Raw genomic sequence first — 55,547 nt, 5'->3', positions numbered from 1 at the left:
CACCTACCTCATGGCATTGGGCGACTTCACCCACATCGTGGTGGGGTCGGTAGAGGTCTCGTATCTGGTCTGGGCTGGTGAAGAAACCTGGAGCAACTTCTTGCTGCACTTTGCCCTGCCTACGCTGGCCGGCAACATCATCGGCGGCAGTCTCATCTTTGGTCTGATCAGCCATGCACAGGTGCGCAGCGACAGCGGCAAATCGCCGTCCCAGTTACTCAAAGATGAACAGCCCTCGCGAAAGCACCAGGACGATCAGCAAAAGTGAAACGTTGCCTTTAAGGCGTGCGGGTAACATCCCCTCTTCTTCTATAAGGAAGCTGGGCCGAGGCGTTGCGACAACGCTGCCCAGCTTTGCCCTCTTCTTCCACAGCCCAGTCAGGCATACTCGCCCCACTGCTCGCATCACCCGTGATTTGGCTTGCAAGGCCATGTCTCGTGCGCCTGCCATGGCCCAGAATACTCGCGCACGTCAAGCGATAAGCGCCCTGATAGAGATCACACCCATGGACACACGCACCGGCAAAGGCCTTTCGTTTGCCAAACGGATTTATCTGCCTCGGGTACTGGGCAAGGGTGTGGGGCTTTTCGCGGTAATGGCTGCGGTGGAACCCCTGTCTCCCCCCACTTGGGTTTGGCCATTCATGCTTTTCAACGGCTTGCTGTGGCCACACTTGGCCTATCAATGGGCGGCCCGGTCCAAAGCGCCCTACCAGGCCGAGCAGCGCAACTTTTTCCTCGATTCGCTGATGGGTGGGTTCTGGGCCGGTGCCATGCAGTTCAACCCGCTGCCGACGGTTACCGTCCTGTCGATGGTCACCATGAACAACGTCGCAGCCGGCGGCAAGGGGTTGGCTATTCGCGCAGGGATGGCGCAATTGGCAGGCATGCTTGCGGCTTGCGCCCTGCTGGGGCCGGGATTTCAACCCAACGCTACCGCCTTCCAGGTCTACGCCTGCCTGCCGATGCTGACGCTGTATCCAGCGGCGCTTGGGTGGGTGTGCTATCGACTGGCAATCAAGCTGGCCGAGCACAAACGCCGGCTCAACACCCTCAGCCTCACCGACAGCCTCACCGGGCTACTCAACCACGGCGCCTGGAAAGACCTCTTGGCAAGGCGTTTTAGCGGGTGCAGGAAACAGCGCGGTGAGGCTGTAGTCGCTCTGATCGACATCGACCACTTCAAGACCATCAATGATACCTTCGGCCATGTAATCGGCGATCAGGTATTGCGCCAGGTCAGCATCGAGTTGCGCGGCGCCCTGCGCGAAGGCGACAAGGCCGGACGCTATGGGGGCGATGAATTTTGCGTGATACTGCCCAGCACCACCGAAGCCCAGGCCTGTCAGGCCATGGAACGCCTGCGTGAGCGTGTGGCGAGCTACCGCGACCCGCAGATGCCCCAACTGCGCATCAGCTTGAGCATTGGCCTCTGCCCGTTCGACCCCTCGCTGGAGACTCCGGACGGCTGGTTACGCCAGGCGGACACCGCCTTGTATGTCGCCAAGCGCAATGGCCGGGATCGGGTCATGGTCACTCATCGGGCCAATGCCAGCGTGACGCCTTCTGCCGAATCCTCTGCCTTCATATCGCTGGCGCGATGACACCTGCCGGGTGCAAGCGTCGCTCGGCCACAATCTCAGGCAGGTCATGCCGGCGAAGGTAAGCCTTCAACGGCTCACTCACATTCAGCCGCTCATCCATGTGTTGCTCTATCAGCAAGCCCAGTCGCTCGCGACACAAGGCCATGCGATGCCCCTGCTCAGGTCGCCATACGAACTCGTTGCACGGGGTGATGCTGTCGTCGGCGATATCCATACCGAAGGCATCCTCGGAGAAACGCACGATATAGATGCCACGTTTACCGTGAAAGCCCACGAAGCCCTTGAGCTGCTCGGCCGCCTTGCAGATATCCTGGGATGTAATGGTCATGCCCCACCTCATGGTCAATGGAACGCGCTGCGCAGCCGTCACACGGGAACGCTTGCCACTGCAGGCCACGCCCGTGCCCAACGGGCCACGTCGCCGGAACAGATGCCAGGCAAAAAAATGGGCGACCGAAGTCGCCCTAAATGCCTTGCGTGCTCATGAATCGGGAAGGTCAAGGGCGCTTGCGCTTGCTCGAGTCCTTCCAGATGAAAATGCCTAGACCGGCGAAGAAAGCCACCATCAACCCCACCGTTACCACCCCTGCGATAACCACGTTGTCGAAGAACATGCCGACCTCTCCATTTGTTCGCCGTTGTCCGATGGGGAAACAGTAACCAATGTCGGGCGGAAGAAAATTGACCAAGGTCAATGACGCCCGGGGACGGGCGCACGGGGCGGGCGCAGGGTTGACCTGCGTCAAGCGTCAGCGCTTCTTGGGCTTGCGCTTGGACTTCTTCTTGGCAGCGTTCAAGGGCAATGCCTGTTCGAACGCATCGCGCATCTCGTTCAGGCGCTTTTCCTTGATGTCATGCACGCGGCGGGCACGTTCGGCATCGAAATCAATGAGATTGTCTTGGCTCATACTGGGCTCTACACGCTACGGATGCTGCATGATGGGGCTAGAACCAGACACTTGCCAGCCCTGCTTCATACCTCGATGTCCACCAGCAGCCCCTGACGCACGGGCTCGCGCATCAGCGGCACCACTGGCACGGTATTGTCGGCGTTGACCTCATGGCCTGGCAACGCATCGAACCGTTCATCATTACCTTTGCCTTTACCCTGGCGTTGCTGCTGCCGGCGCTGCTCCTCGCGCAGCAGCAACTGCTGTTCCTGCGGGTCACGCTGGCGCTTGAGGTCGATCGCACTTTCACCGGACGCAGGCTGCGCCGGCACTACCGGCTTTATATCCGGGGTCGGTTTGACCGGGTCCTGCTGCGAGGTGACCGGGGCAGCGCTGAGCGGAATGATCGGTGGCAGCATGGCGTTCTCCTGTACCCCTGTATCGGCAACCACACAGCTGCCTTGAAGTCATGGACAACATTCAGCCCGGTTCGTCCTGCGCCTCGTCCTGGTCCTGCAAGGCAGTTTCGCTCCAGGGACGCTGGTAGACCTGCTGCCACACTGCATCCATATGGGCTCGAACCCAGGCCGGGGCAGCCTTGAGCGAGGCACTGTCCTGGCGCTCGCCGCCGATCGGGTCTTCGCCTGCCGGGGTGATCAGCGACTGACCCGTGATGCTGTAGACCGTTTGCCCGTCACGCATCTCGATGGCGATGTCATGGGGCTCGACACCTCCTCCGCAGAAGGCATGACTGGCCACCGTCACCTCGGCCTCACCGTTCTGATCGAGGTCGGCCACGCCGCTGACATCGGTGTAGAAATCCACGTCCAGATCCAGGCCCGGACACGTGGTTTGCTGATCGATCTGCCAGCGCGCCTGGAAAGCTTCTTGCGCTTTGCGGCGGCCGTACAAGGTTGCCTTGAGCACGACCTTGTCCACTTCCTGTTCACTTTCCGGGTCGCTGGCCTGGCCATCGACACGGCTCAAGACCAACAGGCCTTCGCCGTTCCTGTCACGGTAGTGCACGCTCTTGAGCGGTGCCTGCACACCCAGCACCTCCAACTGCTCCATGGGGATGGGCGGCAAGGTTTCGAAGGTCTTGGGCTCGCAGCCTGCCAGGAGCAGACCGCCGGCCGTAAGGCTCAAGACAACGCAAAGGGGCTTGGCAGGCATGGGATGCAGAACCCTCGTCGGCACGGCATGAAGCGACGAAACGGCTAGACTGATGCACCGGCCGATACCGTTCGGCACCCTCAGGTGCACTCGGCACTTTGGTCTGCCCGGCCGATCCGTTAACATAATCGGCTTTTTCATCGCGGGAGTGCAGGCAGTATGGCGCAGCAGTATCAACCGGGGCAACGCTGGATCAGCGACAGCGAGGCAGAGCTCGGCCTGGGTACCATCCTGGCGCAGGATGGCCGCCTCCTGACCGTCCTCTACCCGGCCACTGGCGATACCCGGCAATATTCCCTGCGCAATGCGCCGCTGACACGCGTGCGCTTCTCGCCAGGTGATCAGATCACTCACTTCGAAGGCTGGAAGCTGACCGTGCGCGAAGTCGAGGACATCGACGGCTTGATGGTCTATCACGGGCTCGACGGGCAGAATCAGCCCCGCACGATGCCGGAGACCCAGCTGTCGAACTTCATCCAGTTCCGCCTGGCCAGCGACCGCCTGTTCGCCGGCCAGATCGACCCGCTGTCGTGGTTCAGCCTGCGCTACAACACCCTTCAGCACACCAGCAAGCAGATGCAATCCACGCTGTGGGGCCTGGGCGGCTGCCGCGCCCAGCCCATCGCTCACCAGTTGCACATCGCCCGCGAAGTGGCCGACCGCAGCGCACCTCGCGTACTGCTCGCCGACGAAGTGGGCCTGGGCAAGACCATCGAGGCAGGCCTGGTGATTCATCGCCAGCTGCTGACCGGCCGCGCCAGCCGGGTGCTGATCCTGGTGCCTGAGAACCTCCAGCATCAATGGCTGGTAGAGATGCGCCGGCGCTTCAACCTGCAGGTCGCCCTGTTCGATGCCGAGCGGTTCATCGAAAGCGATGCCAGCAACCCCTTCGAGGATGCCCAGCTCGCGCTGGTCGCGCTGGAGTGGCTGGTCGACGACGAGAAGGCCCAGGATGCAATGTTCGCGGCAGGCTGGGACCTGATGGTGGTCGATGAAGCGCACCACCTGGTCTGGCACGAGGAACACGCCAGTGCCGAATATGCGCTGGTCGAACAGCTGGCCCAGGTCATTCCCGGCGTGTTGCTGCTCACCGCAACCCCTGAGCAACTGGGCCAGGACAGCCATTTCGCGCGGCTGCGCCTGCTCGATCCCAACCGTTTCCATGACCTGGCGGCCTTCCGCGCCGAAAGCGAGCACTACCGGCCGGTGGCCGAGGCGGTGCAGGAGCTGCTGGACGAGGGGCGCTTGTCGCCGAAGGCACACGCCACCATCCAGGGTTTCCTCGGGGCCGAGGGCGATGCACTGCTCGCTGCGGTCAACGACGGGGACAGCCAGGCCAGTGCCCGACTGATCCGCGAACTGCTCGATCGTCATGGCACCGGGCGAGTGCTGTTCCGCAACACCCGTGCCGCCATCCAGGGGTTCCCTGAGCGTCAGTTGCACCCTCACTCACTGCCCAATCCGGAGCAATACGCCAGCTTGCCCGAGGGTGAACACGCCGAGCTCTACCCTGAGGTGGCGTTCCAGTCCCAGGCGGACCAGGCGCAAGAAGAGCGTTGGTGGCGCTTCGACCCGCGGGTCGACTGGCTGATCGACACCTTGAAAATGCTCAAGCGCACCAAGGTGCTGGTCATTTGCGCCCATGCCGAGACCGCCATGGACCTGGAAGACGCCCTGCGCGTGCGTTCCGGTATTCCGGCTTCTGTCTTCCACGAAGGCATGAGCATCCTGGAGCGCGACCGCGCGGCGGCTTACTTCGCCGACGAAGAATTCGGCGCCCAGGTGCTGATCTGTTCGGAAATCGGCAGTGAGGGGCGCAACTTCCAGTTCGCCCATCACCTGGTGATGTTCGACTTGCCTGCTCACCCCGACCTGCTCGAACAACGTATCGGGCGTCTGGACCGTATCGGCCAGAAGCACACCATCGAGTTGCACGTACCGTACCTGCAAGGCACGCCGCAAGCGCACCTGTTCCAGTGGTACCACGAGGGGCTCAACGCGTTCCTGAACACCTGCCCCACCGGTAACGCCCTGCAGCACCAATTCGGCCCACGCCTGCTGGCACTGCTCGACAGCGATGACAGCAAGGCCTGGGATAGCCTGGTCAACGAAGCGAGAAGCGAACGTGAGCGCCTCGAAGCCGAACTGCATACCGGCCGTGACCGCTTGCTCGAACTCAATTCCGGCGGTGCTGGCGAAGGTGAAGCGCTGGTCGAGGCCATCCTCGAGCAGGACGATCAGTTCGCCCTGCCGATCTACATGGAAACCCTGTTCGATGCGTTCGGTATCGACAGTGAAGACCATTCGGAAAACGCACTGATCCTGAAGCCCAGCGAGAAGATGCTCGATGCCAGCTTCCCCCTGGGCGATGACGAAGGTGTGACCATCACCTACGACCGCGGCCAGGCGCTGTCGCGTGAAGACATGCAGTTCCTGACCTGGGAGCACCCGATGGTGCAAGGCGGCATGGACCTCGTGCTGTCCGGCTCGATGGGCAATACCGCCGTGGCACTGATCAAGAACAAGGCGCTCAAGCCTGGGACCGTGCTGCTGGAGCTGCTGTTCGTCAGCGAGGTGGTCGCGCCGCGCAGCTTGCAACTGGGCCGGTACCTGCCGCCCGCCGCCCTGCGCTGCCTGCTTGATGCCAACGGCAATGACCTGGCCTCGCGGGTCGCATTCGAGACCCTGAACGATCAGCTCGAGAGCGTGCCGCGTGCCAGTGCCAACAAGTTCGTCCAGGCCCAGCGTGACGTGCTTGCAAAGCGCATCGGCAGCGGCGAAGAAAAGATCGTCCCGCTCCACGAGCAACGGGTGGCCGACGCCCAACGTCGCCTGGCCGCCGAAGCCGACGAAGAGCTCGCACGCCTGGTGGCACTGCAAGCGGTCAACCCGAGCGTGAGGGACAGTGAAATCGACGCGTTGCGCAAGCAGCGCGAAGAGGGCCTGGCCATGTTGGCCAAAGCAGCACTGCGTCTTGAAGCGATACGGGTGCTGGTCGCAGGCTGACCCCGGCGAGCCCACCTGACCTGCAGCGGCCTCATCGTTTCTGGGATGAGGTCGCCCCTGGGCAGAACGTACCCACCACGCGCCGGGTCAGCACCTAGTCCTGGCGTTTGATTCGATACTGCTCGACCAACGTCGAAGGATCCTGGTCCAGGTAACCCTGACTGCCGTGCAACCGCATCAACTGGGCAGCCAGGCCCGTAAGCGGCGTCGCTGCGCCCTGTTCGCGTGAAAACTTCACCGCACCGTCCAGATCCTTGAGCAGGGTCCGCACGTGCCACTTGATGGGAGCGAAACGGCTCTCTGCCATCTGTGGGGCCAGTATCTGCAAAGGCTTGGAGTCGGCAAAGCCGCCTGCCAGGGCTTGGGCGATCAACCCGGCGTCTACCCCGGAACGCTCGGCCAGCGCGATGACCTCGGCGATGACCAGGGCGTTGCACGCCACGATCATCTGGTTGCAGGCCTTGGTCACCTGGCCTGCGCCAACGCCCCCCATGTGTGTCACTCGCTGGCCGAGCACCTCCAACACTGGGCGAGCACGCGCCAGGTCAGCCACCTCCCCGCCCACCATGATCGCCAGGGTACCTGCCTGCGCACCTGCCGTGCCGCCGGACACCGGGGCATCCAGCCACCCCATCCCACACAAGGCGCCCAGCTGGGCTGCCATTTCCCGGGTAGCGCCAGGCTCCAGGCTGGAAAAATCCACCAGCAGCTGACCCTGCCGCCCGCCTGTGGCAACGCCCTGATCGCCAAATACCACGTCGCGCACCACGGCGGTATCGGCCAGGCACAGCAATACCATGTCCACCTGCTGCGCAAGCTCGGCAGGGCTCGCGGCCAGTCGCGCGCCTGCGTCAACCAGCGCCTGGCATTTTTCCGGGCTGCGGTTCCACACCCACAGCCCATAGCCGGCCGCCAGCAGGCGCTGGCACATCGGCAGGCCCATCAGACCGACACCAGCGAAACCTAGGGAGGGTAATGCGTTGCTCATCAGGAACTCCTGGCTGAAAAAGGGTGGCCTGCGCTGCATGACTGCGGCGATGGCCACCTTTACGCATGCCGTAAACTGTTACCGCCACGCCGAATTGTTACTTACCTCTACCTCGATTGAGCAATCACAAGCACCCAAAAGAGGCGCCTGCGCGTTTTCGTGCACCAAAAAAGCACAAGGCTGTCATTCACCGCCTGACTTGAATGACGATGAACGGCGATACGACTACCGCCCATATCTCTGGATCGCGGGTTTGCAGGTCACTGGCCTGTTCTGCCGTAACCGGGCCGACAGTGCCATCAGAGCGCCACTTATCGAAGAGGTCACTGCGGTTTTCGGCCATTGCCGTGGCCACGGTGATTAAATCCAGGGCGGGATCGACCCAAATCAGGTCACCCTTTGCCCAGAACCTTTCCAAGGCTTTCCACTCGATGGTGGCGGTTTCTCCGAGCAGTTTGGCATAGAGGGTGCTTGTTCGATCAGTCATGGGAATATCCGCTGGAAATCTGGCTTTTGAAAAAGCCGGCATTTTTGCAGAAAAACCCGGTTTCAAATATGCATTTGGGTATCAGGCCCCGTATTTTCGGGGTACGACTGCCAGGATAAGCCATTTGATGGCGCCTTTCTGTACTTTTGTGTCAAGCAAGCGACAACCGTTAAGCCAGGCGCTTTTTGCCCGCTTTTCAAGCGCGCTGACAGCGCTCTACACTGTACCGGTACAGTTCCGGGACATGTTCCGGGGAAGGTGGGCTTGCGCGTTGGCATGGCCACGCCGCAACCCGCCTGGTCTGTAGCCCTGGCCGCCAGGACTATAAGAATTACAACAGAATGAGTGGAGCATTATGATCAAGATTTCCAAGCTGTTCGCCGCAATGGTTCTGGCCGGGGTAGCCAGCCATTCGTTTGCCGCCGATACCATCAAGATCGGGATCGCCGGGCCCAAGACTGGCCCCGTGACCCAATATGGCGACATGCAGTTCATCGGCGCCAAGCAAGCCATCAAGGACATCAACGCAGCAGGCGGTGTCGATGGCAAGATGCTAGAAGCCAAGGAATACGACGACGCCTGCGACCCTAAACAGGCCGTGGCCGTCGCCAACAAAGTGGTCAACGATGGCGTCAAGTTCGTCATCGGCCACTTGTGCTCCAGCTCCACCCAGCCAGCGTCCGACATCTACGAAGACGAAGGCGTGATCATGATCACCCCGGCGGCAACATCCCCGGAAATCACCTCCCGCGGCTACAAGCTGATCTTCCGCACCATCGGCCTGGACAGCGCCCAGGGCCCTGCCGCAGGCAACTACATCGCCGATCACGTCAAGCCCAAGGTGGTCGCAGTGCTGCACGACAAGCAGCAGTACGGTGAAGGCATCGCCACGGCCGTCAAACAGACTCTGGAGCAAAAAGGCACCAAGGTTGCCGTGTTTGAAGGCCTCAACGCCGGCGACAAGGACTTCTCGTCCATCATTCAGAAGCTCAAGCAGAACAACGTCGATTTCGTCTACTACGGCGGCTACCACCCAGAGCTGGGTCTGATCCTGCGTCAAGCACAGGAAAAAGGCCTCAAAGCCAAGTTCATGGGTCCGGAAGGTGTGGGTAACGACTCCATCTCGCAAATCGCCCAGAATGCCTCCGAAGGGCTGCTGGTCACCCTGCCGAAGTCGTTCGATGCCGACCCTGAGAACAAGAAGATCGTCGACGCGATCAAGGCTGACGGCAAGGACCCAAGCGGCCCGTTCGTCTTCCCTGCCTACTCGGCCGTCGAGCTGATCGCCCAGGGCATCAAGGCCGCAGGCTCCGAGGACACCGCCAAAGTGGCCGAGGCCATCCACCAAGGTTCGTTCAAGACCCCTACCGGCACCCTGACCTATGACGACAAGGGTGACCTCAAAGACTTCAAGTTCGTGGTCTACGAATGGCACTTCGGCAAGCCGAAGACCGAAGTCTCCCCTCAGTAACAAGCGTGACTAATAGCTGACCGAGAAGCCCACTGTGCGAGCAGTGGGCTTTGTTTTACGAGGTTCATGGGCACGCCCCCGCGATCCGGGGACGGGCTCACCTGAAAATCTTAAAACCGTCACCCGCGGTTTCCTGGCCGTACCCCGGCCAGCGAAATGCAAATCAGGTTTTTAGGAGCGCTGTAATGCCTGAGATCTACCATTTCTTCCAACAACTGGTTAATGGATTGACCATCGGCAGCACCTATGCCTTGATCGCCATCGGCTACACGATGGTGTACGGCATCATTGGCATGATCAACTTCGCCCATGGCGAGGTCTACATGATCGGCTCGTACGTGGCGTTCATCGCCTTGGCGGGTCTGGCCATGATGGGTATTCATTCGCTGCCGATCCTGATGACCGTTGCCTTCGTCGCGACCATTTTCGTGACCAGTGCCTATGGCTACAGCATCGAACGGGTTGCCTACCGACCACTGCGCAACAGTAACCGGCTGATTCCGCTGATTTCTGCCATCGGCATGTCGATTTTCCTGCAGAACACCGTGCTGTTGTCCCAAGACTCCAAGGACAAGTCCATTCCCAACCTGATTCCGGGCAGCTTCTCGTTCGGACCAGGCGGCGCAGAAGAAGTCCTGGTGTCCTACATGCAAGTGCTGGTGTTCGTGGTGACACTCGTGGCCATGACCCTGCTGACCCTGTTCATCTCCCGTTCGCGACTGGGCCGCGCGTGTCGCGCCTGCGCCGAGGACATCAAGATGGCCAACCTGCTGGGCATCAACACCAACAACATCATCGCCCTCACCTTCGTCATCGGCGCTGCCCTGGCGGCCGTCGCGGCCGTGCTGCTGAGCATGCAATACGGGGTCATCAACCCCAATGCCGGTTTCCTGGTAGGCCTGAAGGCGTTTACCGCCGCAGTGCTGGGGGGTATCGGCAGCATTCCGGGCGCCATGCTCGGTGGGCTGGTGCTGGGTGTGGCCGAAGCGTTCGGCGCCGACATCTTCGGTGATCAGTACAAGGACGTCGTGGCATTCGGCTTGTTGGTTCTCGTCCTGTTGTTCCGGCCGACCGGCATTCTGGGCCGCCCGGAGGTTGAAAAAGTATGAACAAGAATCTCAAACCGGCGTTTTTCAGCGCCTTGCTGGTCTGGGCCGTGGCCTTCCCGGTGCTGGGCCTGAAACTGAGCATCGACGGCATCAGTCTGGTGGTGCATAGCCAGGGCTCGTTCACCATCAGCATCATCGCCGTGTGCTCGGTGCTGATGTTCCTGCGCGTGCTGTTCGACCGGCAGTGGAGCTCGGTGATGGGCCGACGCTCTGACCGCAAGCTGATTCCACCTGCGCTGAGCAACTACCTGACCCTTCCCAAAACCCAGCGCTGGGTGATTCTGGGGCTGGTCGTGGTAGCCCTGATCTGGCCGTTCTTCGGCTCGCGCGGCGCTGTCGACATCGCCACCCTGATCCTGATCTATGTGTTGCTCGGCCTTGGCCTGAACATCGTGGTCGGCCTGGCCGGGTTGCTGGACCTGGGTTATGTGGGCTTCTACGCCGTGGGCGCTTACAGCTACGCCATGCTCTCGCACTACCTGGGGTGGAGTTTCTGGGTCTGCCTGCCGATTGCCGGCCTGATGGCCGCCACCTTCGGCTTCCTGCTCGGTTTCCCGGTGTTGCGCCTGCGCGGCGACTACCTGGCGATCGTGACGCTGGGCTTCGGCGAGATCATTCGCCTGTTCCTGCGTAACCTCACCGACTGGACCGGTGGCCCTAACGGCATCAGCAACATTCCCAAGCCCGAATTCTTCGGCCTTACCTTCGAACGCCGCGCCGCCGAAGGCATGCAGACCTTCCACGAGTATTTCGGCCTGCCTTACAACTCGATCAACAAGGTCATCTTCCTGTACCTGGTTGCACTGTTGCTGGCACTGCTTGCGCTGTTCGTGATCAACCGCCTGTTGCGCATGCCCATCGGCCGTGCCTGGGAAGCGTTGCGTGAAGACGAGATCGCCTGCCGCGCCCTGGGCCTGAACCCGACCGTGATCAAGCTCTCGGCCTTCACCCTGGGTGCCTGCTTCGCAGGGTTTGCCGGCAGCTTCTTTGCCGCTCGCCAAGGGTTGGTCACGCCGGAGTCGTTCACGTTCATCGAATCGGCCATCATCCTGGCCATCGTGGTGCTCGGCGGCATGGGCTCTCAGTTGGGCGTGATCCTCGCTGCCATTGTCATGATCCTGCTGCCTGAGCTGATGCGCGAATTCAGTGAATACCGGATGCTCATGTTCGGTGCGCTGATGGTGCTGATGATGATCTGGCGTCCGCAAGGTCTGCTGCCAATGCAACGTCCCCACATGGAGCTGCGTCGATGAGCCGCGAAATTCTGCAAGTCAGCGGCCTTAGCATGCGCTTCGGCGGCTTGTTGGCGGTCAACGGCGTGGGCCTGACCGTCAAGGAAAAACAAGTGGTGGCGCTGATCGGTCCGAACGGCGCCGGCAAGACCACGGTGTTCAACTGCCTGACCGGTTTCTACCGGCCCAGCGGCGGCACCATCCTGCTCGATGGCGAACCCATCCAAGGGCTGGCCGGCCATCAGATCGCGCGCAAAGGGGTGGTACGCACCTTCCAGAACGTGCGTCTGTTCAAGGAAATGACAGCGCTCGAGAACCTGCTGATCGCCCAGCACCGGCACTTGAACACCAACTTCTTCGCCGGGCTGTTCAAGACCCCAGGGTTCCGCCGCAGTGAAAAGGAAGCCATGGAGCGTGCGCAGTACTGGCTGGACAAGGTCAACCTGACCGAGTTCGCCAACCGCACTGCCGGCACCCTCGCCTACGGCCAACAACGTCGCCTGGAAATCGCTCGCTGCATGATGACCCGCCCGCGGATCATCATGCTCGACGAGCCGGCTGCGGGGTTGAACCCGAAAGAGACCGAGGACCTGAAGGCATTGATTGCCTATCTGCGTGAATCGCACAACGTGACCGTGCTGCTGATCGAGCATGACATGAAGCTGGTGATGAGCATTTCCGATCACATCGTGGTCATCAACCAGGGCACACCCCTGGCCCACGGTACGCCCCAGGAAATCCGCGACAATCCTGAAGTGATCAAAGCCTACCTGGGGGAAGCGTAAATGCTGAAGTTCGAGAACGTTTCCACTTTCTACGGCAAGATCCAGGCGCTGCACAGCGTCAACGTGGAGATCAACCAGGGAGAAATCGTCACCCTGATCGGCGCCAACGGCGCCGGCAAATCCACCTTGCTCATGACCCTGTGCGGTTCACCCCAAGCCCACAGCGGCAGCATCAAGTACCTGGGCGAGGAACTGGTCGGTCAGCCTTCGTCGCACATCATGCGCAAGAGCATTGCCGTGGTGCCGGAAGGCCGCCGGGTGTTCGCCCGGCTGACCGTCGAGGAGAACCTGGCCATGGGCGGGTTCTTCACCGACAAGGGTGACTATCAGGCGCAGTTGGACAAAGTGCTGCAGCTGTTCCCGCGCCTGAAGGAGCGGTATGCCCAGCGTGGCGGCACCATGTCCGGGGGCGAGCAGCAGATGCTGGCCATCGGGCGTGCCCTGATGAGCAAACCCAAGTTGCTGCTGCTCGACGAGCCCTCCCTGGGCCTGGCACCGATCATCATCCAGCAGATCTTCGACATCATCGAACAACTGCGCCGTGATGGCGTGACGGTGTTCCTGGTAGAGCAGAATGCCAACCAGGCGCTGAAGATCGCCGACCGGGCCTATGTGCTGGAAAATGGCCATGTGGTGATGCAGGGTACGGGCGAGGGGCTGCTGACCGATCCAAAAGTGCGTGACGCCTACCTGGGCGGTTGATGCCAGCGGGGCCTGCAGGGGCCCCGTTGTCTTGAAGACGCTACGCTTGCACCCCGCTTCACGATCAAACAGGGCAGGCTGCATGCAGGTGACAGCCGTCTATTTCTCTTCGCCGGGCTTGTATTGCCCCTGCCCGCCTCAGTAACGTGACGGCCTCTCGAACACCGGAGCCCGTCATGCGCCTGACCCCTTCCCTGCTACTGACCGCCTTGTTGCCCCTGTTCGCGGGCTGCCAGCTGCTGGCCGAAAAACCCGTCGACCCTGATATCGGCAGCACTCGCATGCAAGGCCAGGTTCACGCTGCCGGTGGGCAGTTGCTGTTCAAGCCCTGCAACGAACCCCGCAGCTTCGTCATCAACGATGCCGCCGCCACGGGCATCCTGCAGGAAGCGGCGAACCTTGCAACCGGGGCCAACGACACCCTGTTCGCCGACGTGCGTGGCCGACTTACAGGCAGCAAGCAGGCCAGCACCGATGGACAGCTGGACCTGCGCCGCCTGTACCGCCTGGAGCACGCCAGCAACGGGTGCATCGACCCCAATTTCAAGCAGCTTACCCTGCGCGCCGGTGGCCACAAGCCCGATTGGGACGTCAAGGCCAACAGCCGGGGCATGGTGCTCAACCGTGCTGATCAGCCCCCGCTTGCCCTGCCCTTTCTGGAGGAGCAGGTGCCCGGTGGCGGCTTGACCCTGACCAGCGAAGCCAACGGGCAGCGCGTCGAACTCTGGCTGGCGCCACAGCGCTGCATGGACCCGGCCACGGGCGCGTTCAACCACTTGCGCGCAGAACTGCGCATCGATGGCACGACCCTTCAAGGTTGCGGTTATTACGGTGGCGCGCGCGATGACTGATGACCGGGCGGCTTAATCCTGCCAGTCGAGGCGGCTAAAGCTTTATACTTGGCGGTTTGTGTTAAGCCGCCGGCCGCCCATGGCCGGGATACTGGACCCTGCCATGCTACGAATCACCGAACTCAAGCTGCCCCTGGACCATCCCGATGAAGCACTGCGCGAGGCCATCGTCCAGCGCCTGGGCATCCGCGACGAGCAGCTGATCAGCTTCAACCTGTTCAAGCGCAGCTACGATGCGCGCAAGAAGAACACCGAACTGCTGTTCATCTACACCATCGACCTGCATGCCAGCAACGAAGAAGAGCTGCTGCGCAAGTTTGCCGACGACCATAATGTCGTGCCCGCGCCGGACGTTACCTACAAGTACGTCGCCCAAGCCCCTGAAGGCCTGGACGCACGACCAATCGTGGTGGGTCTGGGCCCGTGCGGGATTTTCGCCGGCTTGCTGCTGGCGCAGATGGGCTTCAAGCCGATCATCCTCGAGCGCGGCAAGGAAGTGCGCCAGCGTACCAAGGACACCTGGGGCCTGTGGCGCAAAAGTGTGCTCAACCCCGAGTCCAACGTGCAGTTCGGCGAAGGCGGCGCTGGGACATTCTCAGACGGCAAGCTGTACAGCCAGATCAAGGACCCGCAGCATCATGGCCGCAAGGTGTTGGAAGAGTTCGTCAAGGCCGGTGCGCCTGACGAGATCTTGTACATCAACAAGCCGCACATCGGCACCTTCCGCCTCACCGGCATGGTTGAGCAGATGCGCCAGGAAATGATCGCCCTGGGGGCCGAGGTTCGTTTCGAACAAAAGGTCACCGACCTGCTGATCGAAGACGGCCAGGTTCAGGGCGTGGTGCTTGAAAGTGGCGAGCAACTGCTTTCACGGCATGTGGTTCTGGCATTGGGCCATAGTGCCCGGGACACCTTCCGCATGCTGCACGCGCAGGGTGTGTACATGGAAGCCAAACCGTTTTCCGTCGGTTTCCGCATCGAGCATCCGCAATCGCTCATCGACAAGGCGCGCCTGGGCAAATATGCAGGCCACCCCAAACTGGGTGCGGCGGACTACAAGCTGGTGTACCACGCCAAGAACGGGCGGTCGGTCTACAGCTTCTGCATGTGCCCTGGCGGAACGGTAGTGGCCGCCACCAGTGAACCGGGCCGCGTCGTCACCAATGGCATGAGCCAGTACTCACGCAACGAACGCAACGCCAACTCCGGCATCGTCGTCGGCATCGACCCGGAACGGGACTATCCCGGTGGCCCGCTGGCGGGCATCGAGTTGCAGGAACGCCTGGAAGCGCACGCCTACGTCATGGGCGGGAGCAACTACCAGGCGCCGGCTCAGTTGGTGGGCGATTTCGTGGCTGGCAAACCTTCGACTGCGCTAGGCAGTGTCGAGCCGTCCTACAAGCCTGGCGTGACCCTGGGGGACCTGGCGCCAAGCCTGCCGGCCTTCGCCATCGAGGCGATACGCGAGGCCCTGCCCGCCTTCGATCGGCAGATCAAGGGCTACAACCTGCATGACGCGGTGTTGACCGGGATCGAGACACGCACCTCCTCGCCGCTGCGCATCACGCGGGGTGAAGACTTCCAGAGCTTGAACGTGAAGGGCCTGTTCCCTGCCGGCGAAGGGGCTGGCTATGCAGGCGGCATTCTGTCTGCAGGGGTTGATGGCATTCGGGTTGCCGAAGCGGTGGCCAAGGCCATGCTAGCCCAGTAACAAGCCCTGAATTGCCGGTACAAAAAAACCCGACCAGGCCAGAAGCCTGATCGGGTTTTTTCAGGGCTGCGATCAGTGCGAGACGCGGCTGGTCCCATCGACCGTCATGATGCGCACGCGGTCGCCCACCCGGAAAATCTCGTTTTCCTGCACGGACTGCACATAGGCACGCATGCTGCCATCGTCTTCGCGCACCGTGATCTCCACACCCTGGGTACGGGTAATACCCTCTTCGGCGGCCGAACCGGCCAAGCCACCGGCAACGGCACCAATCACGGCAGCGACGATGCTGCCACGCCCGCCGCCAACGGCGCTGCCCGCCAAGCCACCTACCACGGCACCGGCGCCTCCGCCAATCGGCGTCTTGGTGCCTTCGATCTTCACAGGGCGCAGCGATTCGATGGTGCCCATGCGCACGGTTTGCACACGGCGGGCCTCATCGCGCGAATAGCTGTCGCCGCTCAAGTTTGACGCACAGCCACCGAGTAGCAACGTGGTGGCTGTGAAGGTCGCGACCAGCAAAGCGGATTTACGCATGGGTAGAATCTCCATAAGTCAGGTATTCATTAGACGCTGCACATTGACGGCTGTCACGGTACTCACTGCATAAAATTGCTTTCATTCAGCCAGCGTACAGCCAACGCGATCAGGCAGGGCGCTTACCGATCAGACCAAGGATAACCATGGATTACTTCATCGTCGTGGTCGCCACCCTCGCAGGGTTGGGGTTTCACGCCTGGCTCTACATGCTCATGCGGCAGTGGATGGACCGCGACCTGGCGCTGTCACTGGCAGGTGGCGACCCGCACATGCAGGCGTACATGCTGCAGCGGTTGCAGCATGCGCGTAAGTCGAAGATGGGGCGCAAGGCACGGGTTCAGTGGCTTGCGCAGGAGGCGGCGGCGTATTCGCGCTGAGCGCCAGGGCGAATGGGACTATCTGGTAGCCCCGCCTATCAAGGCGCCAGGCGCTCGCGGTGCCAGCCTTGGGCCGCCTTGCGGTAATTCAGGCGGTCATGCAGGCGACTGGCGCGTCCTTGCCAGAACTCGATGCGCTCTGGCAGCAGGCGGTAGCCACCCCAATGCTCGGGGCAGTGAGGCTGCGTGTCGGAGAAACGCGCCTCGGTCGCCTTGACCAGGGCTTCGAGCGCCTCGCGCCCAGCGATCACCTGGCTCTGAGGCGATGCCCAGGCGCCCAGGCGGCTGCCCAACGGCCTGACCTGGTAGTAATCGTCGGACTCCTTGGCCGAGACCTTCTCGACACGGCCCTCGATACGCACTTGCCGCTCGAGCGCCGGCCAGAAAAAGGTCATGGCGGCGAACGGGTGAACCTGCAGTTGCCTACCCTTGGCGCTGTCATAGTTGGTGAAGAACGTGAAGCCCTGCTCATCCAGCCCCTTGAGCAACAGCACACGGCAGTGTGGTCGCCCATCGGCATCGACCGTGGCCAGAGTCATGGCGTTGGCTTCCACCGGCGCCTGCTCTGTTTTCACGGCATCGCCGAACCATTGGTGAAACAAAGCGAACGGCTCGGCCGGAGCCTGAGCTTCGGCCAGGCCGTCCCGGGTGTAATCGCGGCGCATATCGGCCAGGGATTGGGTCATTACTGCGTTCCTTGACGATCAGTTGGTCTTCGCAGGGCTGTTGGAGGCTACCTTCTTGTCAGTGGCAGCTTTCTTGGCGACAGGCTTGGCGGTCGCCGCTTTCTTGGTCGCCGTCTTGGCCGGGGTCTTGGCTTTGGCGGCAGGTTTCTTGGCAGCGGTTTTGACGGCTGGCTTGGCTGCAGCCTTGCTTGGCTGGGCTTTGGCGGCTGGAGCCTTGGACACAGGCGCCTTGGCATCCTGCACGGCCACCATGGTGGCTGGCGACGGCGTTGGTGTGGCCTGTTGATACTTGCTCAGCAGCGCGACCATGGTGTTCTGTGGGGTCAGCAGCATTTCCACGCGGCGGTTCAGCGCACGGCCTTCGGCACTGTCATTGGCGGCGCGAGGCATCACCGAGCCCATGCCCTTGAGAATCAGGCGGTCACGTTGCAACCCGCTCAGGCGGAAAATGGCCGACACCGAGGCAGCACGCTCAAGGCTCAGCTTCTGGTTGGCAGCCACCACGCCGCTGGTGTCGGCGTGGCCCAGGACCAGTACGGCCGTCTTGGGGTCGCCTTCTACCGTCTTGGCCACGCGGGTGATGGGGCCCAGGGTGACGGGCAACAACATGTTCGGACGGTCAGGGTTGTACGCACCGTCCACTGGCAAGGTGACTGCCAGCACGTTGTCGCGCCGCTCGAGCTCCAGCTTGCTGTCCTTGATGGCCTCGCGCAGCTTGGGCTCGTACTCGTCCAACCAGGCCTGGGTGGCCTGCTGGTCGATCTTCGGCACCACCGGCCCTTGGGCCTGCTTCTGCTCACCGCCAAATGGCCACCACCAGCGGCTGGTGCTTTCGGATTTGGCGTCGGCCTTGGCGACCTTTTCCGTGACTGCTGCCTTCACTTCCTGTTCGGCGACCTTGTCCGAGCCGAATGGCCACCAGCTTGAACTGGCGCTCTTGGCAGAACCCTCGGGATGGCTGGCGCAGCCGGTGACAGCGGTCAGGCACAGGGCGAGTGCTAAGGTTTTATGTGAAGACATCAGCGATACACCATGAATTAGAAAGGAATTTTGCCCACACTCTTGAGGCGTCGGCATTGAGGATAGTCAAAGAGGCTGGGCAATACCCGCACTAACCGATCAAAGGCATTGCCCAAGCACGCGCACCAGTTTCTGGGCACGAGGGTCCATCAGCACATAGGGCCCCAAGGTATTGACGACAAAGCCAAAAGCCACATCTCGCTCCGGATCGGCAAATCCGACCGAGCCCCCGGCACCGGGGTGACCGAATGCGCGAGCGCCCAGGCCGAAGGTGGCATTGGCCACATCGGGCTGGTCGAGCATGCACCCTAGGCCGAAGCGCGTCTGGGTCAGCAAGGTCCGGTCCTGGCCCAGGCTGTGTTGGCGGGTGAACGCCTCCAGCAGGTCCGACTCCAGCAGGCTGCCATCGAGCAGGCCTGCATAGAACCCAGCCAGGCTCCGGGCATTGCCATGGCCATTGGCAGCAGGTTGTTGCATGCGCCGCCATTCCGGTTTATTGGTACTGGTCAGAATGGCGGGCGGGTTGGTAAACGCCCTTGTGGACAATGCCTCGGGCTCGCGCAGCGTGACCTGCAGCAAGCGCTGGGCAGCGGCGTCACCGGGGTTGCCTTTGCCACGCGCAATATGGGCTACCCGATAGAACTCCTCGTCGGCCAGCCCGACATGGAAGTCCAGCCCCAGCGGCCGCGCCGTACGCGCCACGATCGAGTCGCCTGGGCCGCGCCCATCGGCACGACGAATCAACTCGCCGATCAGCCAGCCAAAGGTGATGGCGGCGTAGCCGTGCTCGCTGCCCGGTGTCCACCACGGCGTTTGCGCGGCCAGGGCATCGACCATTGCCTGCCAGTCGTAGAGGGCCTCGGCCGGCAGCAATTCGCGAATCGCAGGCAGCCCGGCACGGTGGCTAAGCAGTTGCCTCAGCGTGATGGCCTCTTTGCCCGCCCGACCGAACTCAGGCCAGTAACGCGCTACCGGGGCATCGAGTTCAAGTTTGCCCTCGCCCACCAACTGCAAGGCGGTGACGGCGGCAAAGGGCTTGGTGCAGGAAAACAGATTGGCGATGGTATCGCTGTGCCATGGCTGCTGGCCATCCTTGTCGGCGGTGCCCGCCCACAGGTCCACTACCGTTTCACCACCCACCTGGATGCACAGCGCAGCCCCGCGTTCCTGGGGATCATCGAACAGCGCCGCGAAGGCCTCGCGCACTGCTTCGAATTTCAGCTCGAAATGACCCTGAATCTGCACCCTGTGTTCTCCATGCGGCATGTTGGCAAAAGGGCCTGCATTGTTTCAGTAGTTCGGCCTTTTGCCTACAGGCGCGCATCGCACGTCACGGCGACGCGGGTGCTTGGCTGTGAGTGCGCAACTGGTCCAATGCCTCCAGATTGCTCTTGCGCACGGCCTGGACGAAGCCTGGGTAAGCCACGTCGGTGATGGCAACCAACCCCAGGTGCCCGTTCTCTGCGTCGAGCAAACGGCCGCTGGCAGGCTGATCGAGGTACTGGAACCAGTGGGCGCCAACGATCATGGGCTGGGCGAGCGCCGCCTTGAGGAAATTGCCATAGGCAGGCCCGCGGTCTTCCTCGCGCGCGACCTCCACCGGCCCCGGCCAGAAAGGCCCGCGATCGCGCGAGCCGAACTGGAACTCGGACACCAGCACCGGCTTGTCCAGCTCTGCCAGGCGCGCGAAGTCATAGCCATCCTGAGGCTTGAGGGTATAGAAGTTGAAGCTGAGCACATCGCAGAACTCGGCGCAGGCCTTGACCGCTTCGGGTGTACTCACGGCAAACCGACCGCCCAGCAAGAGGTGGTTGGGGGCATGCCACTTGAGCGAGTCGGAGAGGGTCTTGAAATAGGTCTGGGCGAACACCTGCTGGAAATACTGGTAGTCACGCTCGATTTCCGGGTGTTCCGCGCTGGGCAGTGGCGCCTCGAAACCAGGGTCTTCCATCAGCTCCCAGGCCGCCAGTTCGATGCCCCAGGCCTTGGACAAGCCCTCCTGGTTTCGGTACTTGTCACGCAACTGCTTGAGGAAAGCGCGCTTGGCCGGTACGTCGGTGGTCAGGCGCAAGGTGCCGTAGGCCAGCCCATAGCGCGCCTTCGGGTCATCGCCCGGGGCCGCCCAGGCCAGCTCGTTGTCGGCAAAGTAACCGATGAGCCAAGGGTCATCGCGGTGATCGCGGGCGGCGATGGCCACGGCCCGCTCGGTGGCCATGGCAAAGCGTGGGTCGAAGGGATCGGGCATCCGGCCCCACCAATCCATGCCGGTGCTGATGCTCGCGTAATCGCCCACGATGGACAGCGGCAAGGTATAGGGCACGCGCTGCTGCTCGACCAGGGCCGCATCGCTCCAGTTGCCCAGTGTATTGAAGCCCCAGGCCTGCAGCCGGTCGAGCGTATGGCGCTGCCAGCGGGCGCTGTCCAACTTGGCGGGCGGGCAATTGACCGGCTGCGCTGACGCCTGCGGGTCGGCCACCTGGCAAGGGGCTGCGTGGGTGCGTTCGAGATTGGCGGCGTAGAAGTCGAACCAGCGCCCCTTCTTGAAGGCGCGCCCCTGGGACGAGGCATTGCCATCATCGTTGTTGCCCTCGCCATAGAAGGCGGACAAGGGCTCGCCTTGTTGCGGCAGCGCCTTGAACATGGCCTCGCGACCCGCCACATAGGTGCGCCCGCCATCTGCGGCCACGGCATTGACGCCCAGGGAGTAGAACGGGTGGCCCAGCGGCGTGACCAGGTACCAGCGCCCCTCACGTTTTTCGGTGCGAAAGAACCCGGTCGCCTCGAAGGGCGTGCCCGCTGTCACGCCGCCATAGGTATCCAGTGGCTGCTTTTCACGCTCGGCCAGCCACCCCTTGATCTGCTGCTGTTCGCGCCCGGCGCTCGCCTTGAGTTGCTCGTCGCTGGTCACTTTCTCAGGCCACGTGCCGCGCGTGGACTGCCCGTAGGCATCGATGAGTTCGTGGTAGGCCGCTTGCCATGCCTGGTCGTCATCCTGGATGCCCATGCGTTCGATCAGCAGGCTTTGGGCTGCCTTGGGGGCAGGGATGCTCAGGCTGACCGCAGCGACCTGTGCAAGGTCCACCGCGCCCGTGCTGCTGCCGAGCAGCACGCGCTGGCCGCTAAAGCTCCACGGCATGGGTGGGCCCGCACGCAGCCCTTCCTGCAGGGGCGAACGCGCCGTCAACGGCACCATCACCGTTTGCGCAGGCCCTGCCGGCAAGTCGATGCGGCTGGTCAGTGTACGGCCGTCATTGCCCTTCACCGTCACATCCAAGGTCAGCGCCCAGGCCATCGCGTTCTGCAGACGCAGGGTCAGGTAGCGGCCGGAAGACCAGTCCCAAGTGCCGCTCTGTGGGCTCATGCGCAAGGTCGGACGCTCGGCAGCGTTGAACACCACGCGTCGCAACACCTCGCCCTGAGCGGTCTGCTCGGCGTTGTACTGGGGCATGCCGGCGTCCACGGTTTCGACATTGACCACTGAGGCCGGGCGCACGAAGCTGAACAACGTCTGCTGCCCCGCCAGCAACGGCGGGCTCAACAGCAAAGCGATGACAGCGGGCAAGGTACGGCGAACCATAGGGCGGAGTCTCTCCTTCAGGGCCCTAATGGCCCACGACTGAGGTTGGACAACGTGCCGGCGCAAGCGCTCCGGCCGTCAGGAAATCTCCCGCCGAAATGGCGGCAGCGCATTGAGGATAGCCTTGCCGTAGCGCTGGGTGACCAGGCGCCGGTCCAGCAAGGTGATGACACCGCGGTCCTGCTCGGTGCGCAACAGTCGGCCACACGCCTGGATCAGGCGCAACGAGGCATCGGGTACGGCAATTTCCATGAACGGATTGCCGCCTCGCGCTTCGATCCATTCTGCCAAGGCGGCCTCGACGGGGTCGTCAGGCACGGCGAACGGGATTTTGGCGATGACCACATGCTCGCAATAGGCGCCCGGCAAGTCGACGCCCTCGGCGAAGCTGGCCAGGCCGAAAAGCACGCTGTGCTGGCCGTCGTCGACGCGGGCCTTGTGCTTGTTCAGGGTTTCCTGCTTGGACAGGTTGCCCTGGATCAGCACCAGCTTGCGCCAGTCCCGGTCCAGGCCATCGAACACATCCTGCATCTGCTTGCGTGACGAGAACAACACCAGCGCACCACGGGCATCCTCGACGATGCCCGGCAGCTCGCGGATGATGGCCGCGGTGTGGCCAGCGGCGTCACGGGGGTCAGCCTTGAGGTCCGGTACCCGCAGCAGGCCTGCATCACCGTGCACGAACGGGCTGGGCACCACGCAGGAAACTGCATCGCGGGGCAATCCCGAGCGCATGCGAAAGCGGTCGAACTTGCCCAGCGCGGTCAGGGTCGCCGAGGTGACCAAGGCGCCGTGTGCCACATTCCACAAGCTGCGCCGCAGCATCTCGGCCGCCAAAATGGGGCTGGCATTGACCTCGATATCGAACAGGGCCCCGCTCTCGGCCAAGGTAAGCCAGCGGGCCATGGGCGGGCTGTCCTCGGGGTCTTCGGCGGTGAACGCCGTCCACAACTCCCAGTTGCCCTGGGCACGGGTCTGCAGGCTACCGAACAGCGGGTACCACTCCTCGGCCTGGTGGCTGGCGATGCCAATGCTGACCTCGCCGCCCATGCCTTCCTTGAGCAGGTCGGTCAGGCGGGTGAACACATCGTTCAGGCGGGCGAAGCCTTTTTTCAGCTCGACGCCAACCTCGCGGATTTCATCGGGCACCACGCCACCTGGAAAACGATAGCGAGGGCGTTCTCGGCCTTCGTTGTCCTCGCCTGGACGAAAATCGGCCACCTGCTCGCACAGCGTGAACATGAACTGCTGTTGGGTGCGGATTTCGCGGGCAAGCTCAGGGACCTGTTCGATCAGCTTGCCCAGGTCACCCGGCAGGGGGTGCTGGGCCAGCAGCTTGGTCAGGTTCTTGGCGGTCTGCTCGAGCCAGTCGGCCGTCGAACGCAGCCGTGAATAATGAGCGAAGTGGCCGATGGCCTTGTCTGGCAGGTGATGCCCTTCGTCGAACACGTACATGGTGTCGCGGGGGGCCGGGAGCACCGCACCGCCGCCCAGCGCCAGGTCGGCCAGCACCATGTCGTGGTTGGTGACGATCACGTCTACCTTTCCCATCCCTTCACGGGCCTTGTAGAACACGCACTGCTGGAAGTTGGGGCAGTGGCGGCCGGTGCACTGGCTGTGGTCGGTGGTCAGCCGTGCCCAGTCCTCGTCTTCGAGGCTCTCTGGCCAACTGTCGCGATCACCGTCCCAGCGGTTGCCGGCCAGCTTTTCGATCATGCTGTTGAACAGCTTCAGGCTGCGCTCGTCCACGTCGATGCGAAAGCCTTCTTCCTCCAGCAGCTGCGCCTGGGACGTCTGGGCATGACCTTCCTGGACCAGGATGTCGAGCTTGGACAGGCACAGGTAGCGGCCCCGTCCCTTGGCCAGGGCAAAGCTGAAATTCAGCCCGCTGTTGCGCATCAGGTCAGGCAGGTCCTTGAAGACGATCTGCTCCTGCAGCGCCACGGTCGCGGTGGCGATGACCAGGCGCTTGCCTGCCGCCTTGGCCGCCGGAATGGCCGCCAGGCTGTAGGCGACCGTCTTGCCGGTACCGGTGCCCGCCTCCACCGCCACGACGGCGGGCTCGCCGGCACGGCGGCCTTCGTCGTCGCAGGGAATATCCCCGAGGACCTTGGCCACCTCGGCGATCATCAGGCGCTGGCCGTAACGCGGCTTGAGGCTCTTGGCTTCGAGAAATCGCGTGTAGGCGCCCTGGATGGTGGCTTTGAGTTCAGTGCTGATCATGGTGTGCAGGCGCCCGAAGGGCTGGATATATTTTCAGTATCGCGCATAGGGCGGCTATCATACCCCGCTCACGCTGTTTATGCCGCATGGAGATCCGGATGACTGCCTTTGCCCTGCCCTACACTCTGCACGTTCTGGCCGCCCTGGTGTGGGTGGGTGGCATGTTCTTCGCCTGGATGGTGCTGCGCCCGGCAACGGGTGCAGCGCTGGACGGGCCTGCCAGGCTGCGGTTGTGGGTGGAAGTTTTCCGACGCTTCTTCGGCTGGGTCTGGGTGGCCGTGGCGATTCTGGCGATAAGCGGCGTGGGCATGATTCACCTGCGCTTCAATGGCTTCGAAACTGCGCCGCGGTATGTCCAGGTGATGATCGGGGGCGGTATCGTCATGTTCGCCCTGTTCATGCGCATCCAGGCGTTGCTGCTGCCAGAAATGAAAACGGCGGTCCAGGCCGAGGACTGGCCAGGCGCGGCGGCCGTGCTGGGGCGCATCCGCCGGATGGTGGGGGTGAACCTGCTGCTGGGCCTGGCCGTGGTCGCCGTGGCCAGTGCCCGCCTGATGTTCTGAGCGTACCCGCAGCGATCAGAGTCGCTGCAGGATCAGCTCGCCGGCAGCCCCGGCAAGGCCTGGCTGACCGGGTTGCCCGGCGCGGCCACTGTTGCCCGGCGAGGTGCGGTAGACCAGGCAACCTTTGCTCGCACCGCCCTTGCCCGCCTGGCCTGCTGCCCCAGGCTTGCCCGGCGCGCCACCGTCCAGGCGCACCCTGATGCGCTCGGCAGGGAAGGCCTCGGGCACGCTCAGGCGAATTCGACCACCCGGTGCTCCGTCGTGGCCATTGCCGCCATCATCCCCATTGAAGCCACGGCTGGCACGGCCCCAGGTGCAACCACCGGCCTGGCCGTTGGCACCATCGAGCCCGGCGAACCCTGGCGCACCCGCGCCGCCGCGGGCGTCGATGGACAGTTGTTCGCCCTGCACCTGGGCAAGCTTGAGGTCGAGCCCGCGCCCTGAACGCGCGGCACGTTCATAAGTCCCAGGCGCGCCCGGCGCACTGAACTCACTGCCTTCACCCAGGCTGGCACTGGCCGCTTCGATCAGGAGCGGGGTATCGGCCGGCGCCACGGCGATACGCGCATCACGGCCCAGCTCCAGCCGATCGACCGTCAGCGAGGCGAGCGTGGCGGGAAGCAGCAAGGTGGCATCGTCCGCCACCCTGAGCTGCTCCAGATGCACCTCGGCCGACTTGGTCGGCAAGCGCAGCATGGAATTGGCGGGTACTTCGAGGTTCTGTGCCTGCGCAAGCGGCGCAGCCAACAGGGCGAACAACATCAGATTACGCATTTCGTGGCGCCTCTTGCGCGCGGGGGATGGACATGATGTGGAAAATGCCCGTCAACAGGATCTGCAGACGGTCGAACCAGCGATGGCTACGGCCGCGCAGACTGGCATTGAAAAACAGCATTTCGAGCAAATGCAGCAGCACCAGCAACAGGCCCGTGGCGTTGATCAACAGGTTCAGCGGCACAGGTTGCGGCACCATCTGGTTGTACAGCACTACACCCCAGAAGACTATGGTCAGGAGCTTGCCCAGGCTCAAGATGAATTTCATGCTCTGCCCCACCGTATGGCGTACTGCCGGGATGGCCAACGCGACCATTTCACATTAACCGCTCGGTCGGGACTCACGCCAGCGCACACTGCGCTTGGCAATGTATGGGCACCGGCCATTACCGTCTATGGCGTTTGCAAAGCGCCCGCGCCGATACGCTGGGCGGGCGCTGCTGCTTCAGCGCTGGATCTTGATCTCCGTACGACGGTTCATGGCACGCCCCTCGGCGGTGGCGTTGTCAGCCACAGGTTGGGATTCGCCAGCCCCGACCACGGACACGAAGCTGTTGCGCGGGATGCCGCTTTCGACCAGATAGTCGGTGACCGAGTGGGCACGGCGCTCGGAAAGTTTCTGGTTGTAGCTGTCGGCACCCACGCTGTCGGTGTGGCCGCTCACGCTCAGGCGGGCCGACGGCGCTTCCTGCTTCAGGCGCGTAGCGATGGTATTGAGGCGCTGCTTGTCGGCGGCGGTCAGCCGTGCAGAGTCGAATTCGAAATGCACATCGCGGATCACGATCACCTCTTCTTTCTCGACCACCACTTGCTCGACGACCACGGCCTCGACCTGCGGTGCAGGCGGCGGGCAACCGTTGGCATCGACCTGGACGCCGCGCGGCGTCCCTGGGCACTTGTCACGGCTGTCGGGTACGCCATCGCCGTCTTCGTCGCCATCACCATGGGCCCAGCAATACCCCGCTGCAAGGCCGCCCCCGAGCAGTGCGCCCCAACCTGCCCAGCTCGAGCTTTCGATCGCGCCCAGCGCTGCGCCGCCCACACCGCCGACCGCCGCACACTTGGGCCAGTCGGTTTTTTGCAAACCCGCGCAACCAGTCAACACACTGGTGAGCAGAACCAGAGGTACAGCTGTGCGTACTATGCTCATCTCATCGCCTCTTTTGGGGGGATCGGCATCGTGGCCGATCAGGGCAGTAAAGACGCTGCTTGCACAGCCTGCCAGCTATTTGCCATGACCGGATGCCACGGCCCTATGCCGACAGGCTCTGGCCCGATAGTCTTGGCTGATCTTGATGAGGACTGGCAATGACCGACGGTTTTTCCCAACGCACACCGCAGCAGGCGCTTGCCGCCTTGCTCGAGCGCGTGTCCCCGCAACGCCTGTTGCTGGTGGGCACGCGGTTCCCGGCACTTGACGCCTTCCTGCAGGCCCACCCACAAGCGAGCCTGGCGTGCGCGCCGCCGGGCCCGCTGCCGGCTGAACTGGCAGCCCAGCGCTTCGACCTGGCGCTTCTGGTCGATTGCCTGGAACACCTGCCCAAGCGCAACGGGTTGGAACTGCTGGGTGGCATTCGCAATCTCAACGCCAGTCGAGTCGCAGTGCTGGCCGACCTGGCCGCCTGCGGCTGGCAAGACACGGACTTCTTCGCCCTGGCCCTGTCGGCCAGTGAGAAGTTTCAACGCGACCAGCAGGTGCTGAGCCTGTTCACCTATGATCTACATGACTACAAGCAGGTCCCTGACTGGCTGAATGCGCGGTTCTGGGCCAACCCTGAAAACTTCGGCAAATACTGGTGGTGATGATGAGTGTTTCGGTCTGTCCATGCGGCAGTGGCAACGTGCTCGACGCCTGCTGCGGGCATTACCACGCCGGCACGCCTGCACCGGACGCCCAAGCCCTGATGCGCTCACGCTACAGCGCCTATGTGCTGGGGCTGGTCGATTACCTGGTGGCGACCACCTTGCCAGCCCAACAGGCCGGCCTCGATCGCGCCGCCATGGCCGCCTGGAGTGCCCAGAGCACCTGGCTGGGCCTGGAAGTGGAAGACGCCGAGCTGATCGGTGGCCAGCCTGAACACGGCTTCGTCACCTTCACTGCCCGCTGGCACGACCAGGACGGTGATCACCAGCACCGCGAGCGCTCAGCCTTCGTGCAGCACGATGGCCGCTGGTACTTCATCGACCCCACCGTTGGCCTGAACGCCACGCGCAACGATCCCTGCCCTTGCCAAAGCGGGCAGAAATTCAAGAAATGCTGCGCCAGCTATGTGGGTGGCTGAGCATGATGACCCGCCTGCGTGTCCTGCTGCCTGCCTTGTTGGTGATGCTCCTGGCCGGCTGCGTCAGCTGGGGTGGTGAGCAATGGCGGCAACCGGAGATCCACCTGGTCAGGGTGGAAACGGTCAAGGCCCGCCTGCTGCAACAGGAATTCGTGCTCCACGTGCGGGTGGAAAACCCCAACGACAGCCGCCTGTTCATCCGCAACCTGTCCTATGCCCTGCGGTTGAACGATGTGCTGCTGGCAGAAGACGAAGCCAGCCTGTGGCGCAGTGTTGGCGGGCACGACCAGCGCACCTTCAAGATCACCGCCCGAACCAACCTGTGGCAGCGCCTCAAGCCCTTGGCCAAGATGCTCAAGAGCCACCAGCCTTTGAAGTACACGCTCAAGGCCGAACTGGGCACCGGCCTGTTGATCCATCGGAACCTGCACTTGTTGCGCGGTGGTGAGATAATGCCCGGCGATCATTACCTGGAGTAACCCTGCAATGTCCCAACAGCCTCACGTTCACGGCCCTGACTGCGACCACGACCACGATCATCACCATGATCACGGCCACGGCCACGTCCACGGGCCGCACTGCAACCACGGTCACCAGGAGCCGGTGCGCAACGCCCTCAAGGATGTTGGCCGCAACGACCCGTGCCCCTGCGGCAGCGAAAAGAAATTCAAGAAGTGCCACGGCGCCTGATAGCCGTCCCGCCGTTTGACAGCACCGCGCCTGTCCGTTAGCGCGGGCGCGGTGCGGTCTGCAGCCCGGGCGCCGAGGTGCCTGGCTTGGCTGGCAACCGAAGCGCGGTGGCCAGCAACAGCCCCAGGCACAGCACCATGCATAGACCGTTGGTGCCCGTCCAGCCTGCGGTGTCCAGCAACAAGGATGGCGTAAAGGCGCCGAGGGTGGCACACACGGCGATGGCCAGGTCATTCTTGCCCTGCAGGCGCATCGCCCCCGGGCTATCTTGCAATGCCTGCGCCAGCAGCGCCCCCCCGCCCACGTAGGTCAGGTTCCAGCCCAGGCCCAGGGCTATCAGTGCCGCCGTCATCACGGCATAACTGCCAGACCCCATGTTCAAGGCCGTGCTCACCACGAACAGGCCCAACCCGGCACAGATCGTCACCTTGATGCCCAACCGTTGAATGATGCTGCCAGTGAAGAACGAAGGCGCAAACATCGCCACGACATGCCACTGGATGGCCATGCGCACGTCGGAGAAGTCCTGGTGCATACCTTTCATGTGCAGCGAAGCCTGGATCATCAACAGGTTCATGATGCCGTACCCCAGCGCTGCCACGCTCATCGCCACCACCAGCACCCTGCGTGACGCAAGCTGCCCTACCTCGCACGCTCGCAGGCCCTGCTGCGGGCGATTGACCGGTTTCTCTTTAGGCAAGCAAAGGGCTATCAACCACGACACGAGCGCCAGGCCGACAAAGGCGGCGTAGCACAGCGAGAACAGCGGATACCCACCCACATCCCTGAGCCAACCGGTCAAGGCCGGCCCCACCACTGCCGCGATCACTCCGCCTGCCACCACCAGTGAGAGCGCCCGCGCTTTGAGGTGTTGCGTCAGGTTGTCGGTAGCGGCAAACCGGTTGAAGTTGGCGAACGCGATATACACCCCCAATGCGCAGTGGCTGAGTATCAGGGCAACAAAGTGCTGGTGCTGCACGGCCAGGAACCCGCTGACGCCGGATAGGGCCAAGGGTAGAGCACCCAGCATGAACGCGCGCCGACGACCGATGCGCCCCATCAGCCACGACACCGGGTAGGTCGCCAGCATCACGCAGAGAAACTGAAACCCGTAGGGCACCGTTGACCACGCAGGATCGGGCGCCAGAGCAGCACCGACCAGGGCCGCCATGGTCACGGACATCACAGCCGTGGTGAGGTTGACCGACTGCGCAATGAAATACAGGTAGGTGCGTGCTGGCAGGGTTTCGGTCATGGCGTGCTCGCTGATGATGCAGGAATGGAATGCGCCGAAGCTTCTCATTGATCGGCCGAGCACGGGCGAACAGTCGACGCGGTTTCCAGCTAACTGTTAGGCTGTTTTTTCTAACACTGGCGGACCCGTCGATGCGTGCTGACACTCTGCTTCATCAACTCCGGCAGCGTCTGGCTGCCAGCGAATGGCTGCCAGGGCAACGCATGCCGTCGATTCGCAAGCTCACGGCCAGCACGGGTGCGACCTACCACGAGGTCGTGTCCAGCTATGGGCGCCTGGTCAGCGAAGGGCTGTTGACGGCCGTGCCAGGGCGTGGCTATTTCATGGCCGGCACCGCTCGGCCGCCAGCCAGAGACGAGGCACCTGGGCATATGGCCGGGGACGCGCTGTTCAAACTGCTGCAAGGCGGCCAGCACTACACCAAGCTCGGCTGCGGTTGGCTGCCCCCTGCCTGGCGCGACACCGAGCTGCTGGCCAAGGCTGTGCGTCGCACGGCGCGCCTGGAACAAAGCTCGCTGGCCGATTACGGCGACATCCAGGGTTACCTGCCCATGCGCAAGCAGCTGTGCGTGCACCTGCGGCGCATGACCCAGATCGATGTAGGTCCACAGCAATTACTCAGCACATTGGGCGCCACCCAGGCCCTGGACCTGGTGGCCCGTCTGCTGATCGCCCCTGGCGACCACGTGTTCGTCGACGAGCCCTGCAACGGTAACCTGATCAAGCTGATCCAGCTGGCCGGCGGGCACGTGATCGGCATCCGTCGGCTGCAAGACGGCCCGGACCTTGAGGACATGCAGCGGCACCTGGTCCAGCACAAGGTCAAGGCATTCTTCTGCAACAGCACATTCCACAACCCCACCGGCAGCAACGTCAGCCCGCACAACGCCTTCGGCGTGCTGAGACTGGCGATCGAACACGGCTTCTACATCGTCGAAGACGATGTCTATGGCGACTTCAGCCCGGGTGTACGCCAGACCTTCGCCGGCTTGGACAACCTGCAGCAGGTCATCTATATCGGCAGTTTCTCCAAATGCCTGTCCGCCTCGCTACGCGTGGGCTACATCGCTTGCCCGGCTGCACTGGTCGAACCGCTCATGCGCCTGAAACTGCTCACCTGCGTGGCGGTGCCTGCGTTCTGCGAGCGCTTCGTCAACACCATCCTCACCGACGGCACCTACGCCAGGCACATGAGCGATCTGCAGCAACGCCTGATTCGACAGCAGGCCCAGACCCAGCGCACGCTGACAGACCGTGGTTGGCGCTTCGATATCACGCCCCAAGGCGGCATGTTTCTGTGGGTCCATCACCCCGATATCGCCGACCTGCATCCTTTCGTGCGCCAACTCGAACAGCACGATGTGCTGCTCATGCCTGGCGAATCCTTTGCGATCACACGTAACTATGTGCAGTACACCCGCATCAACTGCACGCACTTTTCCGACGCCATGGCTGAGCATTTCGAGGTTTGACCCGCTGCAAGGCGCGCTTGGGTACCCCAGCGTCATGGCCACGGATTGGCAAATTGCCGACAGAGTCCTGCCACTCATCCACCGCTGGGGCAGTGTGCCGAAATAAAGCCGGGGCAGGCCTTGCACCCAGGCGGCCTGCTCACTACCTTAGCGCCTTTCCATACCCGCTACGCCTTGCAGGAGCCTTGCCATGGCCGCCCCCGCCCTTTTCTTTTTCCGCCCGCGCGCTGCAACGGCTGCCCTGCTGCTCGGTTCACTTGGCCTGGCCGGTTGCCAGACCACCGCCCAACAGGACAGCCTGCCGCCGTCCAGCGGCGTGCAGCCGATCAAGGGCCTGGCCCAGAACGTGTCGGTCAGGCGCAATGCCATGGGCGCTCCGCTGATCGAGAGCAGCTCGTTCCATGACGCGCTCTTCACCTTGGGGTACGTGCATGCCGGGGACCGGATCGAGCAGATGGTCGCCATGCGGTTGCTCGCCCAAGGGCGCATGGCTGAAGTGGCCGGCCGTGATGCACTGGATATCGACCGCTTGATGCGGGCGGCCAACCTCAAGCAAAGCGCGGCGCAGCTGTACGCCGACGCATCGCCACGGCTCAAGCGCTTCTTCGACGTCTATGCGCGCGGGGTCAACGCCTACCTGTTCCGCTACCGCGACAAGCTGCCAGCGGACCTGGCCAACAGCGGCTACCGCCCCGAGTACTGGAAGCCCGAAGACTGCGCGCTGATGTTTTCGCTGTATGCCTTCAGTCAGTCGGTCAACCTGCAAGAAGAGATCAGTGCATTGACCCTGGCGCAGAAAGTCGGCAGCGACAAGCTGGCCTGGCTGCTACCCGGTGCCGCCGACGAACCGCTTCCCGAAGGCGAAGCAGCCAAGCTCAAGGGCCTGGACCTTGCCAGTCAGTTGCCGGGGTTGTCTGCCCTGGCAGCTGCCAGTCAAAAACTGGGCGACCTTGATCTGCTGGGCAGTCCCGGTTCGGCCAACCTGGCCATCGGCCCGCAACGCAGCCGCAGCGGCAAGAGCCTGCTGGCCAGCGACAGCCGTGCAGCCTGGGCGCTGAGCCCGGTGCAGATCCACTCCAGCAAGTACCAAGTGGCCGGCCTGTCGCTGCCGGGCCTGCCGATCGTGCTGGCTGGCTACAACGGCCAGCTGGCCTGGACCAGCAGCGCGGTGATGGCCGACAACCAGGACCTGTTCCTGGAAAAACTGCGCCACCAGGGCAATCAGGTCAGTTACCTGGCGGACGGCAAATGGGTTGCAGCCAGGGCGCACACCGAGACCTTCCTGGTGCGCGGCGAGCGCCCAGTGCGCGAAGTGATGCACGACACCCGCCATGGCACGCTACTTGGCCAGTCGGGCAATGCCAGCCTGGGCCTTGCACTGAACCTGCCGCAGTTCAAGGGCGATCGCAGCCTTGATGCACTGTTCGACCTGACCCGCGCCAAGACCGTGGAGCGCGCATTCGACAGCACCCGTGATGTCACGGCTGCGGCGCTGAACTTCGTCTTCGCCGAAGCATCGCACATTGGCTGGCAGGTGAGCGGGCGCTACCCCAATCGCCGAGAAGGCCAAGGCCTGTTGCCTTCGCCGGGGTGGGATGGGCGCTATGACTGGGATGGCTATGCCGACCCCATGCTGCACCCATACGATCAGGACCCGACCGCTGGCTGGATCGGCCACGCCAACCAGCGCAGCCTGCCGCGCGGCTACGGCATGCAGCTGTCGAGCAGTTGGTACTACCCGGAGCGTGCCGAGCGCCTGGGCCAGCTCGCCGGCAGTGGCCGCCTTGATAGCCGCAGCCTGATGGCGCTGCAGAACGACCAGGTCACCTTGTTGGCCGGCAAGCTCAAGCAGATGTTCGAAGCGCCAGGCATGGCAGGCCCGCTGCAGCAGGCCATCAATGCCTTGCCCGCCGATCAGCGCGAAAAGGCCCGTACGGCGCTGGCCAGGCTCAAGGCATTCGATGGTCGCTTGAGCCCAGTGTCGGCAGATGCTGCGCTGTACGCCCTGTTCCTCCAGGCTGTCGCCCGTCAGACATTCCTCGATGACTTGGGACCGGAAGCGGGAGCGGCCTGGCAGGCATTGGTCAGCAATGCACGCTTGTCGTTCTCGGCACAGGCCGATCACCTGCTGGGCCGGGATGACAGCCCGTTCTGGGACGACCGCAGTACGCCACAGAAGGAAGACAAACCCGCCATCCTGGCCCGCAGCCTGGTCGCGGCAATGGACACGGGCATCGCCCAACTGGGCACCGACCGCAGCGCCTGGCAATGGGGCAAACTGCACCAATACCAATGGCCTGCACCGGCCTACCATGGGCTGGGTGATGCCATCAGCCGCCCTGCGCAGCCTGCAGGCGGCGACTTCAGCACGCTTGCCTTCACCCCCTACGCCTGGGGAAGCGACTTCGTCACCCGCCTGCCGGCATCGGCGCGGCTGATCGTGGACTTCAGCCAGGCTGAACCCCTCCAGGTGCTGACCAGCAGCGGCCAGTCCGGCAATCCGGCCAGCCCACATTACGGGGATGGCCTTGAGGCCTGGTTCAAGGGCCGCTTCGCTGTCATGCCCCTTGCGCCTCAGCACTTCGCGCGTGCCTATGGCACCCAGCGCCTGACCCTGGTACCGGGCAAGTAGAAACGGCCGGCGGCGTGCAGCGCTTGCGGCGGTCAAGGGGTGAAGAAACCACCGGTCGAACTTCCCCTGGCCGCAGCGGCTCCTAACTGGTAACTCCCTACCAGTGCGTGTGCCATGGACCTCGTCATCGCTCGACCCGAAGGCCTGTACTGCCCGCCCGGCGATTTCTACATCGATCCCTGGCGGCCGGTAGACCGCGCCGTGATCACCCATGGCCACGGTGACCACTCGCGTTCCGGCAATCGCCACTACCTCACCGCAGACCCGGGCGCCGGCATCCTGCGCAGCCGCCTGGGCATGGACGTCAATTTGCAGACCCTGCCCTACGGCGAGCGCCTGTTGCACCACGGCGTGACCTTGAGCCTGCACCCTGCCGGGCATGTGCTGGGGTCGGCGCAGGTGCGCCTGGAGTATCAAGGCGAGGTGTGGGTGGCGTCGGGCGACTACAAGGTCGAGCCCGACGGCACCTGCGCGCCGTTCGAGCCCGTACGCTGCCATACCTTCATTACCGAATCGACGTTTGGCCTGCCCATCTACCGTTGGCCGACCCAGGCGGATGTGTTCGCCGGGATCAACGCCTGGTGGCGGGCCAACAGCGAACAGGGCAAGGCCAGCGTGCTGTTCTGCTACGCCTTCGGCAAGGCGCAGCGCATCCTGCATGGCCTGGACCCCAGCATCGGCTCGATTCTGGTGCACGGCGCCGTCGAGCCGCTGAACAGGGTGTATCGCGAAGCGGGCGTGTATTTACCTGAAACCCGCTATGCCGGCGATATTGCACGCAACGACCCGCTATTGCGCACCGCCCTGGTGATGGCCCCGCCGTCCGCTGGCGGCAGCAGCTGGATGCGACGCTTCGGCGATTACAGCGACGCGTTCGCCAGTGGCTGGATGCTGCTGCGCGGCACCCGGCGCAGACGCGGTGTGGACCGGGGCTTCGTGCTCTCGGACCACGCCGATTGGCCTGGGCTGCTGTGGGCCATCGGCCAGACAGGCGCCGAACGGGTCATGGTCACCCATGGATCGGTGGGCGTGCTGGTGCGCTACCTGAATGAACAGGGGCTCGACGCCCGCGCATTCGTTACCGAATACGGTGAGGAAGATGACGCTACAGCTGGGGAGACGGGCGCATGAAAGCCTTCGCCGAACTGTACCTGCGCCTCGATGGCACCACCTCCAGCAATGCCAAGCTCCAGGCCCTGCGTGAATACTTCGCCAGCGCACCGGCCCAGGACGCCGCCTGGGCGGTGTATTTCCTGGCTGGCGGGCGGCCGCGTCAATTGGTACCCACTCGGGTACTGCGCGAACTGGCCGGCGCGATGGCAGGGCTGCCGGACTGGCTGTTCGAGGAAAGCTACCAGGCGGTAGGCGACCTGGCCGAGACCATTTCGCTGCTGCTGCCCGACACCCAGGAGGGCGATGACGAAGGCCTGGCGCACTGGGTCGAAAGCTACCTGCTGCCGTTGCGCGGCCTGCCCCCGGAAGAGCTCCAGCAACGTCTGCCACCTTTATGGGCACGGCTGGATCGCCCCAGCCTGATGCTGTGCCTGAAGCTGATCACCGGCAGTTTCCGCGTCGGCGTATCGAAGCTGCTGGTCACGCGTGCCCTGGCCCAGTTGGCGGAGCTGGATGCCAAGCGGATAGCCCAGCGGCTGGTCGGGTATACCGACATCAGCCACCGGCCAACCGCCGAGCGCTACCTTCAACTGATCGCGCCCGAATCTGCCGACGAGCATAGCCAGCGTGGTGGGCAGCCGTATCCGTTCTTTCTCGCGCACCCTCTGCAGACCCCGGTCGAACAGTTCGATACGCTGCTCGGGCCGCCCAGCGCTTGGCAAATCGAATGGAAGTGGGATGGCATCCGGGCACAGGTGGTCAAGCGCGACGGGCAGTTGTGGGTCTGGTCGCGCGGCGAGGAGCTGGTCACCGAACGTTTTCCCGAGTTGCAGAGCCTGGCCCAGACCCTGCCCGATGGCGTGGTGCTCGATGGCGAGATCCTGGTCTGGAAAGCGAGCGATGCCAAGGCAGAGGCGTCCGTGCAGCCCTTTGCCCTGCTGCAGCAGCGCCTGGGTCGCAAGACCTTGGGCAAGAGATTGCTGAGCGATGCCCCGGTGGTGTTGCAGGCCTATGACTTGCTGGAGTGGCAAGGCGAGGACTGGCGCAGTCGCCCGCAGCATGAACGGCGCGCGCAGCTCGAGCGCGTGCTTGAGGCCTCCCCACTGGCACCTGTATTGCTCTCCCCACTGCTCGAAGGGCCCGATTGGGCGGACCTTGCCCGGCAGCGGGAGCAGTCACGCAGCCTGGGCGTGGAAGGCATGATGCTCAAGCAGCGCGAGGCCCTGTATGGCGTTGGCCGCACCAAGGACATGGGCACCTGGTGGAAGTGGAAGATCGACCCGTTCAGCGTCGATGCCGTGCTGATCTACGCCCAGCGGGGTCACGGACGGCGCGCCAGCTTGTACAGCGACTACACCTTCGCGGTCTGGGACAGCCCTGCCGGCACCCCGGACCGCACGCTGATCCCCTTCGCCAAGGCCTATTCCGGCCTGACCGACGAGGAGATGCGCAAGGTCGATGCCATCGTGCGCAAGACCACCCAGGAAACCTTCGGCCCAGTGCGCAGCGTCACGCCTACGCTGGTGTTCGAGCTGGGCTTTGAAGGCATCGCCCTGTCCAAGCGCCACAAGAGCGGCATTGCCGTGCGCTTTCCGCGCATGTTGCGCTGGCGTCTGGACAAGCCTGTCGAGGAGGCTGACGACTTGGCGACCTTGCAGGCCTTGCTGGCCTGATCGGGATCGCAGGTGGCGGCGAGGGGCTGGCGTGAGGCGCTGGCGGCGAAACTGTGCTTTCATCTGAAGGCTCAACCCGTGCCCCAGACCGTACAGCCCCGTATTCAGGACCATCATGCACCACTCGACCCACGACATTCTTTCCCCTGTTCCTGGGGTAACCCGCCAACTGCACAGTTTTCACTTCGGGCCACGCAGTGGTCGCAAGGTGTACATCCAGGCCTCGCTGCATGCCGACGAATTGCCCGGCATGCTGGTGGCCTGGCACCTCAAGCGCCAGTTGCTGGAACTGGACCAGCAAGGCCACCTGCAGTGCGAGGTTATCCTGGTGCCGGTCGCCAACCCAGTGGGCCTTGAGCAGGTGCTGCTCGACGCCCCGCTGGGCCGGTTCGAGTTGCAAAGTGGCGAGAACTTCAACCGCAATTTCGTCGACCTGTCAGACACCATCGGTGATCAGGTCGAGGCCCACCTGACCCAGGACCCGCTCCACAACCAGGCACTGATCCGCGAATACCTGCGCCGCGGCCTGGATGCCCATCCGGCACGTACCCCCCTGCAAGCGCAGCGCCTGATCCTGCAGCGCCTGGCGTGCGATGCCGACCTGGTTCTGGACCTGCACTGCGACTTCGAGGCCGTCGAACACCTCTACACCACTCCAGACGCCTGGCCGCAGTTCGAGCCCTTGGCCCGTTACCTGGGTGTCCAGGCCAGCCTATTGGCGACTGATTCGGGCGGGCAGTCATTTGACGAGTGCTTCAGCCTGCTGTGGTGGCAACTGCAACAGCGCTTTGGCAAACGCTTCCCCATCCCGGCGGGCACGTGTTCGGTCACCCTCGAACTGCGCGGTCAGGCTGATGTGAGCCATGACCTGGCGCGTCAGGACTGCCAGGCCATTCTCGACTTCCTGACCCATGCTGGCGTTATCCAGGGCCATGCCCCTGCCCTGCCGCCCTTGCGCTGGCCAGCCACGCCACTGGCTGCTGTGGAGCCGATCACGGCTGTGGCGGGCGGGTTGCTGGTGTACCACGCCAAGCCAGGGCAGTACCTGGAGGCAGGTCAACTGATTGCCGAGGTCATCGACCCGCTCAGTGATCGCGTCATGCCCCTGCGCAACAGCCAGCCTGGACTGCTGTATGCGCGCAGCGTGCGGCGCATGGCCACGGCAGGCATGGTGATCGCCCATGTCGCCGGCGAGCAGGTGTGCCGCAGCGGCAATCTGCTGGCCAACTGACAAGTAAACCAATACCTTGCAGCGGTGGTCTTTAGAAGCACAGCCTTCGAGGGACTGCCTGCCTGATGCCCACCACCACCGATCTTGCCAATGCCTGGTTCGCTCAACGCGGCTGGAAGCCGTTCGCTTTCCAGCGCAAGGTGTGGGCCGCCGTCGAGCGGGGGGAGTCAGGCCTGCTTTATGCCAACACCGGCGCTGGCAAGACGTATGCGGTCTGGCTGGCGGCCCTGCGGGCATTCAAGGCCCAGGCCCAGGGGCGTCACGCGGCGCCACTCCAGGTCATCTGGATCACCCCCATGCGCGCCCTGGCAGCCGATACGGCTCGGGCGCTGCAGGCGCCTATCGACGAGATGGGCCTGCCCTGGAGCGTTGGCGTGCGCAGCGGCGACACGGGCAGCGCCGAGCGCGCACGCCAGGCCCGGCGCATGCCCAGCGTGCTGGTCACCACACCTGAAAGCCTGACGCTGCTGCTGACCCGAGCCCAGGCCAGCAATGACTTCGCGACGCTGCGCATGGTGGTGGTCGATGAGTGGCACGAGCTGCTCGGCAACAAGCGGGGGGTTCAGCTGCAACTGGCGTTGGCCCGCCTGCGCCGTTGGCACCCTGGCCTGCCGACCTGGGGGTTGTCGGCCACCCTCGGCAACCTGCAGCATGCCCTGGACGTGTTGCTGCCCCAAGGTGGTCAGCTGGTGCGCGGGCGCCAGGACAAGGTGCTGCAGGTCGATACCCTTGTGCCCGAGCACATCGAGCGCTTCCCATGGGCAGGGCATATCGGCCTGAAAATGTTGAAGCAGGTGAGCCGGGAAATCGACGCCAGCAGCAGTTGCCTGGTCTTCACCAACACCCGGGCGCAGGCCGAACTCTGGTACCAGGCCCTGCTCGAAGAGCGCCCCGACTGGGCGGGCCTGATTGCGTTGCATCACGCCAGCCTGGCACGTGACACCCGCGACTGGGTCGAGCGCAGCCTCAAGGAAGGCACGCTCAAAGCCGTCGTCTGTACATCGAGCTTGGACCTGGGCGTGGACTTTCTGCCGGTCGAGCGCGTCCTGCAGATCGGTTCGGCAAAAGGGATCGCCCGTTTGATGCAGCGCGCAGGGCGTTCCGGGCATGCGCCTGGACGGCGCTCGCGCATCACCCTTGTGCCCACCCACAGCCTGGAGCTGGTGGAAGCCGCCGCCATGCGTCAGGCCCTGGCGGCAGGCCACCTGGAGGGCCGCCGGTCGCCGCGCCTGTGCATGGATGTACTGGTTCAGCACCTGGTCAGCATGGCCCTGGGCAGCGGGTTCGATCCGCAGCAACTGCTCGCTGAAGTGCGCAGCACCTGGGCCTTTGCCGACCTGCGCGACAGCCAGTGGCAATGGGCACTGGACTTCGTTTGCCATGGCGGCAGCTCGCTCAGCGCCTACCCCGACTATCAACGTGTTGAAATGCACCCCGACGGCTTGTACCGGGTTGCCAGTGAGCGCTTGGCGCGCCGCCATCGGATGGGCATCGGCACCATTGTCAGTGACGCTTCGCTGCACCTGAAATACTGGAGCAAAGGCGGTGGCGGCAAGAACCTAGGCAGCGTGGAAGAGGCGTTCATCTCACGCTTGAGGCCCGGGGACACCTTCGTGTTCGCCGGCCGCGTGCTGGAGCTGGTTCGCGTGGAAAACATGACCGCCTATGTACGCCGCAGCAACGCGCGAAAGGCGGCGGTGGCCCGCTGGAACGGCGGGCGCATGCCACTTTCCAGCGAACTGGCCGACGCTGTGGTGCAACAACTTGACGCCGCCGCGCACGGGCGCTTCGATAGCCCTGAAATGCGCGCAGTAAGGCCATTGCTCACGGTACAAGCCCAGTGGTCGGCGCTGCCGACGACAGGGACCCTGCTTGCAGAGACGTTCAAGTCCAGGCAGGGCTGGCACCTGTTCGTGTACCCCTTTGCCGGGCGCATGGCCAACATGGGGCTGGCCAACCTGATTGCCTGGCGTGTCAGCCGCGAGCAACCGCTGTCGGTTTCCATCGCCGTCAACGACTATGGCTTCGAGCTGCTTAGCCCTGGACCGGTGGATTGGGCCAGCTACCTGCCCCGGGCGTTGAGTACCGAAGATCTATTGGAGGATGTGCTTGCCAGCCTCAATGCCGGGGAAATGGCATTGAGGCGGTTCCGGGAAATCGCCCAGATCGCAGGGCTCGTATTCGGTGGCTATCCTGCGGCGCAAAAGAGCATGCGCCAGATCCAGGCCTCAAGCGGGCTGTTCTACGAGGTCTTCCGCAAGCACGATGCAGGCAACCTGCTGCTGGGCCAGGCACGTGATGAGGTACTGAGTGAAGAATTGGAAATCGATCGGCTTCGGGGCCAGCTACTGAAGCTGACCGACCTCAGGCTGGACTTGCGCGTGATGGAGCGCACCGGGCCGCTGGCGTTCGCGCTGCTGGTCGAAGGACTGCGTGAAACCCTCAGCACGGAAAAACTGGCCGACCGCATTGCGCGGATGGTGGCGGAATTGGAGAGCATTGCAGGTTGAACCCGATAACGACCAAACGCATTCATGGGGCAGCGGTTATCTCGCTTGCCATCGACGGCCTGGCGATCCACACATGACGACACATTGCGCCATCGAACTGGCCGGGCAGAAACTCTGGCTGCTCCCGGACAAAGCCGTGTATTGGCCGGCCCGCAAGGCCTTGCTGCTGGCCGATGTGCACATCGGCAAGGCGGCGAGCTACAGGGCCTTGCACCAACCCGTTCCCAGAGGCACTACCGAAGCCACCTTGGCCCGGCTCGACACACTGCTTGCCGAACATGAGTGCGAGCAACTGATCGTGCTGGGTGATTTCCTGCATGCCCGTACTGCGCGGGCGCCGGCTACGCTGGCCCGGGTGCAAGCCTGGCGAGCACGTCACCCCGGGTTGAGCATCGTGCTGATACGCGGCAACCATGACCGCAACGCAGGGGATCCACCCGTGGAGCTGGGGATCGACGTGGTGGATGAACCTTATGTGGTGGAGCCATTTGCCCTGCAACACGAACCCAAGGAGCATCCGACGCTCACGGTGCTTTCAGGGCACGTCCACCCGGTCTTCGTATTGCGCGGCAGGGCCCGCCAACGGCTTCGCCTGCCGTGCTTTTTGATCGACGAACACGTCAGCCTGTTGCCAGCTTTCGGGGAGTTCACGGGCGGTTGGGAAATCGAGCCCGCCAGCACCAGCCAGGTCTATCTGGCGGGCGCCGGCCGGGTATGGCCGCTATGAGATGCGTCAGGCCACGGGCGCCGGAGGCGGCTCATCGGGAAGGGTAGGCTCACCGGGTTCCATGGGCGTATCACCCGGCTGGCCGGGCTGCGGCGTGTCCGGATCAGGCTGCCCTGGCACACCGCCAGCATTCATCGGCAATGGGTCAGCCAGCAGTGACCAGGACAGCAGCCCGATGTGATTGGGCTGCAAGCCAGCCAACTTCGCACTGATCGTTGGGTGGAGTTTCATTGGCACCTCCTGACAACAGCCGACCCGCTTTATGCAAATCGGCAGGGTTACAGGTTGGAGTGTCAAAAGGCAGTGAAATTCCCAACGCCTGTCGGTCAGGTACGTGGCAGGGTGACGCCACGCTGGCCCTGATACTTGCCGCCGCGGTCCCGGTAGGACACTTCACATGGCTCGTCCGACTGCAGGAACAGCATCTGCGCCACCCCTTCGTTGGCGTAGATCTTGGCCGGCAACGTGGTGGTGTTGGAGAACTCCAGCGTCACGTGGCCTTCCCATTCAGGCTCCAGCGGGGTCACGTTGACGATGATGCCGCAACGCGCATAGGTGCTCTTGCCCAGGCAGATGGTCAGCACGTCGCGCGGGATGCGGAAGTACTCCACGGTGCGTGCCAGTGCAAAGGAGTTGGGCGGGATGATGCACACGTCGCTCTTGATGTCGACGAAGCTGCCGGCATCGAAGTTCTTCGGGTCGACGGTGGCCGAGTTGATATTGGTGAAGACCTTGAATTCGTCGGCGCAGCGCACGTCGTAGCCGTAGCTCGAAACGCCGAAAGAGATGACCCGGTTATCCTGTTCGCCACGCACCTGGCGCTCGACGAACGGCTCGATCATGCCGTGTTCCTGCGCCATGCGGCGAATCCACTTGTCCGATTTGATGCTCATGGCGGGATGTCCTGAAGAGTCTGCAAGGTAAAGATAGACGCGCATCTTACCGGTCCCGGCGCGCTCTTCAAAGTTCCATCCGGCGTTTGCCGCCCGCTGCCGCTACAGTGCCCGCAAGGCGTGGCTTGCAGCTGCCGTCGATCTCTTTTCGGGTAAAGAGGCGTCTGGCCATTGGCAGCTTGGGCAAAGTGGGGTAAGGTGTTGCCACTGTGCTGCACGTGACACCGAGAATCTCTAGTTTGATGCACGATCCTGATCGGCCCATCGCTGAATTTTCTGCTCTCTTTGCGCTCAGTCCCGGGCGGGGTTTTTCCTGACCGAAATCAAATTGTCCAAGGAGACAGAAAAATGTCCAATCGTCAAAGCGGTACCGTCAAGTGGTTCAACGATGAGAAAGGCTACGGCTTCATCACCCCTCAGTCGGGCGACGACCTGTTCGTGCACTTCAAAGCCATCCAAGCTGACGGCTTCAAAACCCTGAAAGAAGGCCAGGCTGTTACTTTCGTCGCTACCCGCGGCCAGAAAGGTATGCAGGCTGAAGAAGTTCAGATCGCCTAAGTCGATCGAGCTTTCTAGCTTTCAAAAAAACCCGCTTCGGCGGGTTTTTTTATGCCTGTCATTTCGCCAGAAGGCGCCAGAGCATGCTGGCCGTGGTCAAGGCTCCCGTTAAACATGGATCGGCCTCCAACAACCACGGCCCGTCAGCACGAGCGACTCACCGAGCCGCCCTCCGATCTTGATCAGTCTTCGCTGATAGTGATGCTCGGCATCGCTGGCGCTGCCGCTTCACGCAGTACGATACGCGCCCCTACTTTGCGTGCCAGCTCCTGGTACACCATGGCGATCTGGCTCTCGGGCTCGGCGATAGCCGTAGGCTTGCCGTTGTCGGCCTGCTCGCGAATCAACATCGAAAGCGGCAACGAAGCCAGCAGATCGACGCCGTACTGGCTGGCGAGTTTCTCACCGCCACCTTCGCCGAACAGGTGCTCAGCATGGCCGCAATTGGAGCAGATGTGTACGGCCATGTTCTCGACCACGCCCAACACCGGTATGTTGACCTTGCGGAACATTTCCACGCCTTTTCTGGCATCGAGCAGCGCCAGGTCCTGCGGCGTGGTCACGATGACCGAACCTGCAACCGGCACTTTCTGCGCCAGCGTCAGCTGGATGTCGCCAGTGCCAGGCGGCATGTCGATGACCAGGTAATCGAGATCATTCCACGCCGTCTGGGTTACCAACTGCAGCAGCGCACCCGAAACCATGGGGCCGCGCCAGACCATGGGGGTATTGTCATCGGTCAGGAATGCCATCGACATCACTTCGACCCCATGGGCCTGGATAGGCACGAACCATTTCTGATCACGAATCTGCGGCCGAGTACCTTCGGGGATGCCGAACATCACACCTTGGCTGGGGCCATAGATATCCGCATCGAGAATGCCAACGCGCGCACCCTCGCGGGCCAGTGCCAGCGCCAGATTGGCGGCAGTGGTGGATTTGCCTACACCGCCCTTGCCCGATGCCACGGCGATGACGTTCTTGACGTTGGCCATACCGGGCACCTGAGCCTGGCCCTTGTGGGCCGCGATCACGCACTCGATGTTCACCTGGGCGTGGGTCACCCCCTCAAGGTTACCGATCGCAGTTTCCAGCACCTGCGCCCAGCCTTGCTTGAACAGGCCTGCGGCGTAGCCGAGCTGCATCTGTACACTGACACGCCCATTCTGGATTTCGATGGCACTCACGCAACCGGCAGTGACCGGATCCTGCTCGAGATAGGGGTCGGTGTACTGGCGAAGCACGGCTTCGATGGCGGCGCGATTGAGGGCACTCATGGACACTCCCGTTGGCAAACTGAATGTAAAACAAGCGCCTATCCTAACCCGTCAATCGTCAGCAGATGCGTACGCGGGGTGAAATATATTCGTCAGCCCTTTATAGTGGCCGATCATCCTCATTTTCACCCGTCGCCAGATAAGTAGCCGAGCCACCATGTCCGAGCCACGTCAGATTCTCGTCACCAGCGCCTTGCCCTATGCCAATGGATCGATCCATCTTGGCCATATGCTCGAGTACATCCAGACAGACATGTGGGTCCGCTTTCAAAAGCTGCGCGGCAATCAGTGCATCTATGTCTGTGCCGATGATGCACACGGCTCGGCCATCATGCTGCGGGCCGAGAAGGAAGGCATCACGCCGGAGCAACTGATCGCCAACGTACAAGCTGAGCACAGCGCCGACTTTGCTGACTTCCTGGTGGACTTCGATAATTTCCACTCCACCCACAGCGAAGAAAACCGTGAGCTGTCGGGCATGATCTATACCCGACTGCGCGAGGCGGGGCACATCTCTACCCGCTCGGTGACCCAATACTTCGACCCTGAAAAGGGCATGTTCCTGGCAGACCGCTTCATCAAAGGCACCTGCCCGAAGTGCGCGGCCGAAGACCAGTATGGCGATAACTGCGAAAAATGCGGCGCGACCTATGCACCGACCGAATTGAAAGACCCCAAGTCTGCCATTTCAGGTGCTACACCGGTGCTGCGCGACTCCCAGCACTTCTTCTTCAAACTGCCCGACTTCCAGGCCATGCTCCAGCAGTGGACGCGCAGCGGCACGTTGCAGGACGCCGTGGCCAACAAGCTCGCCGAATGGCTGGATGCCGGTCTGCAGGAGTGGGATATCTCCCGCGACGCGCCCTACTTCGGTTTCGAGATCCCTGGCGAGCCTGGCAAGTACTTCTACGTCTGGCTGGACGCGCCAATCGGTTACATGGCGAGCTTCAAGAACCTGTGCGCGCGCCGCCCGGACCTGGACTTCGACGCCTTCTGGAACCAAGGCTCCACCGCCGAGCTTTACCACTTCATCGGCAAGGACATCGTCAACTTCCACGCCCTGTTCTGGCCCGCCATGCTCGAAGGTGCGGGCTTGCGCAAGCCGACCGCGGTCAACGTGCACGGCTACCTCACCGTCAACGGTGCGAAGATGTCCAAGTCGCGGGGCACGTTCATCAAGGCCCGTACCTACCTCGACCATCTGCAACCCGAATACCTGCGCTACTACTACGCAGCCAAGCTTGGTCGCGGGGTCGATGACCTGGACCTGAATCTCGAAGACTTCGTGCAGAAGGTCAACTCCGACCTGGTGGGCAAGGTGGTCAACATCGCCAGCCGGTGTGCCGGGTTCATCCACAAAGGCAATGGCGGCGTGATGGTGGCCGGTGATGCGGCGCCAGAGCTGACAGAAGCCTTCCAGGCAGCTGCGCCGTCCATCGCCGAGGCCTACGAGGGCCGCGACTTCGCACGCGCCATGCGCGAGATCATGGCACTGGCCGACCGTGCCAATGCCTGGATCGCCGACAAGGCGCCCTGGTCGCTGGCCAAGCAGGAGGGCAAGCAGGATGAAGTGCAAGCCATTTGCGCTCAGGGCATCAACCTGTTCCGCCAACTGGTGATTTTCCTCAAGCCTGTGCTGCCCGTGCTGGCGGCCGATGCCGAGGCCTTCCTGAATGTCGCACCGTTGACCTGGGACGATCACCGCTCTCGCCTGGAAAATCACACGCTCAACCCGTTCAAGGCCCTGCTCAGCCGCATCGAGCCTGCCAAGGTGCAAGACATGATCGCGGCCAGCAAGGAAGACCTGCTGGCCGCCGAGGAGCCCAAGGCACCTGTGGGTAATGGCGAGCTGCACAAGGACCCGCTGTCGACGGAAGTCGACTTCGATACCTTTGCCGCTGTCGACCTGCGCGTGGCATTGATCGTCAAGGCCGAAGCCGTACCGGGTGCCGACAAGCTGCTGCAATTGACCCTGGACATCGGTGATGAACGCCGTAACGTTTTCTCCGGCATCAAGTCTGCCTACCCTGATCCTGCCCAGCTCGAAGGCCGGCTGACCATGATGGTCGCCAACCTCAAGCCACGCAAAATGCGTTTTGGCGTCTCTGAAGGGATGGTGATGGCCGCTGGCCCTGGCGGTGAAGAGATCTACTTGCTCAGCCCCGACAGCGGCGCCAAGCCCGGTCAGCGCATCAAGTGACCCACAAGCGGAGCCTGCATTGGGCTCCGCCTTGCGACAATGGCGCGCAGCCACGGGCTGCTGCGCTTTGCCTAGAGCAGGCGCGTCCAAGTGACTGCTCACGTTCTCCAGGAACGCTGCCAATTCATGAATGCCGTCAAACGTCGAGAAATCTTCCGTCGACTGCACGAAGATAACCCGACACCCAAAACCGAGCTGGCTTACACCACACCCTTCGAGCTGCTGGTAGCCGTGACCCTCTCCGCGCAGTCCACCGATGTCGGTGTGAACAAGGCGACAGCGCGGCTTTTTCCAGTCGCCAATACCCCTGAGGCTATCTACGCGCTGGGTGTCGACGGACTGAGCCAGTACATCAAGACCATTGGGCTCTACAACAGCAAGGCCAAGAACGTCATCGCGGCCTGTCGTCTGCTCATTGAGCGGCACGGCGGCCAGGTGCCGGACACGCGCGAGGCCCTCGAAGCCTTGCCGGGCGTGGGCCGCAAGACAGCCAACGTAGTGCTCAATACGGCGTTTGGCCAACCGGCGATGGCTGTGGATACCCATATCTTCCGCGTCAGCAATCGCACAGGCATCGCCCCGGGCAAGACGGTGCTGGAGGTGGAAAAAAAACTGCTCAAGTTCGTCCCCAAGGATTACTTGCTCGACGCACACCATTGGCTGATCTTGCATGGCCGCTATGTCTGTCAGGCCCGTAAGCCCAGATGCGGCAGTTGCCGAATCGAGGACCTGTGCGAATACAAGCACAAGACCACTGATGATTGAAGCAATAGTAAAAACACTGCGCTTCGATTGAAAAAATCTTTTTTACCAGCGCTCACTTTATGGTTATAAGGTCGGCCATTGGCCCTTGCCGTGGAGCGACTCATGAGCACTGATAAAGACGACCTCGCGATTGAAGATGATTTTGTGACAGCTGAAGAAGAGGTCGAGCCGCACGTGGAACCGGCGAAAACCAATTTGAGCAAGCGTCGCACCATCGACAATCTGCTGGAAGAACGTCGATTGCAGAAGCAACTGGCCGATTTCGATTACGACCTCTAGGGAGGTGGTCGCTGGCGGGCCTTCGATGGCCCCGTTCCCTCCCCTGACTGCGCCGTTCAGGGCCTCGAATTCGGCGCAGAGCTCCCCTGGAGGAGGCTCTGCATACCATCAGTTCAACCCCTGTCGCTGCGCCAGCTCGATCAGGTCCACCAATGACCGAGCGTTTAGCTTGAGCAGCAGCCGAGACTTATAGGTACTGACCGTCTTGTTGCTCAAGTACATGCTGTCGGCGATTTCCTTGTTCGAACGGCCCCGCGCCAATTGCTGAAGCACCGTCATCTCCCTTGCCGAAAGGCGATTGACCATTTCCGCTTCACTGCCGCCGCTGCGCCCTCGCGAGGCGTGCAGCGCCTGGTTGGGAAAGTAGCTATAGCCCGATAGCACGGCTTTGATCGCGCTGAGCAGTTCGGTCAGTTCCTGTTGCTTGCACACGTACCCTGCCGCCCCTGCCTGCATGCACCGCATCGAGAAGTTGCCGGGTGCCTGGGAGGTCAGTACGAGCACTTTGCTGCATGGGCTGGAACTGGCCATGCGGCCGATGACTTCGAGGCCGTCGAGCTTGGGTATGCCGATGTCCAGCACGACGATATCGGGAAGATGTTGCCGAGTCAGTTGCAGCGCGGCCACTCCGTTGTCCGTTTCAGCGACGACATCGTACCCATGCCGCTCCATCAGCATGCGTACGGCCAGACGTATCACAGGGTGATCATCCACGATAAGCACTTTGTTCATGCGATATCCATTCATTGCTATTGCATTGGCAGGCTACGATAACCGAGAGAAGAACTCATGGCGCGGCGTTTCGCCTAGAAACGGACGTACAGACACGGATTACTAAACTTACGGAAGTTTCCTACACACAATATGAAGAGTTGTTACAAGCTAATTATAAAAAAGCGGATAACACTCCCCGGGAGGACAACTCCCGAAACTTTCACATCAACCGCGGACAACGGTTTTCATTAAGCTTCGAACGCTAGCCAGGCGCAGCCGCGGCATGGAAACAGTGCAGGGTTTAGCTGAGCAAGATCCTAGGCTATAGATGTAACGAAAGCGCAGGAGAAGGCCCATGAATCAAGCACAACCCGTTGCTCCGCTGACAATTGTCGCCATCTTTGCTGGGATAATCGAAGCCTCCGCCCTGGCTACCTTGCCTTTTCTCAGCGAAGCCAGCCAGACGCTTTACACGTGGTTCCTGGTTGGTTTTCCCTTCTTTCTGACCGCTTTGTTCTTCCTGACGCTGAACTTCAATTACAAGTCCTTCTATACGCCTGCTGGATCGCGCACTGAAGCTGTGGACAGTGCGCAGAGTGCCCGCAAGATCACCTCCACGACCACGCCAAGCGCAATCGCGCATGGGGAGCCGATGACCTTCATGTTCAGCGGGCCAGAGGCAAGTCAGTTGATGGAAAAGGAGTTGTTGCAAGCGCTCGCACAAGCGCCTGAGCCGGCTCGCACCTGGCAGTTCTGCAATGTGCCGAGGGGCCAGTGTGTCCGGCTTTCAGTCAGCCCGCTGGAGTAAAGACAAAAAACCCGGCACTAGGCCGGGTTCTTGCAGAACGGCTTGCTGCATCAGAGCAACGAACGGCCCTTGTTCGCAGCGATGCGCATACGCAGCGCATTGAGCTTGATGAAGCCCGCCGCGTCTTCCTGGTTGTAGGCACCGCCGTCTTCTTCGAAGGTGGCGATGTTGGCATCGAACAGCGAGTCGTCGGACTTGCGGCCGACTACGGTAACGTTGCCCTTGTAGAGCTTCAGACGCACGACACCGTTCACATTGACCTGGGAGGCGTCGATCATCTGCTGGAGCATGACGCGCTCCGGGCTCCACCAGTAACCGGTGTAGATCAGGCTGGCGTACTTGGGCATCAGCTCGTCTTTGAGGTGAGCGACTTCGCGGTCCAGGGTGATCGACTCGATGGCGCGGTGCGCCCTGAGCATGATGGTGCCGCCAGGGGTTTCGTAGCAGCCACGCGATTTCATGCCCACGTAGCGGTTTTCGACGATGTCCAGTCGACCGATGCCGTTGGCGCCGCCGATGCGGTTCAAATCGGCCAGGACAGTGGCCGGGCTCTTCTCTACACCGTCGATCGCGACGATGTCGCCGTTGCGGTAGGTCAGTTCCAGGTAGGTTGCCTGGTCCGGGGCGTTTTCGGGCGAAACGCTCCAGCGCCACATGTCTTCTTCGTGCTCGGTCCAGGTATCTTCCAGCACACCGCCTTCATAGGAGATGTGCAGCAGGTTGGCGTCCATCGAGTAAGGGGACTTCTTCTTGCCATGACGCTCGATCGGGATACCGTGCTTCTCGGCGTAGTCCATCAGCTTCTCGCGCGAGAGCAGGTCCCATTCACGCCATGGCGCGATGACCTTGACGCCAGGCTTGAGGGCATAAGCGCCCAGTTCGAACCGAACCTGGTCGTTGCCTTTGCCGGTAGCGCCGTGGGAGATGGCGTCGGCACCGGTTTCGTTGGCGATTTCGATCAGACGCTTGGCGATCAGCGGACGGGCGATGGAAGTACCCAGCAGGTACTCGCCTTCATATACGGTGTTGGCGCGGAACATCGGGAACACGAAATCACGCACGAATTCTTCGCGCAGGTCGTCGATGTAGATCTCTTTGACGCCCATTGCCTGAGCCTTGGCGCGCGCCGGCTCGACCTCTTCGCCCTGCCCCAGGTCGGCGGTGAACGTCACCACTTCGCAGTTGTAGGTATCTTGCAGCCACTTGAGAATCACCGAAGTATCAAGGCCGCCGGAATACGCCAGTACGACCTTTTTTACGTCCGCCATGCCATCACTCCACGGGGTTGTACGGAAAAGGCCCGATTCTAACGGCGTTGAGGCTCAATTTATAGAGGCGCGACAGCTTCTGACGACAAAGCGACAAGAATTGTCGATGGCGCGACGGCCGCTACTTGGCCATGGCGGGTTTGCCTTGGGCCGGCGTCGTGGTACCCGCAGCCTGCGCGGGAGCCGCGGGAGCAGCGGGAGCAGCGGGCGCCTCGGCGACCTTTTGTGTGGGCTGCGCCTGGACAGGGCCTCGCTCTAGCTCGATGTTGACCCGCCGGTTACGGGCCCGATTGCCGGCGTTGTTGTTCTTGGCCAGCGGGTAACGCTCGCCGTGGAAACGCACGGTTATCTGACTTTCAGGCACGCCGTGGGCCATGAGGTAATCGGCGACCGCCAGGGCTCGCCGGCGGGACACGTCGCGGTTGGTCAACCGGTTGCCGCTGTTGTCGGAATGCCCGTCCAAGGCCACCTGATTGACGCTGGGGTCGGCCTTCATGTACTCAAGCAGCACATCCAGTCGGGCCTTGGCAGCCTGATCCAGCACGATGCCGCCACCCGGGAAGCCCACCTGGGTCTGGCGTACCTGGTCGTAGTTCATGGGCAGCAGCTTGCTGGCGCAGGCCTGGTAGTCGCTGTAGGCCTTGGCGAAACTGACCGGCAGTACGCGCACTTCCATTGCCCTGCCCCCCTCCCCGGTGTAATTGCGCACCACGGCGCTGCGGCCATCGAGCAGGCCGTTGATCAACCGACTGGCCTGGCCTTGGGATGAGTTGAACAGCACGCCGGTGCGCGCCATGCGCACATTGCCCAGGTTGATGTCCCCGCGCCCAGGTTGCCAGGGTGCTGCTGCCGCCAGCAAGGTGGCACCGCCGGCGCCGAGCGCATTGGTCTGTGAGCGCAGGCGAAACACCGGTTGCTCACCGGCACGACGCACGAATTCGCCGCTTCCGAAACCGTCTATCGGCTGGGTCAGCCGGCATTCGAACCCGTCACCCTCCACCGTCCAGGCAATGCTTTCCATGCGCGTCTGAAACGTCAACGCGCCGGCCGGCAAGCTGGCAAACACGATAAACAAGGCTAGGTAACGCTGGCGCACGGCGGGCTCCACATAATTCGACACTCACCTTTACGCTATCGGGCAGTCGCGGGAAAACTTGATACCTGTGCTCTGGAGGGGCTTTTCCGGTAGCATTGCGGCTTGAGTTCGACCCGCCTGGAATCCTCAATGTCCGATCGCCTGACCCTCCTGCGCCCCGACGACTGGCACATCCATCTGCGTGATGGTGCCGTCCTGCCCCACACCGTTGGTGATGTGGCGCGCACTTTCGCCCGTGCCATCATCATGCCCAACCTGGTGCCGCCGGTGCGCAATGCCGCCGAAGCCGGGGCCTATCGTGACCGTATCCTGGCTGCTCGCCCGGCTGGCAGTCGGTTTGAGCCGTTGATGGTGCTGTATCTCACCGACCGCACCAGCGCGCAAGACATCCGAGATGCCAAGGCCAGCGGTATCGTGCATGCCGCCAAGCTCTACCCGGCAGGCGCCACCACCAATTCCGATTCTGGTGTGACCAGCATCGACAACATCTTCCCCGCTATCGAGGCGCTGGCTGAAGTCGGCATGCCGTTGCTGGTGCACGGCGAAGTCACGCGCAGCGAGATCGACGTGTTCGACCGTGAAAAGCGCTTCATCGATGAGCACATGCGCCGCCTGGTCGAGCGTTTCCCCACGCTCAAGGTAGTCTTTGAGCACATTACCACCAGCGATGCGGCCCAGTTCGTGACCGAAGCTTCGGCCAACGTTGGCGCCACCATCACGGCGCAGCACTTGCTGTACAACCGCAACCATATGCTGGTGGGCGGAATACGACCCCATTTCTATTGCCTGCCCATTCTCAAGCGCAACACGCATCAGGTGGCGTTGCTCGACGCCGCCACCAGCGGTAACCCGAAATTCTTCCTCGGCACAGACTCGGCTCCCCACGCCCGCCACGCCAAGGAAGCGGCGTGTGGGTGCGCTGGCTGCTATACCGCGTACGCGGCCATCGAACTCTATGCAGAGGCGTTCGAACAACGCAACGCGCTGGACAAGCTCGAAGGCTTTGCCAGCCTGCACGGCCCTGCGTTCTACGGCCTGCCGGCCAACACCGACACCATCACCCTGGTTCGTGATCAGTGGACGGCCCCAGAGAGCCTGCCCTTCGGTGAGCAAACCGTGATCCCGCTGCGCGCCGGGGAAACACTGCGCTGGCGCCTGCTGGAGGAACACGCGTGAGCGAAGACCTGTACGAAGACGAACTTGAATCCTCCGGCAGCGGTGGTCACCGCCATCCGATGGCAGAACGCTTCCGGGGTTACCTGCCAGTTGTGGTGGATGTGGAGACTGGCGGCTTCAACAGCGCCACTGACGCCTTGCTGGAAATTGCTGCCGTCACCATTGGCATGGACGAAAAGGGTTTCCTGTTCCCCGAACATACCTATTTTCACCGGGTGGAGCCCTTCGAAGGCGCTAACATCGAGGCCGCCGCGCTGGAGTTCACCGGCATCAAGCTCGACCATCCGTTGCGCATGGCAGTAAGCGAGGAAACGGCCCTGACGGATATCTTCCGAGGCATCCGCAAGGCGCTCAAGGCCAATGGCTGCAAGCGCGCTATTCTGGTGGGCCACAACAGCAGTTTCGATTTGGGTTTCCTCAACGCGGCGGTAGCGCGCAACGACCTCAAGCGTAACCCGTTCCACCCGTTCTCAAGCTTCGACACGGCCACCCTGGCAGGGCTCGCTTATGGGCAAACCGTACTGGCTCGCGCCTGCCAGAGCGCCGACATCGATTTCGATGGTCGCGAGGCCCACTCGGCGCGCTACGACACCGAAAAAACGGCTGAGCTGTTCTGCGGTATCGTCAATCGCTGGAAAGACATGGGCGGCTGGCGCCAGGATTGATCCGCGCGTTCCAGGTTCAGGTCAGCCCCATGCGGCTGGCCAAAAAAAACCGGCCATGAGGGCCGGTTTTTTTGTGCGCGACGCGGGCTTACAGCTTGCCGGCGTTCTCGCTCAGGTAGGCAGCAACGCCTTCTGGCGATGCGTTCATGCCCTTGTCGCCTTTTTTCCAGTTGGCAGGGCAGACTTCGCCGTGCTCTTCGTGGAACTGCAGGGCGTCGACCAGGCGCAGCAGCTCGTCCATGTTACGGCCCAGCGGCAGATCGTTGATGATCTGCGAGCGCACGACACCGTTGGTGTCGATCAGGAAGGCGCCACGGAAGGCCACGCCGCCTTCGGACTCCACGTCGTAGGCCTTGCAGATTTCATGGGTCATGTCGGCAGCCAGGGTGTACTTGACCGGGCCGATGCCGCCATTGTTGACGGGGGTGTTGCGCCATGCGTTGTGGGTGAAGTGCGAGTCGATCGATACGCCGATCACTTCAACGTTGCGCGCCTGGAAGTCAGGAATGCGGTTGTCCAGGGCAATCAGCTCGGACGGGCAAACGAAGGTGAAGTCCAGCGGGTAGAAGAACACCAGGCCGTACTTGCCCTTGATGGCCGAGGCCAGGTTGAAGCTGTCGACGATCTCGCCGCTGCCCAGTACGGCAGGTACGGTGAAATCGGGGGCTTTCTTGCCAACGAGTACGCTCATTGTTATCTCCTGATGTGAGTGAAGAACCATTGCCAGGCCGAGTCGCCGACCCGACATGCAGCAAAGGTTGACCATCATACACAGGTTACGATGGCAGGCCGAATGCTGAGCGCACGACCGCTGGTCAGCCGGGCCGAATGCCTTCTGAAACCACTTTGACAAGCATTCTCATTCACATTAAGCTCCAACCCATCGAACCCGCCAGCGATGGTCAGCCCTATGTATGTGTGTCTTTGTGTCGGCGTCACCGACGGACAGATCCGCGATGCGATCTATGAAGGATGCTGCAGCTACAAGGAAGTCCGAGCCGCCACCAATGTCGCCAGCCAGTGTGGCAAGTGCGCTTGCCTGGCCAAGGAAGTGGTGCGCGAGACACTGACCAAACTTCAGGTCAGCCAGGCCGCCCTGCACTATCCGGTAGAATTCACCACTGCCTGATACCCAGATTGACAAAAACCGGACCCTGTGTCCGGTTTTTTTTCGCTTTACTTCAACAAGTTAGCGCGCCAACGCGGTTCACAAACATTCTTATTCCTATTAATTTTCATTTATTATTCAATTACTTAGGTTTGACAGGCCTGAGCATCAGGCTCAAACTTCCCTGCATTGGCACACTTCGACAGGGCAGGAACCCCAATGAAAGGCGACATCAGCGTCATCCAGCATCTCAACAAGATCCTCGGAAACGAGCTGGTCGCAATCAACCAGTACTTCCTGCATGCCCGCATGTACGAAGATTGGGGCCTGAACAAGCTCGGCAAGCACGAGTACAAAGAATCCATCGACGAAATGAAGCACGCTGACAAATTGATCAAGCGTATTCTGTTTCTCGAAGGTATCCCTAACGTTCAGGACCTGGGCAAGCTGCTAATTGGCGAGCACACCAAGGAGATGCTCGAATGCGACCTGCGAATCGAGCAGAAAGGCCTGATCGACCTGAAGGCGGCCATTGCCCACTGCGAAACAGTGGGTGACTTTGGTTCGCGTGACGTCCTCGAAGATATTCTGGAGTCCGAAGAAGAGCATATCGACTGGCTGGAAACCCAGCTGGGCTTGATCGACAAGATCGGTATCGAAAATTACCTGCAGTCGCAGATGGGCGAAGAATAAGACGCCCCTACAAAAAAACCCGCCAATGGCGGGTTTTTTTATGAGCGCAGTGTTTACGCTTCGGCAGTCTTCGCCTTGGCGGCGGCATCCTTGATCAGGGTCTGCAGCTCACCCTTTTCGAACATTTCCAGCACGATGTCGCTGCCACCGACCAGCTCACCACCGACCCACAGCTGGGGGAAGGTTGGCCAGTTGGCATATTTGGGCAGGTTGGCGCGGATTTCCGGGTTCTGCAGGATGTCGACGTAGGCGAACTTCTCGCCGCAACCCATCACTGCCTGGGAGGCACGGGCCGAAAAGCCGCACTGCGGCGCATTCGGCGAGCCCTTCATGTAAAGCAGAATGGTGTTGTTGGCAATCTGCTCTTTGATCGTTTCGATGATATCCATGTAGCACCTCGGCTTGACTTTCCGACACGGGCGTCGGCACGGTGACGCATTGTAACGGAAAGCCGAGCAGCATGCTCGGCCTTGCCAAGGCTCAAGCGGCTTCGACGTACACCGGAACGCCGTTGAGCGCAGCATTGCCACAGACCGAGTCACGCAGCAGCTCGTCAGTAAGATCATTGGCGCTGACGCCGGGCTGCGCCTGGGCAGTCTGAAGGCGCACACCCTGACGGTCATGCCCGAAGCCATGGGGCAGGCTTACCACCCCGGGCATCATGCTTTCGCATGCCTGCACCTGCACCTGCAC

At 62.4% G+C, this 55,547-nt stretch carries 58 protein-coding genes (2 of these 58 cut by a window edge); 32 read left to right on the top strand and 26 right to left on the bottom strand.

Going from position 1 to position 55,547, the window contains the following annotated elements; genetic code table 11:
* Positions 1–268: the final stretch of a formate/nitrite transporter family protein gene (locus B2Y33_RS14495; protein WP_027915309.1), read on the top strand. The gene continues 629 nt to the left of window position 1, outside the view; only the last 268 of its 897 coding nucleotides appear in the window; the start codon falls outside the window, past its left edge; its stop codon occupies positions 266–268.
* Between the two features lie 238 nt (positions 269–506).
* Positions 507–1,604 (top strand): diguanylate cyclase, encoded by a 1,098-nt coding sequence (locus B2Y33_RS14490; protein WP_206405938.1) that lies wholly within the window; start codon positions 507–509, stop codon positions 1,602–1,604.
* On the opposite strand, the gene B2Y33_RS14485 is transcribed toward B2Y33_RS14490, so the two are convergent.
* From B2Y33_RS14485 to B2Y33_RS14465, 5 genes are all read right to left on the bottom strand, one after another.
* Positions 1,585–1,932, bottom strand: a complete 348-nt coding sequence (locus tag B2Y33_RS14485) for a DUF2025 family protein (protein ID WP_059183266.1) — start codon at positions 1,930–1,932, stop codon at positions 1,585–1,587. The two genes, B2Y33_RS14490 and B2Y33_RS14485, sit on opposite strands and share 20 nt — an antisense overlap.
* Positions 1,933–2,101: 169 nt before the next feature.
* Positions 2,102–2,218, bottom strand: coding sequence for a cytochrome c oxidase subunit CcoM (ccoM, locus tag B2Y33_RS14480; RefSeq protein ID WP_023535213.1), 117 nt, complete (start codon positions 2,216–2,218; stop codon positions 2,102–2,104).
* A 135-nt stretch (positions 2,219–2,353) separates the two neighbouring features.
* Entirely contained in the window at positions 2,354–2,512 is a 159-nt protein-coding gene (locus tag B2Y33_RS14475) for a hypothetical protein (RefSeq protein WP_088523537.1), read from the bottom strand.
* Positions 2,513–2,577: 65 nt separating this feature from the next.
* On the bottom strand, positions 2,578–2,913 hold the full coding sequence (locus B2Y33_RS14470; RefSeq protein WP_206405939.1) for an aspartate-semialdehyde dehydrogenase: 336 nt from the start codon (positions 2,911–2,913) through the stop codon (positions 2,578–2,580).
* Positions 2,914–2,974: 61 nt separating this feature from the next.
* Positions 2,975–3,667 carry a M949_RS01915 family surface polysaccharide biosynthesis protein gene (locus B2Y33_RS14465; RefSeq protein WP_028687604.1) on the bottom strand — a complete coding sequence of 231 codons (693 nt, stop codon included), beginning with the start codon at positions 3,665–3,667 and terminating at the stop codon, positions 2,975–2,977.
* Positions 3,668–3,826: 159 nt separating this feature from the next.
* On the opposite strand from B2Y33_RS14465, the gene rapA reads away from it, so the two are divergent.
* Positions 3,827–6,673 (top strand): RNA polymerase-associated protein RapA, encoded by a 2,847-nt coding sequence (gene rapA, locus B2Y33_RS14460; protein ID WP_206405940.1) that lies wholly within the window; start codon positions 3,827–3,829, stop codon positions 6,671–6,673.
* Positions 6,674–6,767: 94 nt separating this feature from the next.
* Here the strand turns inward: rapA and B2Y33_RS14455 are convergent, their stop codons facing one another.
* Together B2Y33_RS14455 and B2Y33_RS14450 are read right to left on the bottom strand one after the other, a co-directional pair.
* Positions 6,768–7,661: an NAD(P)-dependent oxidoreductase gene (locus tag B2Y33_RS14455; RefSeq protein WP_027915313.1), complete on the bottom strand. Its 894-nt coding sequence runs from the start codon at positions 7,659–7,661 to the stop codon at positions 6,768–6,770.
* Between the two features lie 187 nt (positions 7,662–7,848).
* Positions 7,849–8,148 (bottom strand): DUF2288 domain-containing protein, encoded by a 300-nt coding sequence (locus B2Y33_RS14450; protein ID WP_027915314.1) that lies wholly within the window; start codon positions 8,146–8,148, stop codon positions 7,849–7,851.
* Between the two features lie 355 nt (positions 8,149–8,503).
* Here B2Y33_RS14450 and B2Y33_RS14445 point away from each other — a divergent pair, with 355 nt between their 5' ends.
* The 7 genes from B2Y33_RS14445 to B2Y33_RS14415 all read left to right on the top strand — a co-directional run bounded on the left by B2Y33_RS14445 (position 8,504) and on the right by B2Y33_RS14415 (position 16,009).
* Positions 8,504–9,619: a branched-chain amino acid ABC transporter substrate-binding protein gene (locus B2Y33_RS14445; protein ID WP_206405941.1), complete on the top strand. Its 1,116-nt coding sequence runs from the start codon at positions 8,504–8,506 to the stop codon at positions 9,617–9,619.
* Between the two features lie 185 nt (positions 9,620–9,804).
* Positions 9,805–10,728 carry a high-affinity branched-chain amino acid ABC transporter permease LivH gene (gene livH / locus B2Y33_RS14440; protein ID WP_023535272.1) on the top strand — a complete coding sequence of 308 codons (924 nt, stop codon included), beginning with the start codon at positions 9,805–9,807 and terminating at the stop codon, positions 10,726–10,728.
* Positions 10,725–11,981 (top strand): high-affinity branched-chain amino acid ABC transporter permease LivM, encoded by a 1,257-nt coding sequence (locus B2Y33_RS14435; protein ID WP_023535261.1) that lies wholly within the window; start codon positions 10,725–10,727, stop codon positions 11,979–11,981. Before livH ends, B2Y33_RS14435 begins: the two co-directional genes overlap by 4 nt.
* Positions 11,978–12,745, top strand: coding sequence for a high-affinity branched-chain amino acid ABC transporter ATP-binding protein LivG (livG, locus tag B2Y33_RS14430; RefSeq protein WP_023535212.1), 768 nt, complete (start codon positions 11,978–11,980; stop codon positions 12,743–12,745). The genes B2Y33_RS14435 and livG overlap by 4 nt, the downstream gene beginning before the upstream one ends.
* Positions 12,746–13,447, top strand: a complete 702-nt coding sequence (locus B2Y33_RS14425) for an ABC transporter ATP-binding protein (RefSeq protein ID WP_023535231.1) — start codon at positions 12,746–12,748, stop codon at positions 13,445–13,447.
* Between the two features lie 176 nt (positions 13,448–13,623).
* Positions 13,624–14,298: a COG3650 family protein gene (locus tag B2Y33_RS14420; protein WP_059183269.1), complete on the top strand. Its 675-nt coding sequence runs from the start codon at positions 13,624–13,626 to the stop codon at positions 14,296–14,298.
* Between the two features lie 103 nt (positions 14,299–14,401).
* A complete protein-coding gene (locus B2Y33_RS14415; RefSeq protein ID WP_206405942.1) occupies positions 14,402–16,009 on the top strand; it encodes an NAD(P)/FAD-dependent oxidoreductase in 1,608 nt (535 codons plus the stop codon).
* A 72-nt stretch (positions 16,010–16,081) separates the two neighbouring features.
* Here B2Y33_RS14415 and B2Y33_RS14410 read toward each other — a convergent pair whose 3' ends face one another.
* A complete protein-coding gene (locus B2Y33_RS14410; protein ID WP_027915318.1) occupies positions 16,082–16,546 on the bottom strand; it encodes a glycine zipper 2TM domain-containing protein in 465 nt (154 codons plus the stop codon).
* 146 nt (positions 16,547–16,692) lie between these two features.
* Here B2Y33_RS14410 and B2Y33_RS14405 point away from each other — a divergent pair, with 146 nt between their 5' ends.
* Positions 16,693–16,926: a hypothetical protein gene (locus B2Y33_RS14405; protein ID WP_206405943.1), complete on the top strand. Its 234-nt coding sequence runs from the start codon at positions 16,693–16,695 to the stop codon at positions 16,924–16,926.
* Positions 16,927–16,964: 38 nt separating this feature from the next.
* On the opposite strand, the gene pdxH is transcribed toward B2Y33_RS14405, so the two are convergent.
* From pdxH to dinG, 5 genes are all read right to left on the bottom strand, one after another.
* On the bottom strand, positions 16,965–17,612 hold the full coding sequence (pdxH, locus tag B2Y33_RS14400; protein ID WP_206405944.1) for a pyridoxamine 5'-phosphate oxidase: 648 nt from the start codon (positions 17,610–17,612) through the stop codon (positions 16,965–16,967).
* Positions 17,613–17,630: 18 nt separating this feature from the next.
* Entirely contained in the window at positions 17,631–18,632 is a 1,002-nt protein-coding gene (locus B2Y33_RS14395; RefSeq protein ID WP_027915321.1) for an OmpA family protein, read from the bottom strand.
* Between the two features lie 99 nt (positions 18,633–18,731).
* Positions 18,732–19,877, bottom strand: coding sequence for an EstA family serine hydrolase (locus B2Y33_RS14390; protein ID WP_028687599.1), 1,146 nt, complete (start codon positions 19,875–19,877; stop codon positions 18,732–18,734).
* A gap of 85 nt (positions 19,878–19,962) precedes the next feature.
* On the bottom strand, positions 19,963–22,209 hold the full coding sequence (locus tag B2Y33_RS14385) for a beta-galactosidase (RefSeq protein ID WP_206405945.1): 2,247 nt from the start codon (positions 22,207–22,209) through the stop codon (positions 19,963–19,965).
* Between the two features lie 78 nt (positions 22,210–22,287).
* Complete coding sequence (gene dinG, locus B2Y33_RS14380; RefSeq protein WP_027915324.1) at positions 22,288–24,432, bottom strand: ATP-dependent DNA helicase DinG; 2,145 nt, start codon at positions 24,430–24,432, stop codon at positions 22,288–22,290.
* Between the two features lie 98 nt (positions 24,433–24,530).
* On the opposite strand from dinG, the gene B2Y33_RS14375 reads away from it, so the two are divergent.
* Positions 24,531–24,995: a CopD family protein gene (locus B2Y33_RS14375; RefSeq protein ID WP_059183274.1), complete on the top strand. Its 465-nt coding sequence runs from the start codon at positions 24,531–24,533 to the stop codon at positions 24,993–24,995.
* Positions 24,996–25,010: 15 nt separating this feature from the next.
* Here B2Y33_RS14375 and B2Y33_RS14370 read toward each other — a convergent pair whose 3' ends face one another.
* From B2Y33_RS14370 to B2Y33_RS14360, 3 genes are all read right to left on the bottom strand, one after another.
* Positions 25,011–25,769, bottom strand: a complete 759-nt coding sequence (locus tag B2Y33_RS14370) for a hypothetical protein (RefSeq protein WP_027915326.1) — start codon at positions 25,767–25,769, stop codon at positions 25,011–25,013.
* The gene (locus B2Y33_RS14365; RefSeq protein ID WP_027915327.1) at positions 25,762–26,037 is read right to left on the bottom strand and encodes a DUF1145 domain-containing protein; all 276 of its coding nucleotides are present in this window, start codon (positions 26,035–26,037) and stop codon (positions 25,762–25,764) included. The genes B2Y33_RS14370 and B2Y33_RS14365 overlap by 8 nt, the downstream gene beginning before the upstream one ends.
* A gap of 177 nt (positions 26,038–26,214) precedes the next feature.
* The gene (locus B2Y33_RS14360) at positions 26,215–26,919 is read right to left on the bottom strand and encodes an OmpA family protein (RefSeq protein ID WP_027915328.1); all 705 of its coding nucleotides are present in this window, start codon (positions 26,917–26,919) and stop codon (positions 26,215–26,217) included.
* 158 nt (positions 26,920–27,077) lie between these two features.
* Between B2Y33_RS14360 and B2Y33_RS14355 the strand changes: the two genes are divergently transcribed.
* The 4 genes from B2Y33_RS14355 to B2Y33_RS14340 are packed head-to-tail and all read left to right on the top strand — an operon-like array spanning position 27,078 to position 28,741.
* Entirely contained in the window at positions 27,078–27,572 is a 495-nt protein-coding gene (locus B2Y33_RS14355; protein ID WP_027915329.1) for a DUF6231 family protein, read from the top strand.
* A gap of 2 nt (positions 27,573–27,574) precedes the next feature.
* Positions 27,575–28,051: a YchJ family protein gene (locus B2Y33_RS14350; protein WP_049696456.1), complete on the top strand. Its 477-nt coding sequence runs from the start codon at positions 27,575–27,577 to the stop codon at positions 28,049–28,051.
* A 2-nt stretch (positions 28,052–28,053) separates the two neighbouring features.
* On the top strand, positions 28,054–28,530 hold the full coding sequence (locus B2Y33_RS14345) for an LEA type 2 family protein (RefSeq protein ID WP_206405946.1): 477 nt from the start codon (positions 28,054–28,056) through the stop codon (positions 28,528–28,530).
* A 7-nt stretch (positions 28,531–28,537) separates the two neighbouring features.
* The gene (locus tag B2Y33_RS14340; protein WP_027915332.1) at positions 28,538–28,741 is read left to right on the top strand and encodes an SEC-C metal-binding domain-containing protein; all 204 of its coding nucleotides are present in this window, start codon (positions 28,538–28,540) and stop codon (positions 28,739–28,741) included.
* A gap of 37 nt (positions 28,742–28,778) precedes the next feature.
* Here B2Y33_RS14340 and B2Y33_RS14335 read toward each other — a convergent pair whose 3' ends face one another.
* Entirely contained in the window at positions 28,779–29,996 is a 1,218-nt protein-coding gene (locus tag B2Y33_RS14335) for an MFS transporter (protein ID WP_206405947.1), read from the bottom strand.
* Between the two features lie 131 nt (positions 29,997–30,127).
* Here B2Y33_RS14335 and B2Y33_RS14330 point away from each other — a divergent pair, with 131 nt between their 5' ends.
* The 7 genes from B2Y33_RS14330 to pdeM all read left to right on the top strand — a co-directional run bounded on the left by B2Y33_RS14330 (position 30,128) and on the right by pdeM (position 41,354).
* A complete protein-coding gene (locus tag B2Y33_RS14330; protein ID WP_206405948.1) occupies positions 30,128–31,468 on the top strand; it encodes a PLP-dependent aminotransferase family protein in 1,341 nt (446 codons plus the stop codon).
* Between the two features lie 190 nt (positions 31,469–31,658).
* A complete protein-coding gene (locus tag B2Y33_RS14325; protein ID WP_128610778.1) occupies positions 31,659–34,100 on the top strand; it encodes a penicillin acylase family protein in 2,442 nt (813 codons plus the stop codon).
* A 114-nt stretch (positions 34,101–34,214) separates the two neighbouring features.
* Positions 34,215–35,231: a ligase-associated DNA damage response exonuclease gene (locus B2Y33_RS14320; protein WP_206405949.1), complete on the top strand. Its 1,017-nt coding sequence runs from the start codon at positions 34,215–34,217 to the stop codon at positions 35,229–35,231.
* Positions 35,228–36,886, top strand: a complete 1,659-nt coding sequence (locus B2Y33_RS14315) for an ATP-dependent DNA ligase (protein WP_206405950.1) — start codon at positions 35,228–35,230, stop codon at positions 36,884–36,886. Before B2Y33_RS14320 ends, B2Y33_RS14315 begins: the two co-directional genes overlap by 4 nt.
* Before the next feature lie 115 nt (positions 36,887–37,001).
* The gene (locus B2Y33_RS14310; protein WP_206405951.1) at positions 37,002–38,117 is read left to right on the top strand and encodes a succinylglutamate desuccinylase/aspartoacylase family protein; all 1,116 of its coding nucleotides are present in this window, start codon (positions 37,002–37,004) and stop codon (positions 38,115–38,117) included.
* Positions 38,118–38,182: 65 nt separating this feature from the next.
* Entirely contained in the window at positions 38,183–40,627 is a 2,445-nt protein-coding gene (locus tag B2Y33_RS14305) for a ligase-associated DNA damage response DEXH box helicase (RefSeq protein ID WP_028687594.1), read from the top strand.
* A 73-nt stretch (positions 40,628–40,700) separates the two neighbouring features.
* Entirely contained in the window at positions 40,701–41,354 is a 654-nt protein-coding gene (pdeM, locus tag B2Y33_RS14300; RefSeq protein ID WP_027915339.1) for a ligase-associated DNA damage response endonuclease PdeM, read from the top strand.
* Positions 41,355–41,360: 6 nt separating this feature from the next.
* On the opposite strand, the gene B2Y33_RS14295 is transcribed toward pdeM, so the two are convergent.
* Together B2Y33_RS14295 and dcd are read right to left on the bottom strand one after the other, a co-directional pair.
* Positions 41,361–41,585, bottom strand: a complete 225-nt coding sequence (locus B2Y33_RS14295; RefSeq protein ID WP_027915340.1) for a hypothetical protein — start codon at positions 41,583–41,585, stop codon at positions 41,361–41,363.
* Positions 41,586–41,680: 95 nt separating this feature from the next.
* Positions 41,681–42,247, bottom strand: a complete 567-nt coding sequence (gene dcd / locus B2Y33_RS14290; protein WP_023535255.1) for a dCTP deaminase — start codon at positions 42,245–42,247, stop codon at positions 41,681–41,683.
* Between the two features lie 348 nt (positions 42,248–42,595).
* Between dcd and B2Y33_RS14285 the strand changes: the two genes are divergently transcribed.
* Complete coding sequence (locus B2Y33_RS14285) at positions 42,596–42,805, top strand: cold-shock protein (protein ID WP_016488765.1); 210 nt, start codon at positions 42,596–42,598, stop codon at positions 42,803–42,805.
* Positions 42,806–42,987: 182 nt separating this feature from the next.
* On the opposite strand, the gene apbC is transcribed toward B2Y33_RS14285, so the two are convergent.
* Positions 42,988–44,082, bottom strand: a complete 1,095-nt coding sequence (apbC, locus tag B2Y33_RS14280) for an iron-sulfur cluster carrier protein ApbC (RefSeq protein WP_027915341.1) — start codon at positions 44,080–44,082, stop codon at positions 42,988–42,990.
* Between the two features lie 157 nt (positions 44,083–44,239).
* On the opposite strand from apbC, the gene metG reads away from it, so the two are divergent.
* The 3 genes from metG (at position 44,240) to B2Y33_RS14265 (ending at position 47,326) form a co-directional block, all read left to right on the top strand.
* A complete protein-coding gene (metG, locus tag B2Y33_RS14275) occupies positions 44,240–46,282 on the top strand; it encodes a methionine--tRNA ligase (protein WP_206405952.1) in 2,043 nt (680 codons plus the stop codon).
* Between the two features lie 126 nt (positions 46,283–46,408).
* The gene (gene nth, locus B2Y33_RS14270) at positions 46,409–47,047 is read left to right on the top strand and encodes an endonuclease III (RefSeq protein ID WP_028687592.1); all 639 of its coding nucleotides are present in this window, start codon (positions 46,409–46,411) and stop codon (positions 47,045–47,047) included.
* A 102-nt stretch (positions 47,048–47,149) separates the two neighbouring features.
* Positions 47,150–47,326, top strand: coding sequence for a PA3496 family putative envelope integrity protein (locus B2Y33_RS14265; RefSeq protein ID WP_027915344.1), 177 nt, complete (start codon positions 47,150–47,152; stop codon positions 47,324–47,326).
* Positions 47,327–47,434: 108 nt separating this feature from the next.
* Here B2Y33_RS14265 and B2Y33_RS14260 read toward each other — a convergent pair whose 3' ends face one another.
* Positions 47,435–48,058: a response regulator transcription factor gene (locus tag B2Y33_RS14260; RefSeq protein WP_023535252.1), complete on the bottom strand. Its 624-nt coding sequence runs from the start codon at positions 48,056–48,058 to the stop codon at positions 47,435–47,437.
* Positions 48,059–48,395: 337 nt separating this feature from the next.
* On the opposite strand from B2Y33_RS14260, the gene B2Y33_RS14255 reads away from it, so the two are divergent.
* Positions 48,396–48,848, top strand: a complete 453-nt coding sequence (locus B2Y33_RS14255; protein ID WP_027915345.1) for a hypothetical protein — start codon at positions 48,396–48,398, stop codon at positions 48,846–48,848.
* A gap of 50 nt (positions 48,849–48,898) precedes the next feature.
* On the opposite strand, the gene B2Y33_RS14250 is transcribed toward B2Y33_RS14255, so the two are convergent.
* Complete coding sequence (locus B2Y33_RS14250; RefSeq protein ID WP_023535267.1) at positions 48,899–50,116, bottom strand: argininosuccinate synthase; 1,218 nt, start codon at positions 50,114–50,116, stop codon at positions 48,899–48,901.
* Positions 50,117–50,237: 121 nt separating this feature from the next.
* Positions 50,238–51,212 (bottom strand): flagellar protein MotY, encoded by a 975-nt coding sequence (locus B2Y33_RS14245; RefSeq protein WP_288633045.1) that lies wholly within the window; start codon positions 51,210–51,212, stop codon positions 50,238–50,240.
* A gap of 129 nt (positions 51,213–51,341) precedes the next feature.
* On the opposite strand from B2Y33_RS14245, the gene pyrC reads away from it, so the two are divergent.
* Complete coding sequence (gene pyrC, locus B2Y33_RS14240; protein ID WP_027915347.1) at positions 51,342–52,388, top strand: dihydroorotase; 1,047 nt, start codon at positions 51,342–51,344, stop codon at positions 52,386–52,388.
* Positions 52,385–53,053, top strand: coding sequence for a ribonuclease T (gene rnt / locus B2Y33_RS14235; RefSeq protein WP_027915348.1), 669 nt, complete (start codon positions 52,385–52,387; stop codon positions 53,051–53,053). Before pyrC ends, rnt begins: the two co-directional genes overlap by 4 nt.
* An 88-nt stretch (positions 53,054–53,141) precedes the next feature.
* Here the strand turns inward: rnt and B2Y33_RS14230 are convergent, their stop codons facing one another.
* The gene (locus tag B2Y33_RS14230) at positions 53,142–53,744 is read right to left on the bottom strand and encodes a peroxiredoxin (RefSeq protein WP_023535284.1); all 603 of its coding nucleotides are present in this window, start codon (positions 53,742–53,744) and stop codon (positions 53,142–53,144) included.
* A gap of 219 nt (positions 53,745–53,963) precedes the next feature.
* Between B2Y33_RS14230 and B2Y33_RS14225 the strand changes: the two genes are divergently transcribed.
* Positions 53,964–54,182, top strand: coding sequence for a bacterioferritin-associated ferredoxin (locus B2Y33_RS14225; RefSeq protein WP_206405954.1), 219 nt, complete (start codon positions 53,964–53,966; stop codon positions 54,180–54,182).
* 198 nt (positions 54,183–54,380) lie between these two features.
* Positions 54,381–54,854 carry a bacterioferritin gene (gene bfr / locus B2Y33_RS14220; RefSeq protein WP_027915350.1) on the top strand — a complete coding sequence of 158 codons (474 nt, stop codon included), beginning with the start codon at positions 54,381–54,383 and terminating at the stop codon, positions 54,852–54,854.
* Between the two features lie 53 nt (positions 54,855–54,907).
* On the opposite strand, the gene grxD is transcribed toward bfr, so the two are convergent.
* On the bottom strand, positions 54,908–55,243 hold the full coding sequence (gene grxD, locus B2Y33_RS14215) for a Grx4 family monothiol glutaredoxin (RefSeq protein WP_027915351.1): 336 nt from the start codon (positions 55,241–55,243) through the stop codon (positions 54,908–54,910).
* A gap of 91 nt (positions 55,244–55,334) precedes the next feature.
* Positions 55,335–55,547, bottom strand: partial view of a molybdopterin-dependent oxidoreductase gene (locus B2Y33_RS14210; protein ID WP_027915352.1) — the 3' end only. It continues 1,896 nt past the right edge of the window; only the last 213 of its 2,109 coding nucleotides appear in the window; its start codon lies beyond the right edge, outside the window; its stop codon occupies positions 55,335–55,337.

It is taken from the genome of Pseudomonas sp. UBA5666 (assembly GCF_002420785.1).
Taxonomy (GTDB): domain Bacteria; phylum Pseudomonadota; class Gammaproteobacteria; order Pseudomonadales; family Pseudomonadaceae; genus Aquipseudomonas; species Aquipseudomonas fulva.
This window is presented reverse-complemented; position numbering and strand designations above follow the sequence as displayed.

Coding starts and splice junctions, on each gene's coding strand:
- B2Y33_RS14490 (WP_206405938.1), top strand. CDS start 507: ATGGACACACGCACCGGCAAAGGCCTTTCGTTTGCCAAACGGATTTAT.
- B2Y33_RS14485 (WP_059183266.1), bottom strand. CDS start 1,932: ATGACCATTACATCCCAGGATATCTGCAAGGCGGCCGAGCAGCTCAAG.
- ccoM (WP_023535213.1), bottom strand. CDS start 2,218: ATGTTCTTCGACAACGTGGTTATCGCAGGGGTGGTAACGGTGGGGTTG.
- B2Y33_RS14475 (WP_088523537.1), bottom strand. CDS start 2,512: ATGAGCCAAGACAATCTCATTGATTTCGATGCCGAACGTGCCCGCCGC.
- B2Y33_RS14470 (WP_206405939.1), bottom strand. CDS start 2,913: ATGCTGCCACCGATCATTCCGCTCAGCGCTGCCCCGGTCACCTCGCAG.
- B2Y33_RS14465 (WP_028687604.1), bottom strand. CDS start 3,667: ATGCCTGCCAAGCCCCTTTGCGTTGTCTTGAGCCTTACGGCCGGCGGT.
- rapA (WP_206405940.1), top strand. CDS start 3,827: ATGGCGCAGCAGTATCAACCGGGGCAACGCTGGATCAGCGACAGCGAG.
- B2Y33_RS14455 (WP_027915313.1), bottom strand. CDS start 7,661: ATGAGCAACGCATTACCCTCCCTAGGTTTCGCTGGTGTCGGTCTGATG.
- B2Y33_RS14450 (WP_027915314.1), bottom strand. CDS start 8,148: ATGACTGATCGAACAAGCACCCTCTATGCCAAACTGCTCGGAGAAACC.
- B2Y33_RS14445 (WP_206405941.1), top strand. CDS start 8,504: ATGATCAAGATTTCCAAGCTGTTCGCCGCAATGGTTCTGGCCGGGGTA.
- livH (WP_023535272.1), top strand. CDS start 9,805: ATGCCTGAGATCTACCATTTCTTCCAACAACTGGTTAATGGATTGACC.
- B2Y33_RS14435 (WP_023535261.1), top strand. CDS start 10,725: ATGAACAAGAATCTCAAACCGGCGTTTTTCAGCGCCTTGCTGGTCTGG.
- livG (WP_023535212.1), top strand. CDS start 11,978: ATGAGCCGCGAAATTCTGCAAGTCAGCGGCCTTAGCATGCGCTTCGGC.
- B2Y33_RS14425 (WP_023535231.1), top strand. CDS start 12,746: ATGCTGAAGTTCGAGAACGTTTCCACTTTCTACGGCAAGATCCAGGCG.
- B2Y33_RS14420 (WP_059183269.1), top strand. CDS start 13,624: ATGCGCCTGACCCCTTCCCTGCTACTGACCGCCTTGTTGCCCCTGTTC.
- B2Y33_RS14415 (WP_206405942.1), top strand. CDS start 14,402: ATGCTACGAATCACCGAACTCAAGCTGCCCCTGGACCATCCCGATGAA.
- B2Y33_RS14410 (WP_027915318.1), bottom strand. CDS start 16,546: ATGCGTAAATCCGCTTTGCTGGTCGCGACCTTCACAGCCACCACGTTG.
- B2Y33_RS14405 (WP_206405943.1), top strand. CDS start 16,693: ATGGATTACTTCATCGTCGTGGTCGCCACCCTCGCAGGGTTGGGGTTT.
- pdxH (WP_206405944.1), bottom strand. CDS start 17,612: ATGACCCAATCCCTGGCCGATATGCGCCGCGATTACACCCGGGACGGC.
- B2Y33_RS14395 (WP_027915321.1), bottom strand. CDS start 18,632: ATGTCTTCACATAAAACCTTAGCACTCGCCCTGTGCCTGACCGCTGTC.
- B2Y33_RS14385 (WP_206405945.1), bottom strand. CDS start 22,209: ATGGTTCGCCGTACCTTGCCCGCTGTCATCGCTTTGCTGTTGAGCCCG.
- dinG (WP_027915324.1), bottom strand. CDS start 24,432: ATGATCAGCACTGAACTCAAAGCCACCATCCAGGGCGCCTACACGCGA.
- B2Y33_RS14375 (WP_059183274.1), top strand. CDS start 24,531: ATGACTGCCTTTGCCCTGCCCTACACTCTGCACGTTCTGGCCGCCCTG.
- B2Y33_RS14370 (WP_027915326.1), bottom strand. CDS start 25,769: ATGCGTAATCTGATGTTGTTCGCCCTGTTGGCTGCGCCGCTTGCGCAG.
- B2Y33_RS14365 (WP_027915327.1), bottom strand. CDS start 26,037: ATGAAATTCATCTTGAGCCTGGGCAAGCTCCTGACCATAGTCTTCTGG.
- B2Y33_RS14360 (WP_027915328.1), bottom strand. CDS start 26,919: ATGAGCATAGTACGCACAGCTGTACCTCTGGTTCTGCTCACCAGTGTG.
- B2Y33_RS14355 (WP_027915329.1), top strand. CDS start 27,078: ATGACCGACGGTTTTTCCCAACGCACACCGCAGCAGGCGCTTGCCGCC.
- B2Y33_RS14350 (WP_049696456.1), top strand. CDS start 27,575: ATGAGTGTTTCGGTCTGTCCATGCGGCAGTGGCAACGTGCTCGACGCC.
- B2Y33_RS14345 (WP_206405946.1), top strand. CDS start 28,054: ATGATGACCCGCCTGCGTGTCCTGCTGCCTGCCTTGTTGGTGATGCTC.
- B2Y33_RS14340 (WP_027915332.1), top strand. CDS start 28,538: ATGTCCCAACAGCCTCACGTTCACGGCCCTGACTGCGACCACGACCAC.
- B2Y33_RS14335 (WP_206405947.1), bottom strand. CDS start 29,996: ATGACCGAAACCCTGCCAGCACGCACCTACCTGTATTTCATTGCGCAG.
- B2Y33_RS14330 (WP_206405948.1), top strand. CDS start 30,128: ATGCGTGCTGACACTCTGCTTCATCAACTCCGGCAGCGTCTGGCTGCC.
- B2Y33_RS14325 (WP_128610778.1), top strand. CDS start 31,659: ATGGCCGCCCCCGCCCTTTTCTTTTTCCGCCCGCGCGCTGCAACGGCT.
- B2Y33_RS14320 (WP_206405949.1), top strand. CDS start 34,215: ATGGACCTCGTCATCGCTCGACCCGAAGGCCTGTACTGCCCGCCCGGC.
- B2Y33_RS14315 (WP_206405950.1), top strand. CDS start 35,228: ATGAAAGCCTTCGCCGAACTGTACCTGCGCCTCGATGGCACCACCTCC.
- B2Y33_RS14310 (WP_206405951.1), top strand. CDS start 37,002: ATGCACCACTCGACCCACGACATTCTTTCCCCTGTTCCTGGGGTAACC.
- B2Y33_RS14305 (WP_028687594.1), top strand. CDS start 38,183: ATGCCCACCACCACCGATCTTGCCAATGCCTGGTTCGCTCAACGCGGC.
- pdeM (WP_027915339.1), top strand. CDS start 40,701: ATGACGACACATTGCGCCATCGAACTGGCCGGGCAGAAACTCTGGCTG.
- B2Y33_RS14295 (WP_027915340.1), bottom strand. CDS start 41,585: ATGAAACTCCACCCAACGATCAGTGCGAAGTTGGCTGGCTTGCAGCCC.
- dcd (WP_023535255.1), bottom strand. CDS start 42,247: ATGAGCATCAAATCGGACAAGTGGATTCGCCGCATGGCGCAGGAACAC.
- B2Y33_RS14285 (WP_016488765.1), top strand. CDS start 42,596: ATGTCCAATCGTCAAAGCGGTACCGTCAAGTGGTTCAACGATGAGAAA.
- apbC (WP_027915341.1), bottom strand. CDS start 44,082: ATGAGTGCCCTCAATCGCGCCGCCATCGAAGCCGTGCTTCGCCAGTAC.
- metG (WP_206405952.1), top strand. CDS start 44,240: ATGTCCGAGCCACGTCAGATTCTCGTCACCAGCGCCTTGCCCTATGCC.
- nth (WP_028687592.1), top strand. CDS start 46,409: ATGAATGCCGTCAAACGTCGAGAAATCTTCCGTCGACTGCACGAAGAT.
- B2Y33_RS14265 (WP_027915344.1), top strand. CDS start 47,150: ATGAGCACTGATAAAGACGACCTCGCGATTGAAGATGATTTTGTGACA.
- B2Y33_RS14260 (WP_023535252.1), bottom strand. CDS start 48,058: ATGAACAAAGTGCTTATCGTGGATGATCACCCTGTGATACGTCTGGCC.
- B2Y33_RS14255 (WP_027915345.1), top strand. CDS start 48,396: ATGAATCAAGCACAACCCGTTGCTCCGCTGACAATTGTCGCCATCTTT.
- B2Y33_RS14250 (WP_023535267.1), bottom strand. CDS start 50,116: ATGGCGGACGTAAAAAAGGTCGTACTGGCGTATTCCGGCGGCCTTGAT.
- pyrC (WP_027915347.1), top strand. CDS start 51,342: ATGTCCGATCGCCTGACCCTCCTGCGCCCCGACGACTGGCACATCCAT.
- B2Y33_RS14230 (WP_023535284.1), bottom strand. CDS start 53,744: ATGAGCGTACTCGTTGGCAAGAAAGCCCCCGATTTCACCGTACCTGCC.
- B2Y33_RS14225 (WP_206405954.1), top strand. CDS start 53,964: ATGTATGTGTGTCTTTGTGTCGGCGTCACCGACGGACAGATCCGCGAT.
- bfr (WP_027915350.1), top strand. CDS start 54,381: ATGAAAGGCGACATCAGCGTCATCCAGCATCTCAACAAGATCCTCGGA.
- grxD (WP_027915351.1), bottom strand. CDS start 55,243: ATGGATATCATCGAAACGATCAAAGAGCAGATTGCCAACAACACCATT.